Raw genomic sequence first — 57,671 nt, 5'->3', positions numbered from 1 at the left:
CGCGCCGACATCGAAAACAGCGTCACCGCCCTGGGCACCCTGCAACCGCGACGTTACGTAGACGTCGGCGCCCAAGCCTCCGGGCAGATCCGCAAGATCCACGTCGAGGCCGGTGACCAGGTCCAAGAGGGCCAATTGCTGGTGGAGATCGACCCCGCCACGCAAAAAGCCAAGCTCGACGCCAGCCGCTATGCCATCGAAAACCTGCAGGCCCAGTTGCAGGAGCAGAAAGCCCAGCACCAACTGGCCCATCAGAAGTACCAGCGTCAGCAGCGCCTGAGTGCCGGCAACGCCACCCGCGAGGAAGACGTGCAGACCGCCAAGGCGGAACTCAGCGCGACCCAGGCGCGGGTGCAGATGTTCCAGGCACAGATCCGCCAGGCCCAGGCCAGCCTGCGCAGCGATGAAGCCGAGTTGGGCTACACGCGCATCTACGCGCCAATGACCGGTACCGTGGTGGCCGTGGATGCACGCGTCGGCCAGACCCTCAACGCGCAACAGCAAACGCCGCTGATCCTGCGCATCGCCAAGCTGTCGCCCATGACGGTGTGGGCGGAAGTCTCCGAAGCCGACATCGGCCATGTCAAACCCGGCATGAGCGCGTATTTCACCACTCTGAGCGGTGGCAGCCGGCGCTGGACCAGCACCGTGCGCCAGATCCTGCCGATCCCGCCCAAACCCTTGAACGAAACCCAGGGCAGCGGCAGCCCGAGCAGCACCAGCAAGAGCGGCACTGGCCGAGTGGTGCTGTACACGGTGCTGCTGGACGTGGACAACGCCGACAACGCGCTGATGGCCGAGATGACCACCCAGGTCTTTTTCGTCGCCAGCCAAGTCAAGGACGCCCTCTCCGTACCCGTCGCCGCCTTGCAAAGCGTGCCCGGCTCCGCAGCGCAAATCGCCCGGGTGGTTGCCAAAAACGGAGCCATCGAAGACCGTGAAGTGCGCCTGGGCATCAGCGACCGCCTGCGGGTGGAAGTGCTCGAGGGGTTGAACGAGGGCGACCACCTGTTGATCGGCCCGGTTGATAACCATGGGGGCTGAAATGACCACGCCCCTGATTGAACTCAAAGGCATCCGCAAATCCTACGGCGGCGGCGACAGCCCGCAGGTCGATGTGTTGCGCGGCATCGACCTGTCGATCCATGCCGGCGAGTTCGTCGCCATTGTCGGCGCGTCGGGCTCGGGTAAATCGACGCTGATGAACATCCTCGGCTGCCTCGACCGCCCCACCGAGGGCGACTACCTGTTCGCCGGGGAAAACGTCGCCCACCTGGGCAGCGACGAACTGGCCTGGCTACGCCGCGAAGCCTTCGGTTTTGTGTTTCAGGGCTACCACTTGATTCCCTCAGGCTCCGCCCAGGAAAACGTCGAGATGCCGGCGATCTATGCCGGCATCAGCGCCGCCGAACGCCATGCCCGCGCCAGCGCCCTGCTCACCCGCCTGGGCCTGGCCGAGCGCACCGGCAATCGGCCGCACCAGCTGTCGGGTGGGCAACAGCAACGGGTGTCCATCGCCCGCGCCCTGATGAACGGCGGCCATATCATCCTCGCCGACGAACCCACCGGCGCCCTCGACAGCCATAGCGGCGCCGAGGTCATGGCCTTGCTCGACGAACTGGCGAGCCAGGGCCATGTGGTCATTCTGATTACCCACGACCGTGAAGTGGCGGCGCGAGCCAACCGCATCATCGAGATTCGCGACGGCCAGATCATCAGCGATTCGGCTGACACCCGCGCGGCCACACCCAGCGTGGCGGCCGGCGCCTTGCACGCCGTGGACCTGCGCCAACGCCTGGTCGACGGCGCCGAGCACAATGGTGCCTGGAAAGCCGAATTGCTGGATGCCGTGCAGGCCGCCTGGCGGGTGATGTGGATCAACCGTTTTCGCACGGCGCTGACGCTGTTGGGCATCATCATCGGCGTCGCGTCGGTGGTGGTGATGCTGGCAGTGGGCGAAGGCAGCAAGCGCCAGGTCATGGCGCAGATGGGCGCATTCGGCTCCAATATCATCTACCTCAGCGGATCTTCGCCCAACCCGCGTACGCCGCTGGGTATCGTGTCCCTCAACGATGTCGCGGCCCTGGCGACGCTGCCTCAGGTCAAGCGCATCATGCCGGTCAACGGCACCGACGCGGGAGTGCGCTTCGGCAACGTCGACTACATGGCTTACGTGGGGGGCAACGACACCAACTTCCCGGAGATCTTCAACTGGCCGGTGGTCGAGGGCAGCTACTTCACCGAGGCCGACGAACGCGCCGCCGCCACGGTCGCCGTGATCGGCGCGCGCATCCGCCAAAAATTGTTCAAGGACGTGGCCAGCCCTATCGGCCAGTACATCCTGATCGAGAACGTCCCCTTCCAGGTGGTCGGCGTGCTCGCGGAAAAAGGCTCCAGCTCCGGCAACAAGGACAGTGACGACCGTGTCGCCATTCCCTACAGCGCCGCCAGTGTCCGCCTGTTCGGCAGCTACAACCCCGAATACGTGGCGATTGCCACCACCGATGCACGCAAGGTGCATGAAGCCGAACGCGCCATCGACCAGTTGATGCTGAAGCTGCACAACGGCAAGCGCGACTACGAGCTGACCAACAATGCCGCGATGATTCAGGCCGAAGCCCGCACCCAGAACACCCTGTCGCTGATGCTCGGCTCGATTGCGGCGATCTCCCTGCTGGTGGGCGGCATCGGCGTGATGAATATCATGTTGATGACCGTGCGCGAACGCACCCGTGAAATCGGCATCCGTATGGCCACCGGGGCGCGCCAGCGCGACATCCTGCGCCAGTTCCTCACCGAGGCGGTGATGCTCTCGGTGGTCGGCGGCCTGTTCGGTATTGCCCTGGCATTGCTGGTAGGCGGCGTGCTGGTGCTGGCTGAAGTGGCGGTGCAGTTTTCCCTGGTGGCGGTGCTCGGCGCGTTTGGCTGTGCGCTGGTGACCGGCGTCGTATTCGGCTTTATGCCGGCCCGTAAAGCTGCCCGGCTCGATCCGGTTAAGGCGTTGACCAGTGAATAAACGATCTCTCACTCCACGACTGTCAGCGTTCAGTGTGTGCCTGTTGCTCACGGCCTGTGGCGCTAACCCGCCGGCCATCGACAGCGGCCTCGCCACGCCCGCCGCCTGGCACTATGCAGAACGCGAAGCGACCCAAGCCATCAACCAGCGCTGGTGGACGCAGTTTGGCAGCCCGGCGTTGAACCGCCTGATCGACCAGGCCCGTCGTGACAGTTTCGACGTAGCGGCCGCCATGGCGCGGGTCCGTCAGGCCCAGGCCACGGCGGTGATTGCTGGCGCGCCGCTGCTGCCGGAGCTGAAGTTCAACCTCACCGCCAGCCGGCAAAGACTGTTGCGCGGCAGCGGCAACTCGGACCTGGACGCCACCGAAAGCAATCGGACCGTCAACAGCTATGACGCCAGCCTCACCGCCAGCTATGAAATCGACTTCTGGGGGGGCCGCGCCGCTGCGCGCGACAGCGCCGTGCAGAGCCTGCACGCCAGTGAGTTCGCTCAGGCCAACGTGGAGCTGACCCTGCTCAGCAATGTCGCCGACCGCTACGCGCAAACCCTGGCCGCACGCCAGCGCCTGCAGATTGCCGAGCTCAACCTGGCGAATGCGCGCAATGTGCTGAACCTGGTACAGACCCGCCACGACGCCGGTTCCGCCACGGCCCTGGAACTGGCTCAACAGAAGAGCCTGGTGGCCACCCAGCAACGGCAATTGCCGCTGATCCAGCAATCGGTCGAAGAGTCGCAAATCACTTTGGCCGCCTTGCTTGGTCAACCCGTACAGGCCCTGGACCTGGGCGCTGAACCCTTCCAGGCATTGACCTGGCCGAGTATCGGGCCCGGTGTACCGAGCCAGTTATTGAGCCGGCGCCCCGACCTCGCCCAGGCCGAGGCCCAGTTGGCAGCGGCCCGTGCCGACGTCACGGTGGCCCGTGCAGCGATGCTGCCTTCAGTGACATTGGGCGCGACCCTCGGCTCTGGCGCATACAAGGCCCAAGAGGTCTTGCGCAGCCCCTTCTACACCCTGACCTCGGGCCTGATGGCGCCAATCTTCAACAATGGCCGGCTGAGCGCCGAGCGCGACAAGGCTCGGGCACGCCAGGATGAACTGCTGCAAAGCTACCGCGGGGCAATCATCAATGGCTTTGCCGATGTGGAAAAAGCCCTCAGCAGCATCACCCGCCTTGACCAGCAACGCCAGTGGCAAAGCGAGGAGCTGCAACAGGCGCAGGCCGCGTTTCAGATTGCCCAGAGCCGCTACGAAGCCGGTGCCGAAGACCTGCTCACGGTGCTGGAAACCCAGCGCACTTTGTACAGCGCCCAGGACCAGAGCGTGCTACTACGCCTGTCGCGCCTACAAGCCAGCATCGCCCTGTACAAGGCATTAGGCGGTGGCTGGAAAACCAACATCTGATAAACGAAACTCATATTTCATACACGAGTTGTTTCTTCACCCTACATTCTCCACCTCAAGGTCCTTGGTAAAAAAGCCGTTATCACACGGAAGCCCGGGACCTCATGATGAAACCCAGCGTTGTTGTAAAAGGCCTGGCCTGCATTGGCTGCTGGTTGATACCGAACCTGGCGCTGGCCAAGCCCTTGATCGCCCCCACCGCAATCGACTGGCTGCTGGACTGCCCCCTCACCACGACGGCGCACTTGAACCCGCAAGTGGTTGGCCGCACCCAATGCGGCCTGGTCAACGTCCCCCGCGACCATGCCGCACCCCAGCGCGGCCGCCTAAGCTTGAGCGTGACACGGGTAGGCGCACGGCAACCGCTCAACCGTGAAGGTGTCGTGTTCATCCAGGCCGGCGAACCCCTCCAGGCCCAGGACGCGCCTTTCGTTCTTCACCTCGCCAGCCGCTGGGAGTCGCTTGCCACCCAGGCCTATCGCACCCTGGTCGACCGGTATGACGTCATCGAGCTGAGCGCCCGCGACCTGCGCGAGGGCAATGCCGTGGAACAGGCCGCGCGGGACATGGAGTTCGTGCGCGGGCAACTTGACGAGGCGCGCCTCAACTACCTGGGCAACGCCGCTGCCACCCGCCTCGGCAGCCGCTACGGCACGCTGTTTCCCGAGCGTGTCGGGCGCATGGTGCTGATCAATGCCGAGCCTGGCGAAGCAGTCGCCACCGGTGTCGAGCAACTCTTGCTCAAGGAGTCGGCGCGCGCAGGCGCCGACGGCTGCGTCAACCGCTGGCTGGGGGATTTTCTCGCCTATGGTAGACAACCGCCGGCGTCCACGCGCTGTCTCGACCTCAGCGCCTGGGAGTAAGTAGCCCACGCATTTACGACCTCTTGCCACCAAAAACGACAGCCTGCGTTGACGCACTTCCCCAATCGTTATTAAGTGCTATTTATCCGCATTAATACGATAAATCACCGCCATGCTGACTCGCCCGCTACGCCGCAAACGCCAGAAGCTGTCCGATGTGATTGTCGAGTCGGTCAAGCGCTCGATCGTCACCGACGCCTTGAAGCCCGGCGACCGCCTGCCCACCGAACGCGAGCTGATGGAAAGCTTCCAGTGTTCCAAGGGTTCGGCACGCGAAGCGCTCAAGGCGTTGGAAGTGGAGGGCCTGGTGAGCACGCGCACCGGCCCCAGCGGCGGGGCTTACTTGAATCAGGCCGGCACCGAGCCGGCCAGCCGCGCCTTGCGCAATTACCTGCACTTCCAGCACTTGGACGGCGAGCAGGTCTACCAACTGCGCAAGGTCATCGAAGTGGAATTGGCGGTGTCGGTGCTCGGGCGTTTGAGCGAAAACGATTACACCGCCCTGCAAGCCAATGTGGATTTTTGCAGCGCCCCTGAAGACAGCGAAGCCGGCCAGCGCGAACAGCGCCTGGCGGAACTGGAGTTCCACAACCTGCTGGCCCGGGCCTGCCCCAACCCGCTGCTGAGCTTCATGGCGCAGTTTCTCAATGACTTGCTGCGCGACCTGGTGGTGCTGAAAAAAGCCTACAAGCCCAAACGCAAGCAGTTCGACGCGGCCAACCTCGACTATCACAAGCAACTGCTGATCGCCTTTCGCGCCGGGGACGAAAGCGCGGTGCGCAGCTTGATGCATGAACACATGTGCGATGCCGAACACCATATGACCGCGCTGGAAGGCCAAGTGAGCCCGCATTTCCTCTTGGAGTTCGACCACCCTTAAACACGCCAACAATCCAATGTGGGAACCCGATCAATGTGGGAGCTGGCTTGCCTGCGATGCGGGCGCCTCGGTGTTACAGGGGACCGAGTCGATGCCATCGCAGGCAAGCCAGCTCCCACAGTTGACCCCGTTCACCCGCGAAATCGAGTTATCCAATAACAAGCCTGCCCACAGGCCCTTGCTCCACCGTATCGCCCTTGCCGCTCCTGCCAATAACTAAACCAGGGAGTCACCCCATGCAGCGTCGTACGTTATTGAAAGCCAGCCTCACCGCGGCCGCCGCCCTCAGCCTTCCGCTGAGCGTGCGTTCGGCATTCGCCGCCGAGCCCTTTACCTTTTACGGCCTCAAGTCCATGTCTGGCGCCTTTGCCAGCTATGGCAAATTTGCCGACATGGGTTCGCGCCTGGCGGTGCAGCAACACGCCCAATTGCTCGGCCGCCCACTGAACTACAAGGTCATCGACACCGAAGGCAACGCCGGCAAGGCAGTGCGCAAGGTGCAGGAGGCCATCGCGCAGGACGGCGCACGGTTCTTCCAGGGATGCACGCTGTCATCTTCCGCGCTGGCAGTGGCCAAGGAAGTGGACAAGGTCGGCGGCGTGTTCATGACCCCGGTGGGCGCCGATGAAGTGACAGGCAAGGACTGCAACAAGGCGACCTTCCGCTGGTCGGTGCCCACCTACGGCGCGATACGCGAAACCATGGTGCCGCTGATCAAGCTGCTGCCGGACGCCAAGCGCTGGTACACCATCACCCCGCAATACGTATTCGGCGAAGCCTTGCTCGAAGGCGCCAGAAACGTGCTCAAGGAGCATGGCCTGGAACACGTGGGCAACAGCTACCACTCGCTGCAGGAACAGGAATTCTCCGGCTACCTGACCAACGCCATTTCCACCAAGCCCGATGTGCTGGTGCTGCTCAACTTTGGCAGCCAATCGTCCAACACCCTGCGCCAGGCCGTGAACTTCGGCATCAAGGAGCGCATGAAGGTGCTGCTGGTGTGGTCTGCCGGCCTGGATCAGTTCCAGGAACTGGGCAGCGATGTGCTCGAGGGCGTGTACCTCGGCGCACAGTACTGGCACCAGGTCGACACCCCGCTCAACCGTGAACTGGTCAAGCTGACCCAGGCCCAGTACGGCATCAACCCCACCTACCCGCTGGCCGCCGACTACATCAGCACCAAAGTCATGCTCGACACCATCATTGCCACCGGCAGCTTCGATGGCCCGACCGTGGCCAAGGCTCTGCAAGGCTTGAGCTACGAAGGCCCGACCGGCAAGGAGTCGATCCGCGCCGGCGACCACCAGGTGATCAAGGACTACTACCTGCTGATCGGCAAGGCCAGCGGCGACATGGCCGACAAGGACGACCTGGCCAAAGTGCTCAGCGCTGGCCAATCGTTCCCCGCAGTCGAGGCGACGGGCTGCACGCTCGGCTGACCGCTTAACTTTTGTCGCGCAGGGCCGTGCAAGCGGCCGTCTGCGGAGGGTGCCTGCATGCTTAATTTGTACCTGTTCCAGATTCTCAACGGCCTTGGGCTGGGGATGATCTACTTCCTGATCGCAGTGGGGCTGACGATCATTTTCGGCCTGCTCAACTTCGTCAACTTCGCCCACGGCGCGTTTTTCCTGCTCGGCGCCTACATCTGCTACACCGCGGTGAGCCTCACCGGCAACTTCTGGCTGGCGCTGCTGATCGCGCCGCTGGTGGTGGCCGCACTGGCCTGGGTGATCGAGCGCTTGCTGATCCAGCGCATCTACCACTTGCCACACATGTTCCAGATTCTGGTGACCCTGGGGATCGCCCTGATCATCCAGGAAGCCAGCGTGATGATCTGGGGCCCGGTGGGCAAAAGCGTCGCCGTGCCGGAACTGTTGCGCGGCGTGCTGGTGGTGGGTGATTTCGTCTACCCCTACTACCGCCTGTTCCTTATCGTATTTTCCGGGCTGGTGGGCCTGGGCCTGTGGCTGCTGCTGGAACGTACGCGCTTCGGTGCTCTGGTGCGCGCTGGCAGTGAAAGCACCGAAACCGTGTCGCTACTGGGCACCAATATTTTCCGCCTGTTCTCCATGACCTTCGCCCTTGGTGTCGCCCTGGCCGGTGTCGCTGGGGTGTTGTTTGCGCCCTTGCGCGGCGCCCAGCCCTTTGTCGGCCCGGAGATTCTGGGCATCGCCTTCGTGGTGGTGGTGATCGGCGGCATGGGCTCGTTCAGCGGTGCGCTGGTCGGCGGTTTGCTGGTGGGCGTGGTGCAAAGCCTGATGACCACACTCTGGCCCCAGGGTGCGAGCCTGATGATCTACGGCGCCATGGCCGTGGTGATTCTGGTACGCCCTTATGGCCTGTTCGGGAGAGCCTGACATGAGCGATAAAAATCCCCTGCCGTTTGCCAAGACCCAATCCAGAGCCATGTTGCTGTGGGTGTTGGCCGTGCTGATCGGCCTGCCGTTGGTGTTGCCCTCGGCGACCCTGGCCACCGAGATCCTGATCTTTGCCATGGCCGCCCTGGCTTGCAACCTGCTGCTGGGCTACACCGGGCTGCTGTCCTTCGGCCAAGGCATCTTCTTTGGTGCCGGTGCTTATTGTGCGGCGCTGTTGATGATCCACCTGCAACTGGGCCTGTTCACCGCGTTGCTGGGCGCGGCGATTGCCGGTGGTTTCCTGGCGCTGCTGGTGGGCGCCCTGGCGATTCGGCGCACGGGCATTTACTTCGTGATGCTCACGTTGGCGTTCAGCCAGATGGCGTACTTCGTCGCCTACACCCTGAGCGACTGGACCGGCGGCGACAACGGCCTGCTCAGCGTACCGCGCCCGGAAATTCGTGTGGGCGACACCGTGCTGCTGTCCCTGGCCGATGCCCGTGCCTTCTATGGTTTTGTCGCGGTGCTGTTCCTGCTGATCTTCATCGGCGCACGCCGGGTCATCGCTTCGCCGTTTGGCAGCACGCTGATGGCGATCCGCGAGAACGAAACCCGCGCCTCGGCCATCGGCTACGACACGCGCCACTTCAAGATCCTGGTGTTCGTGCTGTCCGGTGCGGTCACCGGGATTGCCGGGGCGTTGTACGCCATGCTGCTGCACTTTGTGCCGCTGTCGAATATCGACCTGGCAATGTCCGAGAACATCCTGATCATGACCATCGTCGGCGGCACCGGCTCGCTGTTCGGCTCGCTGCTGGGCGCCGGCTCCATCGTGCTGCTGGGCGACTTCCTTTCCGACCTGTGGCAGGGGGTGATCCTGATCCTGGTGGTGATCTTCATGCGCGGCGGTTTGTGGGGCGGCCTCGCGTCGCTGTTCGAGAAGGTGCGCGGCACGCGCAAACCCGCGGTCGTCGCCAAGGAGGACGGGCTATGAGTATCTTGCTGGAAACCCAGAACCTGGAGCTGGCCTACGGCGCGTTCCATGCGGTCAATGGCGTCAACCTCAAGGTCGAAGCCGGCACCATCCACACCATCATCGGCCCCAACGGCGCGGGCAAGACCAGCCTGTTCCACTGCCTGACGGGTGAACGCCAGGCCACCGCCGGGGCGATCCATTTCGACGGCAAGAACCTGATGCGCAAGCCCGCCCACGGCCGCGTCGGCCTGGGCATGGCGCGCTCGTTCCAACTCACCAGCCTGTTCCAGAACCTCAGCGTGCGCGAAAACCTGCGCCTGGCCGCCCAGGGCCGCGATGGCTCGCGTGCCTTGAACTTCTGGCGTCGGGTGGACAGCCAGCGCGAACACCTGGAGATGGCCGACCAGGTGCTGGAACGCCTGCAACTCACGGCACGCGCCGACACCCTGGCCGGTGAGTTGTCCCACGGCCAGCAACGGGTGCTGGAGGTGGGCATGTCGATCTGCTCCAAACCCAAACTGTTGATGCTCGACGAGCCCACCTCGGGCATGGGCATCGACGATATTCCGATCATGACCCAACTGATCAGCGACCTTGGGCGCGACCATACGGTGCTGTTGATCGAACACAACATGAGCATCGTCATGTCCATCAGCCAGCGCATCACGGTGATGAGCCATGGGCAGATCCTGGTGGAAGGCACGCCGGAGTTCGTGCGCGCCGATGAACGTGTGCGTACTGCCTATCTTGGGGAGGCTGCCTGATGCTGATCGTCGAGAATATCCATTCCTACTACGACAAAAGCCATGTGCTTGAGGGCGTGTCGCTGAGCGTCAACCCTGGCGAACTGGTGACCCTGCTCGGCCGTAACGGTGCCGGCAAGACCACCACCCTGCGCAGCATCCTCGGCATCATCTGCCCGCGCCAGGGTCAGATCCACTTCAACGGCCAGGCGTTGGTAGGGCAAAAGATCTTTGAAATTGCGCGCCAGGGCTTGGCGCTGGTGCCGGAAAACCGCGGGATTTTCCGCCTGCTGACGGTGGAGGAAAACTTGCGCATCGCTGCCCGCAAGCACAGCCGCTGGCAACTGGAAGACGTATACGCCATGTTCCCGCGCCTCAAGGAGCGGCGCAAAAACGCCGGCCATGCGTTGTCCGGCGGCGAACAGCAGATGCTGGCCATCGCCCGCGCCCTGCTTAACGACCCCAAGCTGCTGATCCTCGACGAACCCACTGAAGGCCTGGCCCCGGTGATCGTCGACGAGCTGGTGAAGATCCTGCGCAAGGTCAAGGATGAGGGCCTGCCGGTGTTGCTGGTGGAACAGAACCTGATGGTCTGCGACAAGCTCGCCGACCGCCATTACGTGCTCGAACAGGGCCGCGTGGTGTACGAGGGCAGCGCCGCTGACTTCCGCGCCGCCCCGACGATCAAAAACCGTTACCTGGCCTTGAGTGCCTGAGTGGAGATTCCTGATGAACAGTCTTGCGCAACCGCTCCAGAGCAATGCCCCGCTGATCAACCGCGACCGCTTGTGGCAGTCACTGATGGACCTGGCCCGGCTCGGCGCCACGGCCAAGGGCGGCGTGTGTCGCCTGGCCCTCACCGACCTGGACCGCCAGGCCCGCGACCTGTTTGTGCAGTGGTGCGAGGCCGCCGGGTGCAGCATCAGTGTGGATGCCATCGGCAATATTTTCGCGCGGCGCCCTGGACGCAACCCCGCCCTGCCCCCAGTCATGACCGGCAGCCATATCGACACCCAGCCCACCGGCGGCAAGTTCGACGGTTGCTACGGGGTAATGGCCGGGCTGGAAGTGATCCGCACGCTCAATGACTTGCAGATTGAAACCCAGGCACCCATCGAAGTGGTGGTGTGGACCAACGAAGAAGGCTCGCGCTTCCCGCCGTGCATGATGGGCTCCGGGGTATTTGCCGGGAAGTTCGACTTGCAGGAGACTCTCGACAAGCGCGACGACCAGGGCCTGTCGGTAGGCAGCGAATTGCAGCGCATCGGCTATGCCGGTTCGCGTGCGGTGCTGGGCCATCCGGTAGGCGCTTATTTCGAGGCGCATATCGAGCAAGGCCCGGTGTTGGAGGACCAGGCGATTACCCTGGGGGTTGTGATGGGCTGCCTGGGCCAGAAGTGGTTCGACCTGACCCTCACCGGCGTCGAGGCGCATGCGGGCCCTACGCCCATGCACCTGCGCAAGGATGCCCTGGTGGGCGCTGCCGAGGTGGTCAGCGCGGTCAACCGTATCGCCCATCAGCATCAGCCTCACGCCTGCGGCACCGTCGGCTGCCTTAACCTGCACCCTGGCTCGCGCAACGTGATCCCCGGCCAGGTGCACATGACCATCGACCTGCGTCACCTGCACGCCGACAAGCTGAAAGCCATGGTCGATGAAGTGCGCGCAGTGATCGAAGACGCGGCCGCCCGCCACGGCTTGACGTTTGAACTGACGCCGACTGCCGACTTCCCGCCGCTGGACTTCCACCCGGCCTGCGTCAATGCCGTGCGCGAGGCTGCCCAGGCATTGGGCTTGAGCCATATGGACATTGTCAGCGGCGCCGGGCATGACGCGATCTTCGTTGCTGAACTGGGCCCGGCCGGGATGATCTTTGTGCCGTGCGAAGGCGGCATCAGCCACAACGAAATCGAAAACGCCGCGCCGGATGATCTGGCCGCAGGCTGCGCGGTGTTGCTGCGCGCCATGGTCAACGCGGCGCAGGGAGTTCAAGCATGAGTGAGATCGGCCAATTGACGGCGGTGCAACTGCTGCAACACTTTCGTGACAAGACCTTGTCGCCCGTGGAGGTCACCGAAGACGCGTTGCTGCGCATCGAGCGCTACAACCCGGTGGTGAATGCTTACTGCCATGTCGACCCGCAAGCCGCCCTGGACGCTGCGCGGGCGTCGGAACAACGCTGGTTCAAGGGCGAACCTTGCGGCGCCCTGGATGGCGTGCCGGCGTCGATCAAGGACCTCACGCTGACAGTCGGTATGCCCACGCGCAAAGGCTCACGCACCTCCAGTGCCGAGGGTCCGTGGGACGTGGACGCGCCCTTCTCGGCCTTCATGCGCAAGGCCGGCGCGGTGCTGCTGGGCAAGACAACCACCCCGGAATTCGGCTGGAAAGGCGTCACCGACAACCCGCTGTACGGCATCACCCGCAACCCGTGGGACACGCGCACCACCGCCGGTGGCTCGTCCGGGGGCGCCGGTGCGGCAGCGGCGTTGAACCTGGGCGTGCTGCACCAGGGCAGCGACGCCGGCGGCTCGATCCGTATTCCCTGTGCGTTTACCGGCACCTTCGGGATCAAGCCGACCTTCGGCTATGTGCCGCAATGGCCGGCCAGCTCCATGACGATCCTGTCGCACCTGGGGCCGATGACGCGCACCGTGGAAGACAGTGTGCTGATGCTGCAAGCCGTGGCGCGACCGGATGCACGGGACGGCTTGATCGGCGCGCCGCGAACCACGCCCTGGCTCGTTCCAGGGACGGACTTGAAAGGGTTGCGTATCGCCTATAGCCCCACGTTCGGCTATGTGAAAGTCGACCCGCAAGTCGCCCAGGTGGTGGATCAGGCTGTGCAGGGCCTGGTGCAACTGGGCGCCCATGTCGAACAGATCGACCCCGGTTTCAGCGACCCATTGGACGTCTTCAGCACCTTGTGGGCCGCCGGTGCCGCTCGCCTGACCGGCACGATGAGCGAGGCGCAAAAGCAACTGCTGGACCCTGGGCTGCTACGCATTGCGCAACGGGGCGAGCGCTTGAGCCTGGGCGATTTCAACGCAGCCCTGGAAGCCCGGGCGGCGCTGGTTGCACGGATGGCAGCCTTCCATGAGCATTACGATGTGTTGGTGTCACCGATGATGCCGATCACCGCGTTCGAAGCCGGGCACAACGTACCGCCGGATTCGGGAATGACTGAGTGGATGGAATGGACGCCGTTCACCTACCCGTTCAACCTCACCCAGCAACCGGCGGCGTCAGTGCCCTGTGGGTTGGCGGCAAATGGCTTGCCGGTGGGCTTGCATGTGGTGGGCGCGCGGTTTGCCGATGAGCAGGTGTTGAGGGTGTGTCACGCGTATGCACAAGCATTCCCCATAGCGCACTTGCACACACCGAGAAGCCCGACCTGAAATACCCGCAACTGTGGGAGCTGGCTTGCCTGCGATAGCGCTGGTTCAGTCAGCACATTGGCCTCTGACACACCGCCGTCGCAGCTTCTACGCAATTTTGTAGGTTGTAGCAGCCAACGGTAACCACGATGCGAAGCGAGCCGCTCTTGATCTTGCTCTTGATCTGCTTTTGATCTTGATCTCAGGCGCCCCGTTAAACCACGCTGGCCGGAATTCGACAGGGATTTGGGGGCTAAACCGGCAGGGATGCCGGTTTAGCCGCCCCGCGCCATGGATGGCGCGTGGCGGCGGCCCCCCAAATCACTGGCGAATTACGGGCACACCGAGCCTAAGCGAGGTGCCGAGTGGTGGGGCAAGAGCGCTTTGCTTACTTTTGTCTGGGCCGGCATTCCGGCTTTTCGAAAGTGAGCCGCCGTCAGGGCGGAACCCTAAGTGGCCGTTACCGCAGCAATGGATATGTACACCATCCAACTGTGTTGACTGCCAGGCCGCCTTCGCGAGCAAGCCAGCTCCCACAGGTTTGACCGCATTCCTTTACACTGCCCCCCATTCATCCCCGGGGGCTTCATGGACATCGAACTGGCACGCACCTTCCTCGAAATCACCCGCTGCGGCAGCCTGGCCGCGGCGGCCGAGAAACTGCACGTCACCCAGACCGCTATCACCGCTCGTGTCAAAAACCTCGAGAACCAGCTCGGTTGCACGCTGTTCGTGCGCAACCGTGCCGGTGCGCGGCTGACCGCCGACGGCGAGGCCTTCGTGGTGTACGCCAACCAGTTGCTGCAAACCTGGGAAGCCGCCCGCCGTGACCTGCCATTGCCGGACGGCTATCGCAATGTGCTGCATATCGGCGGGGAGGTCAGCCTGTGCAACCCGTTGATGCTCGGCTGGGCCAAGGCGCTGCGCGAGCAGATACCGGGGCACGCCTTGCGCACCGAAGTGCGTGAAGGCGAATACCTGCTGCGCCAACTGGAGCTGGGTGTGCTAGATGCCGCCTTGGTGTTCCAGCCGCAATACTGGCCGGGCTTGCAGGTGGAGCAGGTGCTGGAAGAAAAACTGATTCTGGTGCAACTGGCGAGCAAACCCTCGCCCTACGTGTATATCGACTGGGGCCAGGGTTTTCGCCAGCAACACGACGCCGCCCTGCCCGACCGTGCGCGTGCCGCGCTGAGTTTCAACCTGGGGCCGCTGGCGTTGCAGTACATCCTGGAGAATGGTGGGGCTGGTTACTTCCGCACGCGGGTGGTGCAGAGCTACCTGGACAGCGGCGTCATGCAGCGCGTGGCCAAGGCGCCGGAATTCAGCTTTCCGACCTACCTGGTGTATTCACGGGCGCGAGATTCAGCGGTGTTGCAGCAGGCCTTGGAACTGCTACGCGAAGTGGTGAAGGCCGAAGGCGACTGGTCGCAACGCTGGGATCCGCTGATTTGAATCACTCTACGCTTGCGCACATGCTAGCCTGCTGGTGTTTACTCTCGCAGTCTTACCGATGAACAAGAAAAAGTCCGTCACCATCAGCGACATTGCCAAACGGGTCGGCATGACCACCATTACGGTGTCCCGCGCTTTGAGCAAACCCGACCTGGTCAAACCCGCCACCCTGGCGCGCATCCTGGAAGTGGCACGCGAGCTGGACTACGTGCCCAACGCCTTCGCCCGCGGGCTCAAGCGCAGTGAAAGCCTGATCATCGGGGTCATCACCGCATCGGTAGACAACCCGTTCTACAGCGAGATGATCAAGGCGATTTCCCGCGAGGCGAAAAAGCACGGCTACACCATCATGCTGGTGGACACCGATGAGCTGGAAGAACTCGAAAGCAAGGCGGTCGATACCCTGCTGGGCTATCGCGTGGCGGGGATCATCCTGTCGCCGGTCTCCGACGAGCCAAGCTACCAGCCCGACTACCTGGAGCGCCTGGGCAACGGCAAGACCCCGGTGGTGCTGCTCGATCGCACGATCCACGACAGCCCGTTCAGCCGCGTGGTGCTCGACAACTACCACAGCGGCCTGCAAGCCGCGCACTACCTGTTACGCCAAACCCCGAACCTCAAGCGCCTGCTGGTGCTGACCGGCCCCGAGCACTCGCGTATCAGCGTGGAACGCCTCAAAGGCCTGCGGGAAGTGCTGGCCGAACACCCCGACATTCAGGTCGAGGTGCAAGCGGGCGACTACACGCTGATGCCGGCTTACCTGCATACCCTCGATTACCTGGCCGCGCACTCGGCACCGGACGCGATCATGGGTTTCAACCAGTTGATCACCCTGGGCGCCCTGCGTGCGTTGCGTATGCATAACATCGCCCATGACAGCCTGACCATCTGCGGCATCGACCGCCTGCCCTTCGCCGATATTTTTGGCGTGCCGATTGCCTGCGTGGCCCACGACGCGTCCCTGGCCGGCAGCAGTGCGGTGCGCCTGCTGCTTGATCGCCTGCAAGACCCGCACAAGCCACGGGACAAAGTGGTTATCGCCGGGCAGTTGGAAAACGGTTAGCGGCTGGTGTAGCCGCCGTCCACAGGCAGGCTCACGCCACTGATCATGCTGGCCGCGTCGCTTAGCAAAAACAGCACCGGCAGCGCCACTTCCGCCGGTTGCGCAAAACGCCCCAACGGAATCGCTGCCAGCGCCGGGTCGCGCTTGGCCGGGTCGGACCAGGCCATGGTCGCCATGGGCGTCAAGGTCACGGTGGGGTTGACGCTGTTGACGCGTATGCCAAAACGGCCCCACTCGGCGCATTGCACGCGGGTGATCGCATCCAGTGCAGCCTTGGAGGCGCAGTAGCTCAGGTGATCGTCCAGCGCCACCAACGACGCCTGGCTGGAGACGTTGACGATGCTGCCGGCCATGTTCGCCTCGATCATCTTTGCCGCGACCCGGCTGGCCACTTGCGCAGCGGCGCGGGCGTTGACTTGCATTACCTGGTCGAAGGCGTTGGCGCTGATGGCAGCGGCGGGCTCCAGGCGTGAGATACCGGCGCAGTTGACCAGGCCGTGCAGAGGCGGCAAATCTTGCAGGGTTTTATCGAGGGCGATGCTGTCAGCGATATCCACGCACAAGGTGCGGCACCCCAATGCCGCCAACGCCTGGGCATCGCGACCGAGAGCGAAGACTTCGGCGCCGCTGGCGATCAGTTGCTGGGCAATTTCGCGACCGATGCCGCTGCTGGCACCGGTGACGAGGATGCGCTGGTACGAAAAGTCGAAGGTGGTAGACATAAATAAAGATCTCAAAACCAATGAAGACCCACTGTGGGAGCTGGCTTGCCTGCGATAGCGGAGTGTCAGTCTCCTTATCGGGTGCTGATACACCGCTATCGCAGGCAAGCCAGCTCCCACAGTTTTGGACGGTGTTGAATCAGGTGGCTTGCAGGTTGTGCATGACCGGTTTCAGGGCCGGATACAGCTTCAGGTACTCGGCAAACGCCCGGTCATAGGTCATGACATTCTCCCGCTTGGGCTGCGCCCGCAATTGCAACTGCACCCAACCCGTGTCCATCTGCCCATCACTCACCAACCCCATCGTATGCGCCGCCAACAACGCCGCGCCCAGGGCTGCTTCTACCTCCTGCACGATCGTGTACACCGGGTAGCGTGTGACGTCGGCGATGATCTGCATCCACAGGTCCGAATGGCTCGCCCCGCCCACCACAATCAAGCGCGGGTCCAGGGAATGCGCGCCCTGGCTGCCCGCTTCGATATTGTGGCGCAGGGCAAAACTCACGCCCTCCAGCACCGCGCGGTACAGGTGAAAGCGGCTGTGGTAGAGGTTGAGCCCAACAAAACTGCCGCTGGCGCGGTCATCCCACACCGGGCTGCGCTCGCCCATCAAGTAAGGCAAAAACACCACGCCTTCGCTGCCTGCCGGAATCTTCATCGCGCTCTGCTCCAGCAGCGCCAGGCTGTCTTGCCCCGTGGCCTGGGCCTGCTGTTCTTCGGCCTGGCAGAACTGCTCGCGAAACCAGCTGACCGAGGCCCCGGCGGTGATCGCACCGCCGAAGATGTACAGGTCGCGGTGGCCGTTGTAGACATGGGGCATGCTCACCAAACCGTGGCGCGCATCCACCTGCTGGTTCAGGTAGCCCCAGCACATGCTGGTGCCGATCATCGCCACATGATTGCCTGGCTGAGTGACACCCGCCGCCAGGGTCGCCATGGCCGCGTCCACGCCCCCAGCGAGGATCGGCGTGCCCGCCTGCAAGCCCAGGCGTGCGGCCCAGTCTGCAAGCAAACCACCCACCACCTCGCCGGAATACAGCAACCGCTCGGGCATCATCGACTGCGCGATACCCAACGCCTCCAGCATCTCGCCTGACCAGTTGCGCGCCGCCACGTCGTAGACACCGCCGATATTCCCGGCGCTGCTGTGGTCCACCGCCAACTCGCCGGTCAGGCACCAATTGATGTAGCTGTTGGGCGGCAACAGGTAACGGGTATTCGCCCACACCTGAGGCTGGTGCTGCTTGAGCCAGAGCATCTTGGTGAAGCCGTAGTAGCTGTCCACCGAATTGCCGGTGATGGCGAACAAGCGCTCCAGGTCCACATGCTCACGCACCCAGGACACCTGCTCGCCGGCGCGGCGGTCCATCCAGATCAGGCACGGGTGCAGCGGCGTCATCTGCGCATCCACGGCAATGCCCGAACCACCGTACAAACTGCTGATGCACAGCGCCTTGACCTGCGGCGCCGGTACCCCGGCCTTGGCCATGCACTGGGCCACGCACGTTTCGACAGCATCCAGCCACACCTGCGGCCACTGCTCGGCCCAGCGCACTTTCGGGGTGTCCACCCGGTAGCCTTGGCTATGCTGGGCGATGATCGTGCCTTGGGCATCCACCAGCAGCGCCTTGGTGCTCTGGGTGCCAATGTCTACACCGATGACGTAGTCCATCTCAGAGCACCGGCTTCAACAGCACCTTGATCGACTTGGTCGAATTGGCCAGTTCAAACGCCTCGGCCCAGTCGTCCAGCGGGAAATCATGGGTGACAATGCCTTGGGAGGTGACCAGGCCACGCTCGAACAGGTCGATGGCGATCGGGTAGCAATACGGGCCCAGGTGCGCGCCGCGCACGTCGAGCTCCTTGCGGTCGCCGATGATCGACCAGTCCACGCTGGTCTCGGCGCCAAACACGCTGAACTCGACAAAGCGCCCGAGCTTGCGGATCAGGTCCAGGCCCTGGGTGACGCCGGCCGGTACGCCGGTGGTTTCGATATAGACGTCGCAGCCGTAGTTGTCCGTCAGCCCGTTGATGATCTCGCGAGCGTTGTCACGGGCGGGGTTGATCACCACATCGGCGCCGAATTTTTTCGCCAGCTCCAGGCGTTCATCGACCATGTCGATCACCACCAGTTTTTTCGGGGTCTTCAGCGCGGCGACCTGGACCATGCACAGGCCCAGGGTGCCCGCGCCGGCAATCACCACCACGTCGTCGAGCTGGATATCGCCACGGTTGACGGTATGGATCGAGCAGGCCATCGGCTCCACCAGCGCCGAGTCTTCCAGGGACACCGACTCAGGGATCTTGTGCACGATGGCGGTCTTGGGAATGCGCATGTATTGGGCCATGCCGCCTTCGGCCACTTCGCGCTGGAAGCCGAAGATGTTGTGCACTTCGCACATCCAGTATTTGCCTGATTTGCAGAAGCGGCACTTGCCACACGGCACGATTTGTTCGGCGATGACCTTGTCACCGACCTTGACCTCAAAGTGCTCCTCGGCGCCCTCGCCGGCTTCGACCACATAGCCGAAAAATTCGTGGCCCGGTACTACCGGCGCCTTGACCCAGGGGTTGTCGCCGCCCCAGAACATCGCAGCGCCCGAGTGGCACTTGCAGTCACTGGCGCAGATGCCGCAGGCGGCGATACGGATCACCAGCTCATTGGCACGCGCCTGGGGTTTGCCGATGCGCTCCAGGCGGTAGTCTTTCGGGCCGTGGCAGACGACGGCTTGCATGTGAGTGTGCTTGTCCATGTGTTCGGTCCTGTGTAGTGAGGTATTAACGATGGCGCTGACGGCTGATGAAAATCGCCAGCAAGATGATCCCGCCCTTGATCACGCTCTGGACGTAGGGCGACACGCCAAGCATGTTCAAACCGTTGTTCAACACGCCCAGCAGCATGGCGCCGAGCAAGGTGCCGATGATCACTCCGCGGCCGCCGGCAATCGACGCACCACCCAGTACCACGGCGGCAATCGCATCCAGCTCGAACGACACGCCGGCATTCGGCTGGCCGCTCATCAAGCGCGAGGTGAGCACCAGCCCGGCAATCGCGGCGGTGAAGCCGCTGATGCCGTACACCAGCAGCTTGAAACGCGCCGCTCGCACCCCGGACAAGCGCACCGCTTCTTCATTGCCGCCGATGGCGTAGATGTAGCGGCCGATGCGAGTGTGTTGCAGCAGCACATAGGCCGCCAGGTAGGTGATCAGCATGATCAGGATCGGCACCTGCAGGCCAAACACACTGGCGCGACCGAAGAACGCGAACCACTCTGGCAAGCCGGAAATCGGGTAGCCGTCGGTGTACATCAGCCCGAACCCGCGGGCGATACCCATGGTCGCCAGGGTGACGATGATCGGCGGCATATGCAGGTACGCCACGAACAGCCCGTTGCCGATGCCGAAGGCCACGCCCACCAGCAGCCCGGCGCCAATCGCCAGGCCCGGCGGCAACCCGGCGACCATCAGCCCGGCGGTCAAGGTGCCGGACAACGCCATCACCGGCCCCACCGACAAGTCGATGCCACCGGTGAGAATCACGCAGGTCATGCCCACCGCGATGATTGCGTTGATCGACACCTGGCGGGCGATGTTGGAGAGATTGCTGGCAGTGAGGAAGGTGTCACTGGCGAGGATCATCACCAGGGTCACCACCACCAGCCCGACAAAGGGATAAAACGCCGGCGAACGCAGCAGCCGCGCCAGGTTCAGGCGCAAGCGGCCGGTGCCGGCGGTGTTAATGGACGTATTCACTTGAGCCCCCTGTTGCATGGCGCATGACCTCTTGAGGATTGACGGCGGACGCTTCCAGTACCTTGACGATGGCGCCCTTGTGGAACACGGCGACGCGGTCGCACATGCCGATGACTTCGGGCAGCTCGGAGGAAATCATGATGATCGCGTAGCCCTGTTCGGTGAGGCTGCGCATCAGCGCGTAGATCTGCGCCTTGGCACCCACGTCGATGCCGCGTGTGGGTTCGTCGAACACCAGCACGTCGCAGTGGTGGTTGATCCAGCGGGCGATCACGACTTTTTGCTGGTTGCCGCCGCTGAGGTTCACCACAAGGCTTTCGCCACTGGGTGCCTTGATCGACAGCTGGCGCATCAGCGCTTCGACGCTGGCGCACTCGCGGACCTTGTCGATCAGGCCCGAGGCGTGCTGATACTTGGGCAAATTGTTCAGCGAGATATTTTCGCGAATGCTGAAGGCGGTGATCAGCCCTTCGCTCTTGCGGCTTTCGGGAAGAAGGCCGATGCCGTGGGCCAGGGCTTGGGCCGGGTCATCGAGGCTGACTTTTTCTCCGCGCAGCCACACGTCTTTGCTCACCGTGGGCAGCGCGCCCATCATGCCCAGGGCCAGCTCGGTGCGGCCCGAGCCCACCAGGCCGGCGAAGCCCAGGATCTCGCCCTTGTGCACATTGAAACGGTTGTGGGGGCCGTTGCGCACCAGTTGGATATCCTTGACCTCCAGCAGCAACGGGCCGCGTGCGGTAGTGGGTTTAGGCGGAAAACTGCACTCCAGGCGACGGCCGACCATCATCTCGACCAAGCGGTCGATGTCGCTGTCGGCTACTTCGGTAAAGCCTGCATTGCTGCCGTCGCGCAGGACGCTGATGCGGTCGCAGACCTGGAAAATCTCTTCCAGGTGGTGCGAGATAAAAATCACCGCCACGCCCTGGCGCTTGAGTTCGCGCATGATCTCGAACAACAACTCGGCTTCACTGGGGGTCAGCGTCGCGGTTGGCTCATCGAGCACCAGCAGGCGTGCGTCCAAAGCCAGGGCCTTGGCGATTTCGACAAACTGCTGCTCGGCCACGCTCAGGTGCTTGACCGCGCAGTGCAGATCGATGCTGACCCCGAGGCGCTCGAACAACGCCTGCGCCGCCTCGGCCATTTCGCGCTTGCGCAACAGGCCGAAGCGGTTGCTCAGCTCATGGCCGAGGAAGATATTTTCTACCGCTGTGAGGTAGGGAATCAGGCTGAATTCCTGGAACACAATGCCAATCCCGGCGGCAATCGCATCCCGATAGGTCGCAAATTGTCGGGCCTGCCCGTCGATAAAAATTTGCCCTTCGTCCTGATGTTCGACACCGCCCAGAATCTTCATCAGGGTGGATTTGCCCGCGCCATTTTCCCCGAGCAAGGCGTGGATTTCGCCGCGCTCCACTTGCAGGTTGATGGCCTTGAGGGCCTGCACCCCCGGGTAACGCTTACAGATGTTTTCCAGCTTCAGAAGACTGCTCATACCGCCGACCTCGCACTCAGAAGGAAGACCTGGGCCCCACGAACTACGCGGGGCCTGGGGGGGTTACCAGCTGAAGTCCTTGGCCTTGGCCTGGTCGATCAGGGTGATGTCCACCGGCACGCTGGCCGGTACTTGGGCGCCCCACTTCTTGGCCAGGGCGATGCCCAGGGCTAGGCGGATCTGGTCGCGGGGGTATTGGGCCGAGGTGGCGATGAAATGGCTGCCGGGTTTCTGGATCGCCTTGATCGCTTCCGGCGCACCGTCGACGCTGACCAGCTTCACGTCCATGCCGCTGGCTTCGATGGCCGACAGCGCGCCGAGAGAGCCATTGTCATTCACGCTGAAAATGCCCTTGAGGGTAGGCTGGGCCTGCAACATGTTTTCGGTGACGGTGAGGGCCTGATCGCGTTCCTGTTTGCCGTTCTGGATGCTGACAATCTTGATGTCCGGGTGCTTGGCCACCGCCTCCTTGCAGCCGCGCACACGTTCGAGGATCGGCACCACGGCGATGCCGTCAAGGATAGCGATATTGCCTTTGTCACCGATGGTTTTAGCCAGGTACTCACAGGCCTGGAAACCAGCGTCGAAGTTCTTCGACCCCACGAATGAATCCAACGGGCCATCTGCCTGGGCATCCACCGCCACCACTACGACACCGGCAGCATGGGCCGACTTGACAGCCGATTGCACACCGACGGAATCAGTGGGGTTGATCAGCAGGATGTCGATGCCCTTTTGCAGCATGTCTTCGACATCACTGACCTGCTTGGACACGTCGTGGCGGGCGTCGGTGATGATCAACTTGGCACCGATGGTGGCGCCGGCTTCTTCCAGGGCGTTTTTCATGGTGACGAAATAGGGGTTGTTGATTTCCTGGAACGAGGCGCCGATGCGGATGGGCTTGGCAGCGTCGGCAAACGCGGGGGTCGCGCTGCCCAGGGTGATGCTGGCAGCCAGTAAACACAGGGTTTTCGGGAGCATTTTCATGGCGTGGGTCTCTGTTTTGTTTTTATTTTTAGAGCAAATGTTATCGTTAACATTTTGCCAGAAACTAACAAGTAATTCAGACCTGTGCAAGCCTCCACTGGTCGGTCTCGGGCAAAAATATGGGAGCTGGCTTGCCCTCCGGTTGTAGGAGCGAGCTTGCTCGCGAAAAACTCACAGGCGCCGCGTTTATTCAGAAGCCCGCGTTATCGTTGACATTTTTCGCGAGCAAGCTCGCTCCTACAGGGGGGATGAGGTGGTCAGTAAAAACTCGCACATCCGCTTACGCCAACTAAGCTCAGCCTCAAATAAAAACACAGCGAGCAGCCGGCCATGCCCCACCCGACCGAGACTTTCCGCGACCGTTACCGCGCAAGCGTCAACCCGCGTTACAACCCCTGGCTGCACGCCGCATTCGTGCTTGGCTACGGCATCGCCTGCATCACGCTGGCCTGGTCCTCCACCGCCGATATCACCGCCCTGCAGTGGCTGACCGTGCCCCTGACCCTGCTGTTCTTCAACCTGTGCATCTACCTCGTGCACCGCCACCTGGGCCATCACAAACATGCATTCGCCCGGCTGTTCTACGCACGCCACACCGGCGATCATCACAGCTTCTTCACCCCCGGCCACATGACCTACGACAGCCCTCGGGACTGGCGCGTCATCCTGTTTCCAGCCTGGCTGATCATGCTGCACAGCCTGGCCATCACCCTTCCCGCCTGGTGGCTGCTCAGCCAACTGAGCCCCAACGTTGCCGGGTTGTTTGCAGGCTGCATGATCCTTGGCTACCTGCTCTACGAAGTGTTCCATGCCTGCGAACACCTGCCTGCCGAACACCCGGTGGCACGCCTGCCATGGATTCGCCAGATGCACCGCCTGCATGCCCTGCATCACCGTCGTGAGCTGATGCAGGGGCGTAACTTCAATATCGTGCTGCCGTTGATGGACTATTTGTTTGGCACTTTGTATTGGGAGCCGCGTTCTCACGATAGCCAGAAATGATCAGGAAAAAGCCACAAAAAAGGGGCAGCCTCTAGAGGCCGCCCCTTCTACTTCACATCACGCTGTCAGTGGATGATGTCCTGAGTGCAGATATGCCCCAGGCTGACGTATTGCACATTCTCACCGCCAACGCCCACACCAGGGAACTCAGCCAGCTCAATGCGCCAGCCACCCTCGTTGTAGGTGGTACGCCACTTGTACGGCACACCAGTGCTGCTGTCGTTGATCACCGTTGTGTAGTCACCGAAGCACGTACCGATATTAGCCGTGGCCTCTGATACACCCGCGCTGTTGGTAGTCGCTTTGTAGTCAACCCAACGGTAGTTCAAGTCGACGAAGTGGTTATCGACGCGCAATACCGGCGTGACCCCCAGCAGCGGCGCGCCGGTGGAGTCCGACCATTGGGTCGACCAGTTCAACAGCCGAGCGGTTTGCGTGGCCAGCCACACTTCCGTCACCCGCACGATGTTGTCACCTTTGACACTGCTGGTGTTCAAGCGCGGTGTGGAACCCAGGCTCAGTTGGTAATACTTGCTCGGGTCCTGCGCCACCGCCGGGTTGGCCCGTACACGCACCTTCACCGTGGTGCCCGGCGCGACGCTCGGGTAGGTCGAGGTAGAACCGGCCGGCACGGTGACCCAGTTGGCGCCATCAAAGCGGTCGAAGATCCACTGGTTTCGGCTGCCGTTCTCGTCGCCCGCCAGGTACATACTCACGCTTTGGCCACGGACCGCCGTGAAGTCGAAGTAATCGACATCGTTGGCGCTGTCGAGATTGCCGCTGACCTTGTTCATCGAATCGGGCAATACGAACGCCGTTTGCGCGCTGTCGTTGGGCTCGAACGCGTCGATGTTGCTGTCCACCGCCACGCCGAAACTGAACTGCGCGTTATCGGCGACCTTGGCCACCATGTACCAGTAGTAGTCGCCTGCCGGCAGCACACCGTTGAGGTATTCATCGGCATTGCCTGCGGCATCCGACGAACCGACCACACTCAGGTTGCCCTGGCCGTCATCCTGAAACAGGGTCAGCGACATATCCGCGCCTGCACTCTGGTTGACCAGTTGCACCTGCACTCGTGCGTTCTGCGGCAGGTTGAAGTGGTAGGCAAACTCGTTACCGGCCTGCACCGCATCGACGGTGTAAAGCGTGTTGATATCCAGGGTTGGAAACAGCGGTTCAAACGCCGCGATAGCCGCACCTTTCAACGCGCCTTGCGCCGGCTTTTTCAACTCACTCACCACGCTGTCGAACGGCTCGGACTTGAGGGATCGGGTCACGGCCTTGGACTGACCAGACTTGGCCACCAGCAGTTTTTTCTTGAGTTCGGTCGAAACCTTCGAGGCGTCCAGCTTGCCGCCGGACTTGAGCGCTTTGTTCACGGCCTGCTTGACCGCTTCGGCACTGAGTTTCGCAGGCGCTTGATCAGCCAGGGCAAAGGCCGAAACGAAGCAGGAGGCCATCATGGCCGCGCCTAGCATAAAGGCTTTTTTCGATTTCATTTTTTATCCATCCATAGTTAAAAAATTGAAGCTCAGGTAACCGGTGACATCCGGTCACCTGGGATGGACTGTAGGATAAGACTGTATGCATGTACAGTATTTTTTTTGAAAAGCCTGTACGAGTATTACCCGTCGAGTCGTAGGGCAAAACTACCCTGCTATACCCCCTAATACCCCGTCATCTCCAAATACCCCACCCCACCCTCAAACCGCACCGGCCCTTCCCAGTACGGTATACCCAGGTCCATCCACGCCTTCGGGTTGACGGCCTCGGTGGTGATGTCCAGCTGTTTGCCGGGAATTTTCAGCGACCAGCGTGTGGGAATGTTGCGCCCGTCGATGGCCGTGGTGGTCAGCGGTGTGAGTTGGATATCGCTGTTGTGCAAGGTCTCGGTGTGGCCCTGGGCGTCGATCCAGGTGCCGGTGAGGTAACCGTCGCTGTCTTTCTGCCGCACGCGAAACAGCATCAGCTGCGCGCCGCGGTCCAGATGCAGGGAGAACCAGTCCCAGCCGGTCTGGCTGGCGGCAAGGGGTTGGCTGCTCCATTCGCGGTCGAGCCAGGCTGGGCCGCTGACCTGGTAGGTGTGGCCGTCGAGGTTGACGCTGCCGCTGGCGGTGAAAAACGGCTGGCTGTAGTAGTACGACGCCTGGCCCTGGTCGGATTTGCGGCTGTAGCCATGGTCGCCTTGCAGCACCAGCGGGCGGCTGGAAGTCAGGTGCAGGTCGTAGGCAAATTGCGCGCCACTGGCCTTGAGTTGCATGTCAGCCAGGGGGCTGGCGGCGCCGGGGCGGGTGGCGAAGTTCCAGTCGTCGATCCAGGCGTTGAACGGCTCTGCCTGAGCCCCCGCCTGGCCGACGCCACCCCGGGCCAGGCGTTCGGCGGCGTAGTGGCGGGTGGCGGAGGTGACGGCGGCGTGGCCGAGCCACACGGTTGAATCGCGCCAGCCCGGTTGGACGGGGCCGGCCTTCAATGCGTTGCGAAACAGCGTCCATTGCACGCCGAAGACATTGCCCTGGGCATCCTTGAGGTTGGCCGTGACGTACCACCATTCGATACGAAAGCCGTCGTGGGGCCCGTGGTCCTCGGGAAAACTGAAGACTTTGCCGGGCACCACCTGGGCAAAGTCCGCCGCATCGCTGCCCAGCCCGGCGAAACTGTCCTCGGGTGCGGGCGCCTGGTCGCAGCCGCTCAGCAGTAACCAGGCGATGCACGCCAATGCCTTAATCTTCATGGGCGAACGTCCTCAACAAATCCGCCGGACGGCTGCGGTACAACTGCCATAAGGGCCAGGCCGACGCGAGCAAGGTGGCAAGCATCGCCAGCCCCAGCAATTGCGCAAGCTGCCCGGGGAATACCTGCAGCGGCAGGCGCCAGCCGAAGGCCTGCACGTTGATCACCGCATCCAGGCACCACGCCAGCAACAGCCCCAGCGGCAACGCCAGGATCAACGTGAGTACCGCCAGCAGCCAGGTCTGGCCGAGGTTGAGCAGCATCAATTGTCGGCGAGTCACGCCCAGCGCCCACAACGGCGCGAGTTGGCCGAGTCGGCTTTGGCTCTGGGTCAGCAGGCTGATGAACAGCGCCACGCCAGCGACGCCAAGGGTCAGGCTGTTCAACGCGGCGGTGGCAGCGAAGGTGCGTTCGAAGACCTGGCTGGACCACCCCTTGAGTTGCTGTTGGTCGACGATGCGGCTGTCTTCCAGGGCGAACTCACGCTGCACTTCACGGATCAGCGACGGCACGTCGGCAGGCGCTACCCGCAGGTTGAAGCGTGCCGGTGAGAGCGTCGGCCAATGCGCCAACAGGTGCCGGGCATTGACCAGCAGATGGCCCTTGGGGTTGCCGTAGTCGGCGTAGATGCCGACGATCTTCGGCGCCCAGGTGCCCTGCGGGGTGGGGATGGAAACCGTGTCGCCCAGTTGCACCTTCAGGCGTCGCGCCAGTTGTTCGCTGAGCATCAGGCTGTCGTCTTGCAGCAAGCGGTCCCAGGGCGCGTCCACTGCCTCCAGCAACGGCCAGTGTTGACGATAAGTGGGGTTGTCGACCACGCCGAACACCTCGGCGGGCCAGCCTTGCAGTTGCACCGCCACCTGCCAGGCGGGCAATACGGCCTGCACCAGGGGCTGACGGGTCAACCACGTCTTCAGTTGCTCGGCCTGCTGCGGATTTTGCGGGTTGAGGTACAGCTCGGCGGTGAGGCGTTGCTCCAGCCAATGGGTGAAGATCTGGCGAAAGCCCGAGGTCATGGAGCCGGCGCCGATATTCGCCGCCAGGGCCAACAGCAACGCCATCAGCGCCAGGCTCAAGGCCGGCAGTTGCTGGCGGCAATCGGCCAGGAACCACTGGCCCAGTACCGAGCGACTACGCCCCAGCACGGCTTTCAATAACCCGTTGAGCAGCACCGGTAATGCCAACGCCGCGCCCAACAGCAAGGCCGCCATCAGCACAAACCCGGCGGCCAGGCTATCGCCCAGCCACAGCGCCAATAACGCGATCGCCAGGGCCGCGGACGCCACCCACCCCTGGCGCCGCAGCCAGCGCCCATGGGCTTGATGCCAGGCTTGGGCGTTGGCCAGCGCCAGTAACGGCAAACGCGCTGCGCGCCACAGGCTGCTGGCTCCGGCGAGCAACGCGCCGAGCAGGCTCACGCCCAGGCCGGCCAGCCACCACCAGGGGCTCAAGTTCAATTGGCCGGCGACTTCGGCGCCGTACAGGCCGCGCAAACTGGCGGCGACATCCGGCAGCAACAGGCTGGCCAGCAGGTAGCCGCTGGCGATACCGAGCACACCGCTCAACACCGCCAAAGCGCCCAATTCGACGCCCAGGCTCAGGATCAGCATGCGTGCGCTGACTCCACAAGCGCGCAAGGTTCGCAGCAGGCCACGGCGCTGTTCCAGGGCCAGGCCGATGGCCGCATGCACGATAAACAGCCCCACCACAAAGGATAAAAAACCCACCGCATCCAGGTTCAGGTGAAAGCTTTCGGTGAGGCGTGACAGGTTGCTGTCCTCGCCCTGCTTGAGTTGCAACGCGGCGGGTGGCGTGGGGTGGTGGGCGGCGAAGGTGTTGTCCAACAGTAGGCGCGACAGGCGCCCAGGCATGTTAAGCAGGGGTTGGGCAAAGCCGATATCGGTCAGCAGCAGGCCGGGCGCCATATCGGCCTGTACCTGCAACGGTGGCAGGCGTTGCCCGGTGGACGTCAGCGGCTGCTCGCCCGCCTGCAACCCCAGCGCCTCTAACGTTTGCGCAGCGACCCAGGTACGCCCCGGCGGCTCGAAAAACGCCAGCATCTGCGCCTGGCTCAAGCGTTGCCCCGCCACGCTGCCGCTGCCGGGTAACGACACCGGGTCGATGCCCATCAGTTGCAGACGCTGCTGCTCACGCCCCTGGAGCACCACCCGCCCCTGCACCACCGGGGATACCGGCCAGCCGGCGCGGCGCAGCTCGGCAAACAGTGCCTGGGGGAAACTGGCGGCGTCCGGCGCAACCAGGCTGGCTTGGGGTTCGCCACCGATCAATTGGCTGGCACGTGCGTAGCTGTCCCGCGCCTGGCTGTTGAGGGCCTGCACGCCGGTCAGTAGCGCGGTGGCCAGCCACAGGCCGGTGAGCACGCTGAAAAATTGCACCGGATGACGCCGCCAGTGGCTCAGCAACGCGCGCAGCGTCCAGTAAAACAGCGCCATCTCAGCGAGCGTCCATCGGCACGACACGCCCACGGTGCAGCACCACTTGCCGGTCAAGCCGTGCGGCCAGGCGCGGGCTGTGGGTGACCATCAGCAGGCTGGTGGGGCTGTCCCGCAGCAGGTCCAACAGCAGTTGCAGCACTTCATCGCTGGTGGCTTCGTCGAGGTTGCCGGTGGGTTCGTCAGCCAGCAAAAAACCCGGCCGCGAGGCCAGCGCCCGCCCGACGGCAACCCGTTGCTGCTGGCCACCGGAGAGTTGCTCGGGGTAACGCCGGAGCAAGTCGCCCAGCCCCAGGCGCTCCACCAATTGCGCTTGCCAGTGCGGATCGAAACGCCCCGCCAGCCGCGCCTGGAACGCCAGGTTGTCTTCCACGCGCAAGCTGCCGATCAGGTTGAACTGCTGGAAGACCAGGCCGATTTGCGTGCGGCGCCAATGGGCCAGTTGCCCTTCGTTGAGTTGGTCAAGGCGCTGCTCGCCGATGCGGATGCTGCCGGCGTCCACTCGGTCCAACCCAGCCACCAGGTGCAGCAAGGTGCTTTTGCCACTGCCCGATTCGCCCATCAGCGCCAGGCTGCTGCGTTCACCCAGGTGCAGGTCGACGCCAGCCAGAACAGTCAGCGGGCCTTGCGGGGTCGCGTAGTTTTTAACAACACCTTGCACCTGCAACATAAGAACGCTCATCTGAAGGACCAGCAATGAGAATAACGGCTGACGCTCGTGCCTACGCAAATTTTTCACATGGATTTCACCGTCTGCCCATCCACCGAACTTTAAAGTGCCCGCCAACTCGTGGTGACTCACAACTTATTAGTTAATCCAAGTGACACTCCTAAGATGCAAGTGTTCAGCAAAAAGACAGCGGTGCTGTGACAGTCTCCTGCCTCACCAAGGGCAACTGCCCAGTCGTGCAGCCTTTTTATAAACACAATAAACAGTGCCGAGGATGAACCGCATGGCAGACATGATCCTGGCCAATCCCCAACCCAAAAGGTCAAGGTTAAAACGCCTGAGAAAATACCGCCTGCACCTGTTTGGCATCAGCGTTACCGCCTTGTTGTTGACGGGCTTTTTATTCTGGCCCAGCTCGCCCCTGGACCTGGGCGTGGGCAATCGCCTGGTGACCTCCGGGGTGCTCGCCAGTTGGCGTGAGGGTGAGCTGGTGGTGCTGGTGCGCCATGAGGAGCGCTGCGACCGCTCGGCCAACCCCTGCTTCGGCCCTGCCGATGGCCTGACCATCAACGGCACTGAACGCGCTGTTGAACTGGGCAAAGCCTTTGATTCATTGGGCATGGCTCTGACCGACGTGCTCAGCAGCCCCACCACGCGAACCGCCCAGACGTCACTGTTCATGTTCGGCAAGACCGAGCTGTCCCCCGGCCCGCTGGCCATCTGCGGCGACGCCATGGGCGGTGAAATCCTCGGCCACAAACAGCCGGGACGCAACCTGATGCTGATCACCCACAGCGCCTGCATGAGCGACTTCCAGACCAGCCTCGGCTTCCCTCACGCAGCCGCTGCAGAGTACGGCAGCGCACTGTTCGTCAAGGTGCTGCCCAACGGCACCTTCAAGGCCATGGGCACCATGAACAGCGAAGAGTGGACCGCCGCACTTAAACAACTTTAATTACACTTGTTTACATATTAAGCCTTGAGACGTTCAGCAAAATGACAGCCCCACTCTGGCATGTTTAGCCGCGCCTGTTAGTTATGCTCTCCAACAACAACTTAGTGATCCTTACGATGCTTCGCCCTATTAAGTTAATACCGCCATTGCCCGTACTTGAACGTTATGGAGCGATGTGCGCATGCCCCGCATAAACCCTGTGTCCTGGCTATTGCTGGGCGTTGCCGTGTTCTTCCTGTTGCCCCTGGGCTTTCACGGTTTATGGACGCCGGACGAAACCCGCTACGCCCAGGTCAGCCAGGAAATGCTGATGAGCGGTAACTGGGTGGCGCCGCACTTCATGGGCGTGCGTTATTTCGAGAAGCCCGCCGCCGGCTATTGGCTGATCGCCCTTGGCCAGGCGGTGTTCGGTGAAAACCTGTTCGGCGTGCGTATCGCCTCAGTGCTGAGCACGGGCTTGAGTGTGGTGCTGGCCTACCTGCTCGCCCGTCGCGTGTGGAACGAGCCGCGCAAGAGCTTTGCCTGCGCCCTGCTCTACCTGAGTTTTGGCCTGGTGGCCGGGCAAGCCGGGTATGCCAATCTCGACCCGCAATTCACCCTGTGGGTGAACCTGAGCCTGGTGGCGTTGTGGTTTGCCCTGGACTGCCGCACGCCACGGGAACGCCTGGGTGCCTGGGCGGTGTTGGGCGTGGCCTGCGCCATGGGATTCATGACCAAGGGGTTCCTGGCCTGGCTGTTGCCGGTGTTGATCGCCGTGCCCTACCTGGTCTGGCAGCGTCGCGTCGGTGAGTTGATGCGCTACGGGCCGCTGGCGGTGCTGGTTGCCGTGCTGGTATGCCTGCCATGGGCCCTGGCGATCCACCTGCGCGAACCAGATTACTGGCATTTCTTTTTCTGGCATGAGCATATCCGCCGCTTTGCCGCCGACAACGCACAGCATGCGCGGCCGCTGTGGTTCTTCCTGCCGATCATGGTGGTGGCGTGCCTGCCGTGGGCCGCCTTGCTACCCGGCACCCTGCTAAAAACCTGGCAGGAAAAGCGCCAGCCGGCGATTGCCTTTCTCGCCCTGTGGCTGCTGCTTCCCCTGGGCTTTTTCAGCCTGAGCAAAGGCAAATTGCCGACCTACATCATGCCGTGCCTGTTGCCCCTGGCCTTGTTAATGGGCCACGGTCTGATCGACCTGATCAAGCAAGGCAAGGCGCGCACGCTAGTCATCAACGGCGCGCTCAATTTCGTGCTTGGCATGACGGCCATGGTGGTGCTGATCTACCTGCAAATCACCCGCCCGCTGTACAGCAATAGCCATGCGGAGATGTTCAACCTGTCCCTGACGTTTATCGTGCTGCTGGGCTGGATCCTCGCCAACCTGTTGCAAGCGGTGCGCCCGCTGACGTTGTGGGCGATGCCTGCCCTGGGCATTGGTTTGCTGGTGGCATTGCTACCGGCGGGCATGCCGGCTCTGATCCAAGATAACGAGATGCCCGACCAGTTCGTGCTGGAACATCTGGACGAACTGCAACCTACCCGTGCTTTGCTGAGCAATGACCTGGGCCTGGCATCGGCCTTGACCTGGCGCCTGCGCCGGCCCGATGTGGCGTTTTATAACACCCAGGGAGAGCTGCGCTATGGCTTGAACTACGAAGACGCGGCACAGCGCAAGGTCACGCCGGACAGTGTCCAGGCCTGGTTGGCCGAGGCCCGCCAACACGGGTCGGTCGGCGTGCTGATGCAGGTCAAGAGCACCAGCGAACACCGTGAAGAAGGGCAGTTGCCGCCCGGCGGCAAACGCTATCGCAAGGGCAACCTGGTACTGACGATTTACTCCCAACAACCTTGAATGCAGCGCCTGCCACGGGGAACATCCCATGAGTTTCTGGAAAACCGAACGCGGCGCCCTGGTGTTACTGCTGGGCACCTCGGCCTTGCTGCTCTTGCTGGGCCTGGGCAGCCGCGAACTGTGGGGGCCGGAAACGCGCTGGGCGAATATCGCCTTGCAGATGCTGCAAAGCGGTGACTATTTCGACCCATACCTCAAAGGCACGCCGTATTACGACAAACCCCTGCCCTCCTACTGGCTGATCACCGGGTTTGCCCATCTGCTCGGCGGCCTCGGCCCGTGGTCGCTGCGCCTGTCATCGGTGATTGCCGCGTGGTTGAGCATCTGGCTGGTGTACCTGATCGGTGAACGCCTGTTTCGTAAAGGCACCGGGCTGATTGCCGGGTGGATGCTCGCCACCACCTTCTACTTCCTGTTCTGGGCCCGCGTGGCCACCGCCGATGTCCTCACCGTGTGCGGCGTGCTGGCAGCGGTGTGGTGGTATTGGCTTGGGCCGGATGACACGCGGTTGGGGCGCTACACGGTGTTTTTCCTGTTGCTGGCCGCCACCTCACTGTTCAAGGGCTTGATCGGTGTGGTGCTGCCGGGCCTGGTGCTGTTGCCACACTTGCTCAGCGAACACCGCTACAAACGCCACCTCAACCTGCGCTTGGTGCTGGCCCTGCTCATCGCAGGCATCGTGTACGCGATTCCCTTTGTACTGTCCCACCGCTACGGCGCCCCCACTTACGGCGAGAGCGGCCTGGAGCTGGTGTTCCGCGAAAACGTGGTGCGCTTCTTCGACCCCTTCGACCATATGGGGCCGATCTACACCTACCTGATCTACTTGCCGGTCTACACCCTACCCTGGGCACCCTGCTGGTTACTTGGCCTGTGGCTGGCCGTGCGCAACTGGCGCAGGGCGCCGCCCAACGTACGCTGGCTAGTGTGGGGCCTGGGCCTGTTGTTTGTATTCTTCACCGCCAGCGGCAGCCGCCGCAGCTACTACGTGTTGCCGCTGGTGCCCTTCGCCCAACTGCTCGCCGCCTGGTGGCTGAGTGAACGCCTGCACAAAAAACCTTCGAGCTGGCCGCGCTGGCAAACAGGCATTGGCCTCAGCGCAGGCCTGCTCTTGCTGGTGCTGGGCGTGATCTACCCCTGGACCAACGGCAACGGCGGCGTCACCCGCTTCGCCGCCGACCTGCAAGCCCAGGCAGAAAAAAGCGCACCCTGGAACCAATGGCAACTGGTGCTGGTAGAGGTCGACAACAAACTGCCCATGTACCTGCAAAACCACGGCAAACCTTTCTACTACGTCAGCGAAAGCCAGGACTTCCTGCGCCAGGGCGACAGCGCTGCATTCATGGCCTGGCTGGAGAAAACCAGCGGCCAGGGGTTTGATCCGCAACGCACGATAATCGTCGCGCAGTATTCCAAGGACGAGCCCGCGCCGTTGGCGTTCCTGGGGGTGGATCATCAAGTGGTGACGACGCAACCGGATAATGGGGAGCGGTTGTTCAAGGCGCGTGAGGGAGGCAGTGTGGCGTTTGTTCCGGGGATACGCTGAGGTACTGTTGCTTGCTGACCTTTTTTCATGGCGAAGATTCTGGCGGTGTGGCATTTGTTGGCGATTGCCAAGACTACGGTGGATCGCTCCTACCTTGGTATTGATGCAAATACCTTGGTAGTTCAGGCGAACCGGGTCGATGCCATCGCAGCATAGATATCTACACAACTTTAATGCGACGCAGGACCTGTGGCGAGAGAGCTTGCTCCCGCGACGGCCTGACAGCCGACGCTGATATAACTGATGCCCCGCGATCCAATGTGGGAGCTGGCTTGCCTGCGAAGGCGGCCTTAAAGCCGACCAGTATCTCGGGTCAGACCGCGTACATATCCGTTCCTGCGGCAATGGCTGCTATTGGTTCCGCTTTTACAGCGGGTCACTGTTGAAAAGAGCCGGAATGCCGGCCCAGCCAAAAGTAACCAAAAGGCTCTTGCCCCACCACTCGGCACCTCGCGTAGTCTCGGTGTGCCCGTAATCCGACAGCGTGGTTTAACGGGGCGCCTAAGATCAAAAGCAGATCAAGATCAAGAGCGGCTCGCTTCGCATCGTGGTTACCGTCGGCGGCTACAGGCTACAAAGTTGTGTAGATACCTATGGCCATCGCAGGCAAGCCAGCTCCCACATGGGTTCGCAGGGCATCAGTTGGATCAATGCCGGCTGTCAGGCCGCTTACGCGAGCAAGCCGCTTCCACCGCAAGCTCCCCTCACCACAAGTCAGCTAAATCCGTCGACGGCGGTTGAGTTGGGGGATGGCGGCTTGGGGAGCTTCCACGCGCGGGGCCTGCGCCGCCGTTTTCGCGGCCAGTTGTGCCAGCGTGGGCTGGCTGAACAAGGTGCGTGCGTCCACGTCCAGCCCGGCCTTGCGCAGGCGGGCTACCAGGTTCACTGCCAACAGGGAGTGCCCGCCCAGTTCAAAGAAGTGGTCATGGCGCCCTACCCGTTCGAGCTTCAACACGTCAGCCCAGATCCCGGCCATCAGGGTTTCCACCTCGCCCACTGGCGCTTCGTAGGCTCGGCTAAGCACGGCCTCCAGCCCTGGCGCCGGCAGGGCCTTGCGGTCGAGTTTGCCGGCGGGGTTGAGGGGCAGTGCGTCGAGTTGCACGAAGGCGGCCGGCACCATGTATTCCGGCAGGTGCTCCAGCACATGGTCACGCAAGGCTTGCAGGCTCGGCGCCTGGCCGCGCAGGGTGAAGTAGGCCACCAGGCGCTCATCGCGAATCAATACCGCCACCTCGTGCAGCGCCGGGTGGGCGGCCAGGCGTGCTTCGATCTCTCCCAGCTCCAGGCGCACACCGCGAAGTTTCACTTGGAAGTCGTTACGCCCAAGGAATTCAAGAGTGCCGTCTGGCAGGTAGCGCACCAGGTCGCCGGTGCGATACAGGCGGTCGCCGGGCACGAAGGGGCTTTCGATGAAACGTTCGGCGGTCAGCTGTTCCAAGCCCAGGTAACCACGGGCAACGCCGACGCCGCCGATGTGCAGTTGGCCGCTGATACCCATGGGCACCGGCGCATCATGAGCGTCCAGGACATACAGGCGGGTGTTGTTGATGGCGCGGCCAATCGGCAGTTGCAAGGCGGGCACCGGCGCGCCGGGTTCGAGGGTCCAGGCGCAGCTGTCCACCGTGGCTTCGGTGGGGCCGTACACGTTATGCAAGCGCACCGTGGGCAAGCGCGCCTGCACGCCACGGGCCAAGGCGGCGGTGAGTTCGCCGCCGCCGCACACTATATCGGTGAGGCTGGTGCACAGGGCCGATTCGTCCAGGTCCAGAAACTGCTGCAACATGGCGGGCACGAACTGGATCACCCTGATCTGCTGCTCACGAATCACCTGGGCCAGGTACGCCGGTTCACGGTGCCCATCGGGCCGCGCCAACACCAGGCGCATGCCGTTGCTCAACGGCCAGAACAGCTCCCACACAGAACCATCGAAGCTGAACGGCGCGCGCTGCAACAAGGCGCCGCCTTCGGCGTTCGGGCACAGTTGCGAGCCCCAATGCAACAGGTTGCCCAGGCCACGGTGCTCGATCATCACACCCTTGGGCGTGCCGGTGGAGCCCGAGGTGTACATCACGTAGGCGAGATTGGCGACGCTCAAGCCTGGCACGCTTGGATTGTCGATTGGCGCCTGATTCCAGGTGCAGTGGTCGAAGTCGATCAGCGGGATCGAGACATCGCCCACCCCTTCGCGAGTGGCAGCTTGTACCAACAGTGCCACTGGCTGGCTGTCTGTGAGCATGTAGGCCAGGCGCTCGCGTGGGTAACCTGGGTCGAGCGGCACATAGGCGCCGCCCGCCTTGAGAATTCCCAATAAGCCCACCACCAAGTCCAACCCACGCTCCACGCACAACGCCACCCGCGAGTCCGGTTGTACGCCGTGCTCACGCAAGTGAAAAGCCAGTTGGTTGGCACGTTCGTTGAGTTGGCGGTAGGTCAATGCGTGCTGACCCGCCTGCACCGCAATGGCATCGGGGGTTCGCCGCGCATGGGCTTCAAACAGCGCTTGCACGGTCAGCGTTTGTGGGTAGTCGGTGGAGGTTGCGTTGAAGTCCACCAATAGAGTTTGCAACTGGCTCGCGGGCAGCACCTGCACACCGCGCAGCGGCATATCCGGCGTGCTTTCCAATGCGTCCAGCAGGCCGTTCAGCGCGGTGTCGAAGTAGCTCAAGACAGGTTCAGCGCCCACTGTGTCCGGGGCCATGACCTTGAGCCGGAAGCCGCTGGCCGTGTCGTCCACCGTAAGCATCAACGGGTAACTGAGGATGTCTTCACTGCTAAGCAAGGCAATGCCCGGCACAAGGTTCAGTCCAGGGTCCGCGGAGGTGTGACGATAGTTGAGCAAACTGTTGAACAGTTCCGGCACGCCGCTGCGACGCTGGGCCAACGCCAGGGACGCCTGTTCATGGGCGAGCAAAGCGCTCAGTTGCGCGTGAGTATCGTGCAGCGCATCCGCCACGTTTTTCCCGGCCAGGCGCAGGCGCAGCGGCAAGGTGTTGATAAACATGCCCAAGGCCCGCTCGGCCCCCTCGCCGGCTTGCAAGCGGCCGAGCAGCACGGTACCGAACACCACATCTTCGCGGCCGGCGACACGGCTGAGCACCTGAGCCCAGGCCAGGTGGAAAAGGCTCGCGGCACTGACCCCCAGGGCTCGTGCCTGGCTGCGCAGGCGCAGATTGAGCGCGTCGCTGAGCGAGCGCTGCGCCTCTTCGGTCTCGGCACGCAGGGCCTGACGCTTCTGTAGGCCGAACGCCAAGGTCGGCTCATCGACATCCGCCAGACGCTCTCGAAAGAACGCCTCGTGCGCCGCCTGGCGAGCCGTTGAGCGGGCCTGCGCGACCATGTTGCGATAAGGCACGGGCACAGGCAGCTGCGCCTGTTGACCCAGCAGATGGGCACGAATCTCGTCCACCAGCAGCGTGGTCGACGTGGCATCGTTGAGCAGATGATGAAAGCGCAGCCTGGCGACCCAGCGCTGGTGCTGGGGCTCCTCGGCGTAATCCAGGGCCATCAGCGGCGCCTGGCGCAAGTCCAGGGGTTGCGCCGGTTCGCGCAGCACTTCAACTCGCAGCTGCGCCTGGCGCCACACCACCTGCATCGGTTGTTCCAGGGCATCCCACACCAGGCTGGTGCGCAAAATATCGTGGCGATCGATCACCTGTTGCAGGGCACTGGCGAAGGCATCCAGCTGCTCGCGGCGCGCGAAGCTGAACAGCGCTTGTTGCTGGTACGGGTCGTGCGCATCGGTGAGGTGGTGGTAGAGCAACCCTTCCTGCAACGGCGCCAGCGGATAGATATCCTGCACGTTGGCGGCGCCGCCAGGGATGCCGGCGACGATGCGGTCAAGGCTGGTTTGGTCAAGTTCGGCAAGAACGAGCAAATCCTTGGTGATATGGGTGCAACCGGCCGGGATTCGATTGGCCGGCACCGCCTGTTCGTGACCGACACACGCCGCCGCCAGCGCCGCCAGGGTGGGCTGGCCGAACAGCACTTGCACATCGGCGCGCAGGCCGGCCTCGCGCATGCGCTGCACCAGTTGCACCGCCAACAGCGAATGCCCGCCCAGCTCGAAGAAATGGTCATGGCGGCCCACTGGCTGCACATTCAGCAACTCGGCCCAGATCTGCGCCAGTGTGGTCTCCACGCCCTCTTGTGGCGCTTCGAAGCGGCGGGTGATAAAGGCTTCCTGGGTCGGTGACGGCAAGGCTCGGCGGTCGAGCTTGCCGTTGGCGGTGAGGGGCAACGCGTCGAGGCACACGTAAGCCGCCGGCAGCATGTAGTCCGGCAGCGAGGCTTGCAGGTGAGTGCGCAGCACTTCGATTTCCACAGGCTGACGGGGCACGAACCACGCCCATAATTGCCCGTCGCGAAACTGCACCACCGCGTCCTGAAGCGCCGGATGGCTGGCCAGGGCCGACTCGATTTCCCCCAGTTCGATGCGCACGCCACGGATTTTTACCTGGTCGTCATTGCGCCCCAGGTAGTCGAGATTGCCGTCTGGCAGCCAGCGCGCCAGGTCGCCGGTGCGGTACATGCGACCGCCGCTGAAAGGGTCGTCGATAAACCGTTCGGCACTCAACTCGGCACGGTTCAGGTACCCCCGCGCCACGCCCTTGCCGCCGACATACAACTCCCCCGCCACGCCAATCGGCACCGGGCGTTGCTGCGCGTCCAGCAGGTAGACGCGGGCATTGGCGACCGGCGCGCCGATATGCAACGGCTGGCCCACCTCAACGCGCCCCGAGGTCGCCACAACGGTGGCTTCGGTGGGGCCATAGTTGTTCACCACCGCAAACGTCTGCGCCTGGGTGAAGGTGCGCAGGCGGTCGCCGCCGATCAGCAAGGTGCGCAAGGTGGGATGCCCCAGCCCCTGGCTGAACGCATATTCGGCCACAGGCGTGGGCAGGAAACACACATCCAATGGTTGCGAGCGCCACCAGCCGAGCAACGCGTCGATATCTTCCGCGCCTTCATGGGCCGGTGGCAGGTGCAAGGTCGCCCCCACGCACAACGCCGGCCAGACTTCCCAGGCCATGGCATCAAAACCGAAGCCGGCGACGCTGGCAGTGTGGCTGCCCGCATGCAGGTCGAACGCTTGGCAATGCCAGTCCACCAGGTTCGACACGCTGTGATGTTCGACCATCACACCCTTGGGCAACCCGGTGGAACCCGAGGTGTAAATCACGTAAGCCAGGTTCGACGGCGTGACGGCAACCTGAGGGTTACTGTCGATGGATGCGCTACCAGGCTCCAGCGCGATCACCGGTACCGTCGAGACGGGCAGACGCTGGCGTAAATCGCGCTGAGTCAGGATGGCCGCGGGCGCGCTGTCGTGCAGCAGGTACTCCAGGCGTTCGCCGGGATGGGCCGGGTCAAGCGGCACGTAGCAGGCGCCGGCCTTGAGGATCGCCAACAGCCCCGCCAGGGTGTCAAGGCCACGCCGGGCCAGGATTGCGACACGGTCATCGGGCTGTACGCCGAGCGCCACTAGTTGATGGGCGAGTGCATTGGCCTGGCGGTTGAGTTGGGTGTAGCTCAGTGAACGGTCCTGAAACACCGCCGCAATCGCGTGGGGCGTGCGTGCGGCCTGGGCCTCGATACGCTGGTGCAGGGTTTGCGGCGTGGCGTTGGGCTGCGCGGTGGCGTTCCAGTGCAGCAGTCGGGCCTGCTCCTCGGGCAGCAGCATGCAAAACTCGCCGATGGGCAGCGCAGTGTCCTCCAACCCCTGCTCCAGCAGCCCGATGAAACGCTGGGCCAACGCCTGCACATCGTGCGCCTGGAAATACGCCTCGTTGTAGACGCAATGCAGCCACGCATTGTCCTGGTAACGGTTGCTGCGCAGATGAAGGGCGAGCGGTAGCGCTTCATGGTGATTGGAGACCTTGATCGCGCGGGCCTGGACCTGACCGAAGCGCAGGTCGTGGTCGTCCTGCTCGAACGATACCGACACGTCGAAGAGTTGCCCGCGATCTGTTCGGCGCAAGCCCAGCTCGCGGTTCATCTCACTCAACGGGAAGCGCTGATGACGAAAATCCTGCTTGAGCTGATCACGGATGCCCCGTACCAGAGCACCGAAAGACACGCCCTCGTTGAACGCAAAACGTACCGCGCTGACCTGGGTGAAGAGGCCCACAGTGGCGCGAAAACGCGCGTTGGAGCGGTTGAGAATCGGCAGGCCTACTCCCCATTCCTGCCGTTGGCTGGTGCGGGTGAAATACACATACATCGCCGCCAGCAACACATGAAAGGCCGACGCCTGGTAGTGGTTGGCAACCTGCTCCATGCGGTTGAGCAACTGCACCGGAAAGCCCTGCACCCAGGTGTTGCTCGACGTCTTGGTGTTGTGCCTGGGGGTGAGCAGCGGCTCGGGCAGCACCTGGTATTTGCCCAGCCAATAATCACGGTCGCGGGCGTAGCGGGCCGATTGCAGGTAGCGTTGGTCGGTGTCGATAAAGTCGATGTAGGAAGGCGCCAGTGGCTCGGTGGCGTGCCCCTGCTCCAGGGCGCTGTAGAGCTGCGCGAGGGATTGCAGCATCTGGCCGAAGCCCCAGCCGTCGAGGATCAGGTGATGAGCCTGGGTACCGAGGCGGTAGTGATCATCATCAAGTTTGACCAGGAAAAAACGGCACAGTGGCTCGCCGCTCAGGGCGTAGGGCCGAGCCATTTGCGCCTGCATCAAGGTTTGGCTTGCCGCGGATGGGTCGGGCAGCGCGGAGAAATCATGCAGCGCCATTTCCACCTTCAGCTCCGGGGCGAATGTTTGCCCAGGCAGGCCATTGGCGTCGGTGTGCAGTTGGGTGCGTAGTGCATCGTGACGGGCCACCAGCAGTGCGACAGCATGCTGCATGCGTTCGGGCTCGACGGTGCCGGCAAAATCCAGATAGCCGCCAATGTTGTACAGCGGCGAATCGCCCACGCGCAGTTGGTCGAGCCAAATGTCTTGTTGGGCGCCAGTGAGGGGGAAGCGGGCCGGCTGGCTGGAGGAATACTGCATAAGATCCTTCTCATGGGGGTCAGGCACTGGCCGCGCAGAGGTGGCCCATTACGCCGAAGTTGCCGGATTGGAGCATGGCCGCCGAGGGGTGTCTGACACCCGAAACCCGGACATTCAAATGGATGGATAGGCCTTGATCGAAGGTTCATGGCTGAAACGATTAAAGCGTTGTAGGAGATTGGCTACAGCTCATCCATGCCGAGCCTCTGGATAACCCCTTTATTTTAATAATTCATCATTTACATCAATAACTTAACTAAAACTAAAAATAACTTACACCTGTACGTAGCCGGCTTAATTCACGAGAAACGTCGGATTAATGGCGCAGCTTTTATGGCAGCTTGTGTCCCTCGTTTCCGCTACATACGTAGGACAAATCCCTATGGCTAAATAAAATTTCGAACGCCGAGTTACGTTCAAGCAGTACGGAGCGCCCTGCACAGGCCCTGGGCAACCGTTGACGGTTTTCGACATCAAGGATGAGATGGCTATGAGTCTGACCCCGAGTATTGGCGACACCTGCGGCCCGCATTTTTATGCCGAAATGGGCGAGTTGATTTCAAACAGCGGCGACGAACATTTCGCCGCCACGATGTTGCAGCTGGTGGGCAAGTGGGTACCGATTCACCTGGTAGACCTCAGCGAATGGACCCTGGATGAACTGCGCGACCGCGTGCTGGACATCAAGTTACTGGGCAGCGCCGGGGTGAAAAAGGATTTGTCGGTGCCCCAGACCTTGCATGCGCTGAACGACCACCCGCTGTTGCGGCAGATGCTGCACATGCAAGACCCGCTGCTGATCCAGATGAACGCCAAGGCCAACAGCGCGCATCCGCGCGGTACTTCGCACCAGTGCAATCTGGTATCGCGCCAGGGCAATCGACGCTGTGTGATTTCGTTCTACCGCCCGCCGACGCAGCAGGGGTTCTCCCTGGCTGAGTTGTCGTTTCTCAAGTGCTTGTCGGACACGCTGTTGCCGTTGATGGAACGGCACGCCCAGAGCCTGCGCCAGGCGCCGCACGCCGAGACTGAGCCGGCCCATACCCTGTTGGAACAATCGCAGTTGCAGCGTGAGTTCTACAAACGCTTGTCTTTGAGCGACATCACCCTTTCGGCGCGGGAACAGGAGGTGTGCCTGGGCCTGCTGACCGGCGGTACCGTGCCGCAAATCGCGGAGAAACTCAGTGTCAAAAACAGCTCGATCGAGACCTACCTCAAGCGCGCCGCCGCCAAGCTGGGCGTGAGCGGCCGGCATGGCCTGGCCAAATGGATGGTGGGCGCCTGATGAACACACGAGCACTGTGCACCGTCGGCATGGCCTGGATGCTCGGCGGTTGCTCGCTGATTCCCGAGTACCAGCGACCAGCCGCGCCGACGCCTGCGCAGTACCCCCAAGACGGCGTATACCGCCTGGCGCAGGCCGGCACCCAGGCGCAAAACCCGGACTGGCAGCAGCTGTTCCGCGACCCGGCGCTGCAACAGCTGATTAATGATGCACTGCTCAACAACCGCGACCTGCGAGTGGCGGCCCTGAATGTGCAAGCGTTCCAGGCCCAGTACCGAATCCAGCGCGCGGATCTGTTCCCGGCGATCTCTGCCACAGGCGCCGGCAAGCGCCAGAAGCTGCCGGGGAGCGTGACCGGCACCGGCAAGTCAGCGATAACCTCCAATTACTCCGCCACCTTGGGCCTGAGCGCTTACGAACTGGATCTGTTCGGCCGCGTGCGCAGCCTCAGCGAACAGGCGCTGCTCACTTACCTGGGCACCGAACAAGCGCGGCGCAGTACGCAATTGAGCCTGGTGGCCAACGTCGCCAATGCTTACCTGACCTGGCGCGCCGATCAGGAACTGCTGGCCCTGGCCGAGCAAACCCTGGTCGCCAACGACCACAGCTGGCAATTGACCAGCCGCAGTAAAAGCGCAGGCAAAGCCTCGGCGCTGGACGTAGTGCAAGCGCGCACGGCAGTGGAAAGTACCCGCGCCAGCGTAGCCCGCTATGAACGCCAGGTGGCCCAGGACCTCAACAACCTCACGCTGCTGGTGGGTGGCCCGGTGGATGAACACCTGCCTGCGCGCCCATTGGCCGACGATCTGGTCGCCCGCGTGCCCGCCGGCTTGCCCTCGGACCTGCTGCAACGCCGCCCGGATATCCTCCAGGCCGAATACCAACTGCAGGCGGCCAACGCCAATATCGGTGCGGCCCGTGCCGCGTTCTTTCCTTCCGTGACCCTGACGGCAAACGCCGGCAGCACCAGCAAGGAGCTGTCGGGGCTGTTCAAGGGCGGCTCGGGTAGCTGGACCTTTCAGCCGCAGATCAACCTGCCGATCTTCAACGCCGGCAGCCTGCGCGCCAGCCTCGATTACGCCAGGCTGCAGAAGGACATCACGGTGGCCCAGTACGAAAAATCCATCCAGGGCGCCTTCCAGGAGGTTGCCGACGGCCTCGCCGCACGCCAGACCTTCAACGACCAACTGGCGGCGCAACGGGATTTCGTCGCCGCCAACCAGAACTACTATGACCTGGCCGAGCACCGTTACCGCAGCGGCGTGGACAGCAACCTGACGTTCCTCGATGCGCAGCGTTCGCTGTTCAGCGCGCAACAGGCGCTGATTGTGGACCGGCTGGCGCAGTTGGTCGCCGAGGTGAATTTGTATACCGCACTGGGGGGCGCCTGGGATATCAGCGCAACCCCGACTGCCGCAGCCGGTACTCCCCCGGTGTCATCTGTGCATAGCGCAAAAAAAACCGGCTGAAATACGCAGGGTCCTTGAACCCCAGCTGGTAGCAGATTTCATTCGCGGAACTGCCGGTAAACAACAGCAGGCGCTTGGCCTCTTGCATCAGCCGTTCAAGGATCAGGCGCTTGGACGGCAGGTCAGCAATGCGTCGGCACACTTCATTGAGCCGCGCCTGGGTCACGCCAATGCCCTCGGCATAACGCGCCAACGGCCAATGTTCCAGGTAGTGGGCTTCGATCAGCTCGTTGAAACGATGGAAGATGCGCAGGTCTTCATGGGCTGTCGGGCGTGCCGGCTGGGCGTGGGCGCACAGGCGCAGCAACCGGATCATGATCAACCGCGTCAGGCTGTCGAGGGCGGCGGCGCGCCCTGCCCGTTCGGCGTTGATCTCACTGCACAGCGCCTCGAAGAGTTGTTCCACCCCCTCAGCGTCGCCAGTCAAGGCCACACATGCGGCGCCGGAGGCGAGGCTGGGGTCGGCGTCGATCAATCCCCATACAAGCTGCTGGCGCACCGTCAACACATGCCCGTCGGCATCGGCTTCGGTGACAAACGCGTGGGCCACCGTGGGCGGCGTGAGAAAAAACATCGGTCCCGATTCAACGTACTGGCGGTCATCCAGATACACCCGCACTGCACCACTCTTGACGTAATGCACCTGGAAAAACCGGTCATGGCGATGCACCGCCATATTGCGCCCGAAAAACCCCGCCAGGTTGCCGAGCTTGTCGTAATGCACCTCGGCGTCGCTGTAGCGCTGGTCGTAGACCTGCCCGATGTTGATGTTGGGAATCGGCTTCACGGGGCTCTCTTCTTGTTGTTGTGAGGCCAGCGCAGTGTGCCACGCTTGACGGTAGTTAACATATTAATTATAACGTTAACAACTTAACGAACGGCCGTGCAGCCGTCGTCACCGCCAGGAGAAACGCATGAGCCGAACCCTGCATGATGTTGCCAGCGGCACCCTGTTCGGCGTTGCGCTGAACTACCAGGGCCTGCTGGACCAGCATCTCGCCGCCTTCCAACAGGCGCCCTACCAGCAGCCGCCGACCAAGCCGGTGCTGTTTATCAAAACCCCCAACACGCGCAATGGGCACGACGGCGTGGTGCTACACCCGCACGGCGAGCGCCTGCAACCGGGCCCGGCGCTGGGCGTGGTGATCGGTCAGCGCGCCAGCCGTGTCAGCCTGGAGAACGCCATGGCGCATGTGGCCGGGTATGTGGTGGTGAATGAATTCAGCCTGCCGGAAGACAGCTACTACCGCCCCGCCGTCAAAGCCAAATGCCGCGATGGGTTTTGCGCCCTGGGCCCGCAGTTAGTGGCGCGGGATCAAGTGGCCAACCCCAATCAATTGAGCCTCAAGCTGTTCGTCAATGGCGAGCTGCGCCAGGAAAGCTCTACCGCCGATTGGATACGCGACATCCCGCAATTGATCGCCGAGATCAGCGAGTTCATGACCCTGTACCCCGGCGATGTACTGATCACCGGCACCCCGCAAGGCCGCGTGGATGTGCAGCCAGGCGACCAGGTTGAGGTCGATATCACCGGCATTGGCCGCCTGAGCAACACCATTGCAGCGGAGGCATCGGCATGAAACGCGCACGTATCCACTTTGAAGGTGCACCCCACAACGTATTGGTGCAAGCCGACTGCAGCGTGCGCCTGGAGGATGGGCGGTTGCTGGCCGAAGACCAGGTGCAATGGCTGCCACCCGCCACCGGCAACATGTTCGCCCTGGGTTTGAACTACGCCGACCACGCCGCCGAACTGGCCTTTACGCCGCCGACCGAACCGCTGGCATTCATCAAATCGGTGGGCACCTACACCGGTCACCGCCAAGTCAGTTGGCGCCCCGACAACGTCGCCTATATGCACTACGAGTGCGAGCTGGTGGCGGTGATCGGCAAGACCGCGCGCAACGTCAAGCGCGCCGACGCCCTGGACTACCTGGCCGGTTACACGGTGTGCAACGACTACGCGATCCGCGACTACCTGGAAAACTACTACCGCCCCAACCTGCGCGTGAAAAACCGCGACGCCACCACCCCGGTCGGCCCGTGGATTGTCGACGTGGCCGATGTGCCCGACCCAGGCAACCTGAAATTGCGTACCTGGATCAACGGCGAACTGCGCCAGGAAGGCAGCACGAAAGACATGATTTTCGATATCCCCTACCTCATCGAATACCTGTCCAGCTTCATGACCCTGCAACCGGGCGACATGATCGCCACCGGCACGCCCGAGGGCCTGGCCGATGTGGTGCCGGGGGATGAGGTAGTGGTGGAAGTCGAAGGCGTGGGCCGCCTGGTCAACCGTATCGTCAGTGAAACGGAGTTTTTCTCCGCGCGCAAAGAGGCTTGAACAACATGATCAAACACTGGATCAACGGCCGTGAGGTCGAGAGCAAAGACGTCTTCATCAACTACAACCCGGCCACCGGCGAGGCCATCGGCGAAGTCGCCAGCGGCGGCGCCGAAGAAGTCGCGCAAGCCGTAGCGGCGGCGAAGGCCGCGTTCCCCAAGTGGGCCAATACGCCGGCCAAAGAGCGCGCGCGCTTGATGCGCAAGCTGGGCGAGCTGATCGAACAGAACGTGCCACACCTGGCCGAGCTGGAAACCCTGGACACCGGCCTGCCAATCCACCAGACCAAGAACGTGTTGATCCCGCGTGCCTCGCACAACTTCGATTTCTTCGCTGAAGTCTGCACCCGCATGGACGGCCACACCTACCCGGTGGACGATCAGATGCTCAATTACACCCTGTACCAGCCAGTGGGCGTGTGCGGGCTGGTATCGCCGTGGAACGTGCCGTTCATGACCGCCACCTGGAAGACCGCGCCGTGCCTGGCGCTGGGCAATACGGCGGTGTTGAAGATGTCGGAACTGTCGCCGATGACTGCCAATGAACTGGGGCGCCTGGCGGTGGAGGCCGGGATTCCCAATGGCGTGCTCAATGTGATCCAGGGCTACGGCGCCACCGCCGGTGATGCACTGGTGCGCCACCCGGATGTACGGGCGATTTCCTTTACCGGCGGCACCGCCACCGGTAAGAAAATCATGCAGACCGCCGGCCTGAAAAAGTACTCCATGGAACTGGGCGGCAAGTCGCCGGTGCTGATTTTTGAAGACGCCGACCTGGAACGCGCCCTCGACGCCGCGTTGTTCACGATCTTCTCCCTCAACGGCGAGCGCTGCACCGCTGGCAGCCGGATCTTCATCCAGGAAAGTGTCTACCCGCAATTTGTCGCCGAGTTCGCGGCGCGAGCCAAGCGCTTGATCGTCGGCGACCCCCAGGACCCGAAGACTCAGGTCGGCTCGATGATCACCCAGGCCCATTACGACAAGGTCACCGGCTACATCAAGATCGGCCTGGAGGAAGGCGCCACGCTGCTGGCTGGCGGCCTGGAACGCCCGGCCAACCTGCCGGCGCACCTGAGCCGCGGCCAGTTTATCCAGCCGACGGTGTTTGCCGACGTGAACAACCGGATGCGCATCGCCCAGGAAGAAATCTTCGGCCCGGTGGTGTGCCTGATTCCGTTCAAGGATGAAGCCGAGGCACTGCAACTGGCCAACGACACCGAATACGGGCTGGCCTCCTACATCTGGACCCAGGACATCGGCAAGGCCCACCGCCTGGCGCGCGGTATCGAAGCGGGCATGGTATTTATCAACAGCCAGAACGTACGGGATCTGCGCCAGCCGTTTGGCGGAGTCAAAGGCTCGGGCACCGGGCGTGAAGGCGGCCAGTACAGCTTCGAAGTGTTTGCCGAGATCAAGAACGTGTGTATTTCCATGGGCAGTCATCACATTCCGCGCTGGGGCGTGTAGCCCAGGCTCAAACAAGCCTCCTGTGGGAGCCGGGCTTGCCCGCGATGCAGACACCGCGGTCCTTCAGCCGTACCGAGTCGATGCCATCGCAGGCAAGTCAGCTCCCGCAGGGACCTCAACGGCCTTACAAGAATAATTATTCAGGAGAGTCATCATGGGCGAAGTGGTTCTGGCAGCGAAGATCTGCCACGTACCGTCGATGTACCTGTCGGAACTGCCCGGCAAGCATCACGGCTGTCGCGAAGCGGCGATTGCCGGGCACAAGGAGATCGGCCGGCGTGCCCGCGAACTCGGGGCAGACACTGCGGTGGTGTTCGACGTGCACTGGCTGGTCAACAGCGGCTACCACGTCAATTGCGGCGAGCAGTTCCAGGGCACCTACACCAGCAACGAACTGCCGCACTTCATCAAGAACATGGACTACGCCTACCCCGGCTGCCCTGAACTGGGTGAGCTGATCGCCGCCGAAGCCAACCTGGCTGGCGTGCGTAGCATGGCCCACAACATCCCGAGCCTGGAACTTGAATACGGCACCCTGGTGCCCATGCGCTACATGCATATGGGCGTGCCCGACGCAGAGAAATTCAAGGTCATTTCCATCGCTGCCTGGTGCGCCTGGCATCGCCTGGAAGACAGCTTTGCCTTCGGCGCCGCCGTGCGCCGGGCGATCGAAAAGAGCGACCGCAAGGTGCTGGTGCTGGCGTCCGGCTCGCTGTCCCATCGGTTCTCGGACGACCGCCAGGCTGAGGCGAATATCCACAACTGGACCCGCGAATTCGACAAGCAGGTGGACCTGCATGTCGTGCAAATGTGGAAGCAAGGCCGCTTCAGGGAGTTCTGCGCCATGTTGCCCGACTACGCCGATCACTGCTTTGGCGAAGGCAAGATGCACGACACCGCCATGCTCCTGGGCCTGCTGGGTGGGCCCGACTATGCCAAGCCGGCCGAGATCATCACGCCGCCGTTCGGCAGTTCGGGCACCGGCCAGATCAACGCGATTTTCCCGCTTTAACCCTGGGAGAACATCATGCCGCACTTTATCGCTGAGTACACCGACAACCTCGAACAACAGGCCGATTTGCCCGGCCTGTTTGAAAAAGTCCACCGCGTGCTGGGCGACAGCGGTGTGTTTCCGCTGGGCGGCATTCGCAGTCGCGGCGTGCGCCTGGACACCTGGCGCATGGCCGATGGCAAGCACGACTATGCCTTTGTACACATGACCCTCAAGGTCGGCCATGGCCGCGACCTGGCGACGCGCGAAGCAGTCGCCCAAGCGGTGTTCGCGGTGATCACCGCACACTTCGCCGAGCTGCAGGCGCAACGGTTGTTGGCGCTGTCGTTCGAGATGATCGAGCTGCACCCACAGCTCAACTTCAAGCAGAACAATGTGCATGCGTTCCTGAACAACCCGGCAAGCTGAAACGGCCCCGCCCCCCCTGTAGGAGCGAGCTCGCTCGCGAAGAACCCACAGGCACCGCGGATCACCGGCAGCGCTGCGTTTTCGTTAACGTTTTTCGCGAGCAAGCTCGCTCCTACAACAAAAAGAACAACGCCATGAGCACAGCCCATTCCACTGCAAGCCTGCGGCTTGCCGAGCACGACCGCACCCATCGTTTGGTGACCTGGCGCCTGATGCCCTTGTTGCTGGTGTGTTACCTGTTCGCCCATCTGGACCGCATCAACATCGGCTTTGCCAAGATGCAGATGAGCAGCGACCTGCACTTCAGCGACACCGTGTATGGCTTCGGCGCCGGCCTGTTCTTCATCGCCTACGCACTGTTCGGCGTGCCCAGCAACATTGCCCTGGACCGTGTCGGACCACGGCGCTGGATCGCCTGCCTGATGGTGGTGTGGGGTCTGCTCTCCACCGGCATGTTGTGGGTGGAGAGCGCACGCGGGTTCTACGTGCTGCGCTTTCTGCTGGGTGTGGCCGAGGCCGGTTTTTTCCCGGGGATCCTGGTATTCCTCAACCGTTGGTACCCGGCACGCCGTCGCGCCCAGGTCACTGCCTTGTTTGCCATTGCGGTGCCCATGGCCGGAGTGCTGGGCGGGCCGATTTCCGGGGCGATCCTGGAGAACTTCCACGACGTCGGCAGCCTGCGCGGCTGGCAGTGGATGTTCCTGATCGAAGGCGCGCCCGTGGTGCTACTGGGACTGGTGGTACTCAAGTGGCTGCCGGACAGTTTCGAGTCGGTGCACTGGCTGACTGCCGAGCAAAAACAGCAATTGCACACCCAACTGAGCAACGAGGAACAGCGCAAGACCATCACCTCGTTCGGCGGCATCCTGCGTGACCCGCAGGTGTGGCTGCTGGTGGCCGTGTACTTTGCGGTGATGCTGGCGGTCAACACCCTGGCGTTCTGGATGCCCACCCTGATCCACGGCGCCGGCATCGGCCGTGACAGCCAGGTCGGCTTGCTCAGCGCCGTGCCGTACCTGGCCGGCTGCTTCTTCATGCTCGGCTGCGGGCGCTCGTCCGACCGCCACCGCGAACGCCGCTGGCACCTGTGCGTGCCATTGCTGATGGCGGCGCTCGGCATCGCCGTCGCGGGCCTGGCGCCCGCCAATGCGCTGCTGGTGATGGGCGGGCTGGTGGTCGCCGGCATGGGCGCCAGTGCCGCGCTACCGATGTTCTGGCAACTGCCACCGGCGTTTCTCTCCCACACCACCCAGGCGGCGGGCATCGCCATGATCAGCTCGTTCGGCAGCATCGCGGCGTTCCTCGCGCCCTACCTGATCGGCTGGATGCGCGACGCCACCCAGAGCGCCAGCCTGGCCCTGTACGTACTCGCCCTGTTTATCGCCCTCGGTGGTTTGCTGGTGCTGCGCACCCAGGCCGCCATCGTCAACCCACACTAGAGACCGTTGCCATGCTCGACTCCCAGCAAATCCTCGCAGCCGCCGCCCACCTGGACCATGCCGAACGCAGCCGCGAACAGGTGCGCCAGTTTTCCCTCGACTACCCCGATATGACGATCGAGGACGCCTACGCCATCCAGCGTGAATGGGTCGCCCAGAAGATCAAGCACGGGCGCACGCTCAAGGGTCACAAGATCGGCCTGACGTCACGGGCCATGCAGGTGTCGTCGAATATCACCGAACCCGATTACGGCGCTCTGCTCGACGACATGTTTTTCGACGAAGGCAGCGACATTCCCTTCGAGCGTTTCATCGTGCCACGGGTGGAGGTGGAACTGGCTTTCATCCTCGGCAAGCCGCTTGAAGGGCCCAACTGCACGGTGTTCGATGTGCTCGACGCCACCGAGTGGGTGATCCCGGCGCTGGAAATCATCGACGCCCGCATCCAGCAGGTCGACCCGCATACCAACGCCACCCGCAAGGTGTTCGACACCATCTCCGACAACGCCGCCAACGCCGGTGTGGTCCTCGGCGGCCGCGCCGTGCGCCCCACCGAGATCGACCTACGCAAGGTGCCGGCGGTGTTGTATCGCAATGGCGTGATCGAAGAGTCCGGGGTGTCGGCGGCGGTGCTCAACCACCCGGCCAAAGGCGTGGCGTGGCTGGCCAACAAGCTGGCGCCCTATGACGTCACCCTGCTGCCCGGCCAGGTGATTCTCGGCGGCTCGTTTACCCGCCCCGTGGCAGCCCGCCCTGGCGATACCTTCCACGTCGACTACGACCTGCTCGGCTCGATTGCCTGCCGCTTCGTCTGAACCCAGGAGTGCTTTCATGGACATGCCTGTCAACCGCTTCAAGCAACGCCTGCACAACCGCGAGGTACAGATCGGCCTGTGGCTCGGCCTTGCCAATGCCTATAGCGCCGAGTTGGCCGCCAATGCCGGTTTCGACTGGCTGCTGATCGACGGCGAACACGCGCCCAATCAGCTGCCGGGGATGCTGGCGCAATTGCAGGCCATCGCGCCCTACCCCAGCCAGGCATTGATTCGCCCGGTGATCGGCGACACGGCGCTGATCAAGCAACTGCTGGATATCGGCGCGCAGACGCTGCTGGTGCCCATGGTCGAAAGCGCTGCCCAGGCCCGGGAACTGGTGCGCGCCCTGCACTACCCGCCCCAGGGTATTCGCGGCGTCGGCAGCGCCCTGGCCCGTGCTTCGCGCTGGAACAGCATCACCGACTACCTCGACCAGGCCGACGCGCAGATGTGCCTGCTGGTGCAGATTGAGAATGCCGAGGGCCTGGCCAATCTGGACGCCATCGCCGCCGTCGAAGGCGTGGACGGGGTGTTTATCGGCCCGGCAGATTTGAGCGCGTCAATGGGCCATCGGGGTAACCCGGGGCATCCGCAGGTACAGGCGTCGATTGAGGACGCCATCGTGCGTATCGTCAAGGCGGGTAAGGCGGCAGGGATTCTCAGTGCGGATGAAAATCTCGCACGACGCTATATCGAGTTGGGGGCGACGTTCGTGGCGGTGGGGGTGGATACCACGGTGTTGATGCGGGGGCTGCAAAGCCTGGCCGGGAAGTTCAAAGACGTACCGGTGGCTGCCAATACCGGTGGTGTCTACTGAAATCCATGTGGGAGCTGGCTTGCCTGCGATGGCGGTGCATCAGCGACAGATAAGCCAGCTGACCCGGCGCTATCGCAGGCAAGCCAGCTCCCACAGTTGACCGGTGGTGGTTCAGTCATTAGTTCAGCGTTTGATGTTCTTCAAGTCATCCAGCAACCCCAACAGCATCTGGAATTTCTCTTCGCCAAACTGATCCTGCAAACGCTGGTAGTTGGCCTCCATGCACTGGCTCATGGACTCGAAACTCGCCTTGCCCTTGTCCGCCAGGGTAATCAGCACCCGGCGCTGGTCCTGTTCGGCCTTGCGCCGGTGCACCATGCCGGCCGCTTCCATGCGCACCAGTACGCCGGTCATGCTCGGCTTGAGGATGCAGGCCAGTTCCGCCAGTTGGTAGATCTCCAACTCACCATGCTGTTCAAGGATGCGGATGATGCGCCATTGCTGTTCGGTCAGGCCGTGTTCATTCAGGGAAGGACGGAAAAAACTCATCGCGGCCTCGCGCGCTTGCAGCAAGGCCAGGGTCAGGGATTGTCGAGGTGTGGACATAGGGCTCAGGGTCACGAAGTATTTAGTTAATAGTTTAACGAAACTCTAACATTCCCGGCCGGCGACCGCGCTATAACTTGTAGGTGCCCTCGCCCGTGGCGCGCTGAATCAAAAACCCGGGCACGCAGGATCAAGACTTCCCGCCCGCCAGGGGCCCTAATGGAGGCATCCGCTTTAGCGCCTTCCTTCACTTTTTCAGGCTGCGCCATGATCAACATCGAAACCCCCACGTACTACACCGCCACCAAGAAATACAACCTCAGCTTCCCCACCCTGGAACAGGATATCGACGCAGACGTCGTGGTCATCGGCGGCGGCTTTTCCGGGATCAACACGGCCCTTGAGCTGGCGGAAAAAGGCATCACCAACATTGTGGTGCTTGAAGCGCGCTACCTGGGCTTTGGCGGCACGGGCCGCAACGGTGGGCAGATCATGGCAGGCATCGGCCATGACCTGGAGAAGATCAAGAAGGACGTGGGCGAAGACGGCCTGCGCCAAGTGTTCGAGATCAGCGACCTGGGCGCCGACATCATCAAGAACCGCATCGCCAAGTACAACATCGACGCGGACTTTTGCCACGGCTACGGCTATATGGGCTTCAACGCCCGCCAGGAAAAAACCCTGCGCGCCTGGGAGAAGGACTTCAAGTCGATCAACAGCCAGCACGAAATCCGCTTTCTCGGCGGCTCCGATGTGCAGCAGATCATCGGCTCCACCGCCTACACCAGCGCCCTGTTGCACATGGGTGGCGGGCATGTGCATTCGCTGAACCTGCTGCTGGGCGAAGCCACCGCACTGGCCAGCCATGGCGTGAAGATCTTCGAGAACAGCCCGGCCCTGGACGTCAGCTACGGCGAGCGCATCACCGTGCGCACCGGTCGCGGTTCGGTACGCGCCAGCAAGTTGCTGTGGGCCTGTGACAGCTTCCTCAACAAGCTGGAGCCAGAACTGCACCGCTCGACCATCAACACCTACGCGTTCCAGATGATGACCGAGCCGTTGTCCGAGGAGTTGATCCAGCGCATCAGCCCGATCCGTGGAGCCTATAGCGACATCCGCCCAGTGATCGACTACTACCGCGTCACCAACGAGAACCGCCTGCTGTTCGGTGCCGCCACGCCTTTGGTGGAGCACATTCCCGGCGACCTCAAAGCCTGGAACCGCAACCTCATGCTGAAGATTTTCCCCTACCTCAAGGACGTGAAAATCGACCTGGCCTGGGGCGGCCCAATGGCGTGCAGCCCGAACCTGTTCCCGCAGGTGGGCACCTTGCCGGGGCGCAGCAACGCGTTTTTCGTGCAGGGCTATTCCGGCTTTGGCGTCACCCCCAGCCACATCATCTGCAAGGTGCTGGCCGAAGGCATGAGCGAAGGCTCGGCGCGCTATGACCTGGTCAGCTCGATTCACCGCCCCACCATCATCGGCAAGGACGCGATTCGCCCGCTGCTGCTGACGGCGGGCAAATCCTGGCACCAACTTTCCGGCTACTGGAACGGTCGCCGCTAACCCCCTGTAGGAGCGGGCTTGCCCGCGAAAAACTTCAACGATAACGCGTGCTTCCTGAATGAACGCGGCGCCTGTGAGTTTTTCGCGAGCAAGCTCGTTCCTACAAAAATCTCGTACTTATCGGAGCATCTGCCATGACACTTACCACCCTCAAACACAACGTCCAGCTGTCGGAACTCGACGCCTGGGGCACCGTGGCCGACCTCGGCTCGCAAATCCTCGAAGGCGAAGTACGCGCCTTCGGCAAGATGACCTTTGGCGCGCCCACCGATGCGGTCAGCAGTGCGTACTTCGGCACGACCCAGGGCAAGTTCCGCATGGTCTACCCCTTCGCCGAGCAAGCCACGGTAGTGACCGGCGAAGTGGTGCTGACCGACGAGTCCACCGGCCAAACCACCCGCTACAAGGCCGGTGACAGCTGGTTCGTGACCAAGGGCACGCCGGTGCTGTGGGAAGTGGTCAGCGAGAGTTTCGTCAAACACTACTTCGCCGTCGTGTAAGGGAGGCGTTGCCATGTCGAATTCATCTGACTGGATCACCGTGGGCGCCCTGGCCGACGGTTTTGCACCCGAGGCGTTCATCCTGCCGAACCTGGCCGACCTGGCCGGCCAGACCTTCACCCTGCACTTTGCCAATGGCTGGCGGATCGAACACCGCTTCGAGCAGGAGCGCCTGGCCTGGCACGCCGCCGATGGCCACTCCAGCGGCAGCGCCGCCTACCGCGCCAGCTCCATTCGCCCGGGCCTGTACCTGGTGGACTTTATCAAGCACGAGGCGGGGCAAAGCTGGTCGATCAGCCTGGTGCTGGACACGCCAACGGCCTCCTTTACCGCGGTGATTGGCCGTATGCCAGAACCGGCGGAGACCCACGAGGGCCTTTACCACCGCGCCCTGGCCGGCAAACCGCTGACCTCGGTACAGGTTGACTTCCTCCACGGCAGCCTCGACCGGCCGTGGCAGGACGGTCACTGCCTGCACGCCCCCACCAATGAGTTGGTCGGCCTGCGCAACCACTACCGCTACAGCCCCAGCGAGGTCTACGAGCACATCTACCTCAACCCGCAATTCTACGCCTGGCAATGCCTTGAGGGCGTGGAGAAAGGCCTGTGCGACACCGACCGCTGCCATTACTACAAGATCGCCGAACAGCTGTACCTGTTCGTCTGGCAGGAGAAGATCGTACCGACCCTCGGCCTGGTGCTGATCGACCTGCAACAGCATCGCAGCGACGGCAAGATCTTCGGCTATGCCGGGGCGTCCTTCGACGCGCTGTCGAACTTCCCGATCAGTTCCTATTGCCAGGTGCTCAACCGCACGGAGTACCCCCGTGACTGAGCCGCGCACGGTGGTGATCACCGGGGCCGGCACCGGCATCGGCGCTGCCTGCGCACGCTTGTACGCACAGGAAGGCGCGCATCTGGTGCTGATCGGTCGGCGTCGTGAGCCACTGGAACAGGTGGCGCTGGACACCGGCGGGCTGATCCTGGTGGGCGATGCCGCCTGCCCGGACACCTGGGACGGCTTCATCCAACAAATCCGCAGCCACTTCGGGCGCCTCGATGTGCTGCTGGCCTGTGCCGGTGGTCACGGGCTGGGCAGCGCGACCCAGACCAGCCCGGCCACCTGGGAAGGCGCGCTGCGCAGCAACCTCGACAGTGCGTTTTACAGCGCTCGCGCCTGCCTGCCGCTGTTGCAGGAAAGCGCCGGGAACATGGTGCTGATTGGCTCCATCGCCTCATTGGCGGCAGGCCCCGAGGTGTGTGGCTACACCACTGCCAAGCATGCGCTGCTCGGGCTCAACCGCTCGCTGGCCCGTGATTATGGGCCCCATGGCGTGCGGGTGAACGCGGTGTGCCCAGGCTGGGTGCACACGCCGATGGCCGACGCGGAGATGCAGCCGTTGATGGAGGCGTACGGCGAAACCTTGCAGCAGGCCTATACACGGGTGTGTGCCGATGTCCCGCTGCGGCGCGCCGCCCGTGCCGACGAGATCGCCAAGGTGTGCCGCTTCCTGGCCAGCGATGACGCCTCGATCATTACCGGCGCCACGTTGGTGGCGGACGGTGGCTCCAGCATCGTCGACGTGCCGACGCTGGCGTTTACGCACCTGGAGCCTGCCCATGACGAATGACCTGGATTTCAGCGGCCAGGTCGTGCTGGTCACCGGCGGCGCCCAGGGCATTGGCCTGGGCATCGTCCAAGCCTTTGCCCAACGCGGTGCGCGGGTGGTGATTGCCGACCGTAGGGTTGAACAGGCTGAAGCCCTGGCTGCCGGGTTATGCGCGCAGGGGTATCACGTTGACGCCGTTGGCGTTGACCTGGCGGATGCCGAAGCGGTGTTCGCCTGCGTCCAAGGCTTGGCGCAACTGGATGTGCTGGTGCACAACGCCGGGTATTTTCCGCTGACCGCCTTTGCCGACATTACCCCAACGATCCTGGAGCGCACCCTGGCGGTGAACCTGTCGGCGCTGTTCTGGCTGACCCAGGCGGCGTTGCCGATGTTTCGCGAACAAGGCCGGGGCTGCGTGCTGGTGACGTCTTCGGTCACCGGCAACCGGGTCGGTTATCCGGGGCTGAGCCACTATGCGGCGTCCAAAGCTGGGGTGAATGGGTTTATCCGCAATGCAGCGCTGGAGCTGGCGCCGTTGAATGTGCGGGTCAACGGCGTGGAGCCCGGCATGATCGCCACCCCGGCGATGGATAACCTGGGCGATGCGGCCGTGAATGACAGCATCGCCCGCCGTGTGCCGCTGGGGCGCCTGGGCGCGGCGGCGGATATTGCCGGGGCGATGGTGTTTCTGGCCTCTGACCTGGCGGGCTATATCACCGGGCAGACGCTGGTGGTGGATGGTGGCGCGACTCTGCCCGAAATCTGAAACCCGATCGTTCCCACGCTCTGCGTGGGAATGCATCCTGTGACGCTCCGCGTCACGACTTCTGCGCGGGACGCGGAGCGTCCGGGGCGGCGTTCCCACGCGGAGCGTAGGAACGATCACGCTTGCACCGCCTGCAACCGGCTGGAACGAAAATCCTTGGGCGATACTTCGAACTGCTTCTTGAACGAGCGGCTGAAATGCGCCGAGTCGGTAAAACCCCACTTGCCGATCGTTCCCACGCTCTGCGTGGGAATGCATCCCGTGACGCTCCGCGTCACGACTTCTGGAGCGGGACGCGGAGCGTCCGGGGCGGCGTTCCCACGCGGAGCGTAGGAACGATCACGCTTGCACCGCCTGCAACCGGCTGGAACGAAAATCCTTGGGCGATACTTCGAACTGCTTCTTGAACGAGCGG

At 62.9% G+C, this 57,671-nt stretch carries 48 protein-coding genes (1 of these 48 running past the window's edge); 34 read left to right on the top strand and 14 right to left on the bottom strand.

Features of this window, described 5'->3' with window-relative positions; genetic code table 11:
• From JFT58_RS12040 to JFT58_RS11975, 14 genes are all read left to right on the top strand, one after another.
• Positions 1-1,044, top strand: partial view of an efflux RND transporter periplasmic adaptor subunit gene (locus JFT58_RS12040; protein ID WP_054897437.1) — the 3' portion only. 126 nt of this gene lie to the left of the window's left edge; the window shows 1,044 of its 1,170 coding nt (coding positions 127-1,170); its start codon lies beyond the left edge, outside the window; it ends in the stop codon at positions 1,042-1,044.
• Position 1,045: 1 nt separating this feature from the next.
• A complete protein-coding gene (locus JFT58_RS12035) occupies positions 1,046-3,016 on the top strand; it encodes a MacB family efflux pump subunit (RefSeq protein ID WP_034127982.1) in 1,971 nt (656 codons plus the stop codon).
• On the top strand, positions 3,009-4,421 hold the full coding sequence (locus JFT58_RS12030) for an efflux transporter outer membrane subunit (RefSeq protein WP_054897436.1): 1,413 nt from the start codon (positions 3,009-3,011) through the stop codon (positions 4,419-4,421). The genes JFT58_RS12035 and JFT58_RS12030 overlap by 8 nt, the downstream gene beginning before the upstream one ends.
• Positions 4,422-4,528: 107 nt before the next feature.
• A complete protein-coding gene (locus JFT58_RS12025; RefSeq protein WP_054897445.1) occupies positions 4,529-5,284 on the top strand; it encodes a hypothetical protein in 756 nt (251 codons plus the stop codon).
• A gap of 112 nt (positions 5,285-5,396) precedes the next feature.
• Positions 5,397-6,164, top strand: coding sequence for a FadR/GntR family transcriptional regulator (locus tag JFT58_RS12020; protein ID WP_034127984.1), 768 nt, complete (start codon positions 5,397-5,399; stop codon positions 6,162-6,164).
• Positions 6,165-6,400: 236 nt separating this feature from the next.
• The gene (locus JFT58_RS12015; RefSeq protein WP_034127986.1) at positions 6,401-7,603 is read left to right on the top strand and encodes an ABC transporter substrate-binding protein; all 1,203 of its coding nucleotides are present in this window, start codon (positions 6,401-6,403) and stop codon (positions 7,601-7,603) included.
• 57 nt (positions 7,604-7,660) lie between these two features.
• Positions 7,661-8,521: a branched-chain amino acid ABC transporter permease gene (locus JFT58_RS12010; protein WP_003192337.1), complete on the top strand. Its 861-nt coding sequence runs from the start codon at positions 7,661-7,663 to the stop codon at positions 8,519-8,521.
• A gap of 1 nt (position 8,522) precedes the next feature.
• Positions 8,523-9,515, top strand: coding sequence for a branched-chain amino acid ABC transporter permease (locus JFT58_RS12005; RefSeq protein ID WP_198834388.1), 993 nt, complete (start codon positions 8,523-8,525; stop codon positions 9,513-9,515).
• The gene (locus JFT58_RS12000; RefSeq protein WP_014719039.1) at positions 9,512-10,261 is read left to right on the top strand and encodes an ABC transporter ATP-binding protein; all 750 of its coding nucleotides are present in this window, start codon (positions 9,512-9,514) and stop codon (positions 10,259-10,261) included. Before JFT58_RS12005 ends, JFT58_RS12000 begins: the two co-directional genes overlap by 4 nt.
• Positions 10,261-10,956 (top strand): ABC transporter ATP-binding protein, encoded by a 696-nt coding sequence (locus JFT58_RS11995; RefSeq protein ID WP_054897433.1) that lies wholly within the window; start codon positions 10,261-10,263, stop codon positions 10,954-10,956. The genes JFT58_RS12000 and JFT58_RS11995 overlap by 1 nt, the downstream gene beginning before the upstream one ends.
• Before the next feature lie 13 nt (positions 10,957-10,969).
• Positions 10,970-12,238 carry a Zn-dependent hydrolase gene (locus JFT58_RS11990; protein WP_054897432.1) on the top strand — a complete coding sequence of 423 codons (1,269 nt, stop codon included), beginning with the start codon at positions 10,970-10,972 and terminating at the stop codon, positions 12,236-12,238.
• Complete coding sequence (locus JFT58_RS11985; RefSeq protein WP_054897431.1) at positions 12,235-13,638, top strand: amidase; 1,404 nt, start codon at positions 12,235-12,237, stop codon at positions 13,636-13,638. The genes JFT58_RS11990 and JFT58_RS11985 overlap by 4 nt, the downstream gene beginning before the upstream one ends.
• 567 nt (positions 13,639-14,205) lie before the next feature.
• A complete protein-coding gene (locus JFT58_RS11980; RefSeq protein ID WP_034128166.1) occupies positions 14,206-15,069 on the top strand; it encodes a LysR family transcriptional regulator in 864 nt (287 codons plus the stop codon).
• A gap of 58 nt (positions 15,070-15,127) precedes the next feature.
• Positions 15,128-16,132 carry a LacI family DNA-binding transcriptional regulator gene (locus JFT58_RS11975; RefSeq protein ID WP_054897430.1) on the top strand — a complete coding sequence of 335 codons (1,005 nt, stop codon included), beginning with the start codon at positions 15,128-15,130 and terminating at the stop codon, positions 16,130-16,132.
• Here the strand turns inward: JFT58_RS11975 and JFT58_RS11970 are convergent.
• The 6 genes from JFT58_RS11970 to JFT58_RS11945 form a co-directional block, all read right to left on the bottom strand.
• On the bottom strand, positions 16,129-16,854 hold the full coding sequence (locus tag JFT58_RS11970) for an SDR family oxidoreductase (RefSeq protein ID WP_054897429.1): 726 nt from the start codon (positions 16,852-16,854) through the stop codon (positions 16,129-16,131). The genes JFT58_RS11975 and JFT58_RS11970 overlap by 4 nt on opposite strands.
• A 139-nt stretch (positions 16,855-16,993) precedes the next feature.
• The gene (locus JFT58_RS11965; RefSeq protein WP_054897428.1) at positions 16,994-18,526 is read right to left on the bottom strand and encodes an FGGY-family carbohydrate kinase; all 1,533 of its coding nucleotides are present in this window, start codon (positions 18,524-18,526) and stop codon (positions 16,994-16,996) included.
• Position 18,527: 1 nt separating this feature from the next.
• Entirely contained in the window at positions 18,528-19,607 is a 1,080-nt protein-coding gene (locus JFT58_RS11960) for an alcohol dehydrogenase catalytic domain-containing protein (RefSeq protein WP_034128169.1), read from the bottom strand.
• Positions 19,608-19,632: 25 nt separating this feature from the next.
• Complete coding sequence (locus JFT58_RS11955) at positions 19,633-20,625, bottom strand: ABC transporter permease (protein WP_054897444.1); 993 nt, start codon at positions 20,623-20,625, stop codon at positions 19,633-19,635.
• The gene (locus JFT58_RS11950) at positions 20,591-22,099 is read right to left on the bottom strand and encodes a sugar ABC transporter ATP-binding protein (protein ID WP_054897427.1); all 1,509 of its coding nucleotides are present in this window, start codon (positions 22,097-22,099) and stop codon (positions 20,591-20,593) included. Before JFT58_RS11950 ends, JFT58_RS11955 begins: the two co-directional genes overlap by 35 nt.
• Before the next feature lie 63 nt (positions 22,100-22,162).
• On the bottom strand, positions 22,163-23,086 hold the full coding sequence (locus tag JFT58_RS11945; protein ID WP_014719049.1) for a substrate-binding domain-containing protein: 924 nt from the start codon (positions 23,084-23,086) through the stop codon (positions 22,163-22,165).
• 330 nt (positions 23,087-23,416) lie between these two features.
• On the opposite strand from JFT58_RS11945, the gene JFT58_RS11940 reads away from it, so the two are divergent.
• On the top strand, positions 23,417-24,088 hold the full coding sequence (locus tag JFT58_RS11940) for a sterol desaturase family protein (RefSeq protein ID WP_054897426.1): 672 nt from the start codon (positions 23,417-23,419) through the stop codon (positions 24,086-24,088).
• 65 nt (positions 24,089-24,153) lie between these two features.
• On the opposite strand, the gene JFT58_RS11935 is transcribed toward JFT58_RS11940, so the two are convergent.
• The 4 genes from JFT58_RS11935 to JFT58_RS11920 form a co-directional block, all read right to left on the bottom strand.
• On the bottom strand, positions 24,154-25,590 hold the full coding sequence (locus JFT58_RS11935) for a hypothetical protein (protein ID WP_054897425.1): 1,437 nt from the start codon (positions 25,588-25,590) through the stop codon (positions 24,154-24,156).
• Between the two features lie 167 nt (positions 25,591-25,757).
• Positions 25,758-26,822, bottom strand: a complete 1,065-nt coding sequence (locus JFT58_RS11930) for a lipocalin-like domain-containing protein (protein ID WP_054897424.1) — start codon at positions 26,820-26,822, stop codon at positions 25,758-25,760.
• Positions 26,812-29,274, bottom strand: coding sequence for an ABC transporter permease (locus JFT58_RS11925; protein WP_198834387.1), 2,463 nt, complete (start codon positions 29,272-29,274; stop codon positions 26,812-26,814). The genes JFT58_RS11930 and JFT58_RS11925 overlap by 11 nt, the downstream gene beginning before the upstream one ends.
• 1 nt (position 29,275) lies before the next feature.
• On the bottom strand, positions 29,276-29,944 hold the full coding sequence (locus tag JFT58_RS11920; protein ID WP_054897422.1) for an ABC transporter ATP-binding protein: 669 nt from the start codon (positions 29,942-29,944) through the stop codon (positions 29,276-29,278).
• A 274-nt stretch (positions 29,945-30,218) separates the two neighbouring features.
• On the opposite strand from JFT58_RS11920, the gene JFT58_RS11915 reads away from it, so the two are divergent.
• From JFT58_RS11915 to JFT58_RS30585, 4 genes are all read left to right on the top strand, one after another.
• Positions 30,219-30,899, top strand: coding sequence for an Ais protein (locus JFT58_RS11915; protein ID WP_054897421.1), 681 nt, complete (start codon positions 30,219-30,221; stop codon positions 30,897-30,899).
• Positions 30,900-31,080: 181 nt separating this feature from the next.
• Positions 31,081-32,736 (top strand): lipid IV(A) 4-amino-4-deoxy-L-arabinosyltransferase, encoded by a 1,656-nt coding sequence (arnT, locus tag JFT58_RS11910; RefSeq protein WP_054897420.1) that lies wholly within the window; start codon positions 31,081-31,083, stop codon positions 32,734-32,736.
• Between the two features lie 28 nt (positions 32,737-32,764).
• Positions 32,765-34,282 (top strand): ArnT family glycosyltransferase, encoded by a 1,518-nt coding sequence (locus JFT58_RS11905; RefSeq protein WP_054897419.1) that lies wholly within the window; start codon positions 32,765-32,767, stop codon positions 34,280-34,282.
• 27 nt (positions 34,283-34,309) lie between these two features.
• Entirely contained in the window at positions 34,310-34,438 is a 129-nt protein-coding gene (locus tag JFT58_RS30585; RefSeq protein WP_254989796.1) for a hypothetical protein, read from the top strand.
• 562 nt (positions 34,439-35,000) lie between these two features.
• Here the strand turns inward: JFT58_RS30585 and JFT58_RS11900 are convergent.
• A complete protein-coding gene (locus tag JFT58_RS11900; protein ID WP_198834386.1) occupies positions 35,001-41,270 on the bottom strand; it encodes a non-ribosomal peptide synthetase in 6,270 nt (2,089 codons plus the stop codon).
• Between the two features lie 490 nt (positions 41,271-41,760).
• On the opposite strand from JFT58_RS11900, the gene JFT58_RS11895 reads away from it, so the two are divergent.
• Positions 41,761-42,555, top strand: a complete 795-nt coding sequence (locus JFT58_RS11895; protein ID WP_054897417.1) for a helix-turn-helix transcriptional regulator — start codon at positions 41,761-41,763, stop codon at positions 42,553-42,555.
• Positions 42,555-44,024: an efflux transporter outer membrane subunit gene (locus JFT58_RS11890; RefSeq protein WP_139271478.1), complete on the top strand. Its 1,470-nt coding sequence runs from the start codon at positions 42,555-42,557 to the stop codon at positions 44,022-44,024. Before JFT58_RS11895 ends, JFT58_RS11890 begins: the two co-directional genes overlap by 1 nt.
• Here the strand turns inward: JFT58_RS11890 and hpaA are convergent.
• Complete coding sequence (gene hpaA / locus JFT58_RS11885) at positions 43,951-44,811, bottom strand: 4-hydroxyphenylacetate catabolism regulatory protein HpaA (protein WP_034128182.1); 861 nt, start codon at positions 44,809-44,811, stop codon at positions 43,951-43,953. The genes JFT58_RS11890 and hpaA overlap by 74 nt on opposite strands.
• Before the next feature lie 127 nt (positions 44,812-44,938).
• Here hpaA and JFT58_RS11880 point away from each other — a divergent pair, with 127 nt between their 5' ends.
• The 8 genes from JFT58_RS11880 (at position 44,939) to hpaI (ending at position 52,328) form a co-directional block, all read left to right on the top strand.
• Positions 44,939-45,604, top strand: coding sequence for a fumarylacetoacetate hydrolase family protein (locus JFT58_RS11880; protein WP_054897416.1), 666 nt, complete (start codon positions 44,939-44,941; stop codon positions 45,602-45,604).
• On the top strand, positions 45,601-46,371 hold the full coding sequence (locus JFT58_RS11875) for a fumarylacetoacetate hydrolase family protein (protein ID WP_054897415.1): 771 nt from the start codon (positions 45,601-45,603) through the stop codon (positions 46,369-46,371). Before JFT58_RS11880 ends, JFT58_RS11875 begins: the two co-directional genes overlap by 4 nt.
• Positions 46,372-46,376: 5 nt before the next feature.
• The gene (gene hpaE, locus JFT58_RS11870; protein ID WP_054897414.1) at positions 46,377-47,837 is read left to right on the top strand and encodes a 5-carboxymethyl-2-hydroxymuconate semialdehyde dehydrogenase; all 1,461 of its coding nucleotides are present in this window, start codon (positions 46,377-46,379) and stop codon (positions 47,835-47,837) included.
• 154 nt (positions 47,838-47,991) lie between these two features.
• Positions 47,992-48,849, top strand: coding sequence for a 3,4-dihydroxyphenylacetate 2,3-dioxygenase (gene hpaD, locus JFT58_RS11865; protein ID WP_054897413.1), 858 nt, complete (start codon positions 47,992-47,994; stop codon positions 48,847-48,849).
• A 15-nt stretch (positions 48,850-48,864) separates the two neighbouring features.
• Positions 48,865-49,257, top strand: coding sequence for a 5-carboxymethyl-2-hydroxymuconate Delta-isomerase (locus JFT58_RS11860; RefSeq protein ID WP_034128187.1), 393 nt, complete (start codon positions 48,865-48,867; stop codon positions 49,255-49,257).
• Positions 49,258-49,391: 134 nt separating this feature from the next.
• Positions 49,392-50,696: an MFS transporter gene (locus JFT58_RS11855; protein ID WP_103299796.1), complete on the top strand. Its 1,305-nt coding sequence runs from the start codon at positions 49,392-49,394 to the stop codon at positions 50,694-50,696.
• Between the two features lie 11 nt (positions 50,697-50,707).
• Complete coding sequence (hpaH, locus tag JFT58_RS11850; protein WP_054897411.1) at positions 50,708-51,511, top strand: 2-oxo-hept-4-ene-1,7-dioate hydratase; 804 nt, start codon at positions 50,708-50,710, stop codon at positions 51,509-51,511.
• Between the two features lie 16 nt (positions 51,512-51,527).
• Positions 51,528-52,328, top strand: coding sequence for a 4-hydroxy-2-oxoheptanedioate aldolase (hpaI, locus tag JFT58_RS11845; protein WP_054897410.1), 801 nt, complete (start codon positions 51,528-51,530; stop codon positions 52,326-52,328).
• 123 nt (positions 52,329-52,451) lie between these two features.
• Here hpaI and hpaR read toward each other — a convergent pair whose 3' ends face one another.
• The gene (hpaR, locus tag JFT58_RS11840; RefSeq protein WP_032896376.1) at positions 52,452-52,874 is read right to left on the bottom strand and encodes a homoprotocatechuate degradation operon regulator HpaR; all 423 of its coding nucleotides are present in this window, start codon (positions 52,872-52,874) and stop codon (positions 52,452-52,454) included.
• Positions 52,875-53,081: 207 nt separating this feature from the next.
• Between hpaR and JFT58_RS11835 the strand changes: the two genes are divergently transcribed.
• The 5 genes from JFT58_RS11835 to JFT58_RS11815 all read left to right on the top strand — a co-directional run bounded on the left by JFT58_RS11835 (position 53,082) and on the right by JFT58_RS11815 (position 57,256).
• Positions 53,082-54,380 (top strand): NAD(P)/FAD-dependent oxidoreductase, encoded by a 1,299-nt coding sequence (locus JFT58_RS11835; RefSeq protein ID WP_054897409.1) that lies wholly within the window; start codon positions 53,082-53,084, stop codon positions 54,378-54,380.
• A 134-nt stretch (positions 54,381-54,514) separates the two neighbouring features.
• A complete protein-coding gene (locus JFT58_RS11830) occupies positions 54,515-54,880 on the top strand; it encodes a cupin domain-containing protein (RefSeq protein ID WP_034128191.1) in 366 nt (121 codons plus the stop codon).
• A 13-nt stretch (positions 54,881-54,893) separates the two neighbouring features.
• A complete protein-coding gene (locus JFT58_RS11825) occupies positions 54,894-55,715 on the top strand; it encodes a molybdenum cofactor biosynthesis F family protein (protein ID WP_054897408.1) in 822 nt (273 codons plus the stop codon).
• Entirely contained in the window at positions 55,708-56,511 is an 804-nt protein-coding gene (locus JFT58_RS11820; RefSeq protein ID WP_034128193.1) for an SDR family NAD(P)-dependent oxidoreductase, read from the top strand. Before JFT58_RS11825 ends, JFT58_RS11820 begins: the two co-directional genes overlap by 8 nt.
• The gene (locus JFT58_RS11815) at positions 56,501-57,256 is read left to right on the top strand and encodes an SDR family oxidoreductase (RefSeq protein WP_054897407.1); all 756 of its coding nucleotides are present in this window, start codon (positions 56,501-56,503) and stop codon (positions 57,254-57,256) included. The genes JFT58_RS11820 and JFT58_RS11815 overlap by 11 nt, the downstream gene beginning before the upstream one ends.
• A 116-nt stretch (positions 57,257-57,372) precedes the next feature.
• Here JFT58_RS11815 and JFT58_RS30240 read toward each other — a convergent pair.
• A partial coding sequence (locus tag JFT58_RS30240; protein ID WP_233095400.1) for an AraC family transcriptional regulator occupies positions 57,373-57,671 on the bottom strand: 299 nt, incomplete at its 5' end.

This window comes from Pseudomonas sp. MF6767 (assembly GCF_016405475.1).
Taxonomy (GTDB): Bacteria; Pseudomonadota; Gammaproteobacteria; order Pseudomonadales; family Pseudomonadaceae; genus Aquipseudomonas; species Aquipseudomonas paracarnis.
The sequence above is the reverse complement of the archived record's forward strand: the minus strand, read 5'-3'. Positions and strand labels throughout refer to the sequence as shown.

Coding starts and splice junctions, on each gene's coding strand:
- JFT58_RS12035 (WP_034127982.1), top strand. CDS start 1,046: ATGACCACGCCCCTGATTGAACTCAAAGGCATCCGCAAATCCTACGGC.
- JFT58_RS12025 (WP_054897445.1), top strand. CDS start 4,529: ATGAAACCCAGCGTTGTTGTAAAAGGCCTGGCCTGCATTGGCTGCTGG.
- JFT58_RS12020 (WP_034127984.1), top strand. CDS start 5,397: ATGCTGACTCGCCCGCTACGCCGCAAACGCCAGAAGCTGTCCGATGTG.
- JFT58_RS12015 (WP_034127986.1), top strand. CDS start 6,401: ATGCAGCGTCGTACGTTATTGAAAGCCAGCCTCACCGCGGCCGCCGCC.
- JFT58_RS12010 (WP_003192337.1), top strand. CDS start 7,661: ATGCTTAATTTGTACCTGTTCCAGATTCTCAACGGCCTTGGGCTGGGG.
- JFT58_RS12005 (WP_198834388.1), top strand. CDS start 8,523: ATGAGCGATAAAAATCCCCTGCCGTTTGCCAAGACCCAATCCAGAGCC.
- JFT58_RS12000 (WP_014719039.1), top strand. CDS start 9,512: ATGAGTATCTTGCTGGAAACCCAGAACCTGGAGCTGGCCTACGGCGCG.
- JFT58_RS11995 (WP_054897433.1), top strand. CDS start 10,261: ATGCTGATCGTCGAGAATATCCATTCCTACTACGACAAAAGCCATGTG.
- JFT58_RS11990 (WP_054897432.1), top strand. CDS start 10,970: ATGAACAGTCTTGCGCAACCGCTCCAGAGCAATGCCCCGCTGATCAAC.
- JFT58_RS11985 (WP_054897431.1), top strand. CDS start 12,235: ATGAGTGAGATCGGCCAATTGACGGCGGTGCAACTGCTGCAACACTTT.
- JFT58_RS11980 (WP_034128166.1), top strand. CDS start 14,206: ATGGACATCGAACTGGCACGCACCTTCCTCGAAATCACCCGCTGCGGC.
- JFT58_RS11975 (WP_054897430.1), top strand. CDS start 15,128: ATGAACAAGAAAAAGTCCGTCACCATCAGCGACATTGCCAAACGGGTC.
- JFT58_RS11970 (WP_054897429.1), bottom strand. CDS start 16,854: ATGTCTACCACCTTCGACTTTTCGTACCAGCGCATCCTCGTCACCGGT.
- JFT58_RS11965 (WP_054897428.1), bottom strand. CDS start 18,526: ATGGACTACGTCATCGGTGTAGACATTGGCACCCAGAGCACCAAGGCG.
- JFT58_RS11960 (WP_034128169.1), bottom strand. CDS start 19,607: ATGGACAAGCACACTCACATGCAAGCCGTCGTCTGCCACGGCCCGAAA.
- JFT58_RS11955 (WP_054897444.1), bottom strand. CDS start 20,625: ATGCAACAGGGGGCTCAAGTGAATACGTCCATTAACACCGCCGGCACC.
- JFT58_RS11950 (WP_054897427.1), bottom strand. CDS start 22,099: ATGAGCAGTCTTCTGAAGCTGGAAAACATCTGTAAGCGTTACCCGGGG.
- JFT58_RS11945 (WP_014719049.1), bottom strand. CDS start 23,086: ATGAAAATGCTCCCGAAAACCCTGTGTTTACTGGCTGCCAGCATCACC.
- JFT58_RS11940 (WP_054897426.1), top strand. CDS start 23,417: ATGCCCCACCCGACCGAGACTTTCCGCGACCGTTACCGCGCAAGCGTC.
- JFT58_RS11935 (WP_054897425.1), bottom strand. CDS start 25,590: ATGAAATCGAAAAAAGCCTTTATGCTAGGCGCGGCCATGATGGCCTCC.
- JFT58_RS11930 (WP_054897424.1), bottom strand. CDS start 26,822: ATGAAGATTAAGGCATTGGCGTGCATCGCCTGGTTACTGCTGAGCGGC.
- JFT58_RS11925 (WP_198834387.1), bottom strand. CDS start 29,274: ATGGCGCTGTTTTACTGGACGCTGCGCGCGTTGCTGAGCCACTGGCGG.
- JFT58_RS11920 (WP_054897422.1), bottom strand. CDS start 29,944: ATGTTGCAGGTGCAAGGTGTTGTTAAAAACTACGCGACCCCGCAAGGC.
- JFT58_RS11915 (WP_054897421.1), top strand. CDS start 30,219: ATGAACCGCATGGCAGACATGATCCTGGCCAATCCCCAACCCAAAAGG.
- arnT (WP_054897420.1), top strand. CDS start 31,081: ATGCCCCGCATAAACCCTGTGTCCTGGCTATTGCTGGGCGTTGCCGTG.
- JFT58_RS11905 (WP_054897419.1), top strand. CDS start 32,765: ATGAGTTTCTGGAAAACCGAACGCGGCGCCCTGGTGTTACTGCTGGGC.
- JFT58_RS30585 (WP_254989796.1), top strand. CDS start 34,310: ATGGCGAAGATTCTGGCGGTGTGGCATTTGTTGGCGATTGCCAAGACT.
- JFT58_RS11900 (WP_198834386.1), bottom strand. CDS start 41,270: ATGCAGTATTCCTCCAGCCAGCCGGCCCGCTTCCCCCTCACTGGCGCC.
- JFT58_RS11895 (WP_054897417.1), top strand. CDS start 41,761: ATGAGTCTGACCCCGAGTATTGGCGACACCTGCGGCCCGCATTTTTAT.
- JFT58_RS11890 (WP_139271478.1), top strand. CDS start 42,555: ATGAACACACGAGCACTGTGCACCGTCGGCATGGCCTGGATGCTCGGC.
- JFT58_RS11880 (WP_054897416.1), top strand. CDS start 44,939: ATGAGCCGAACCCTGCATGATGTTGCCAGCGGCACCCTGTTCGGCGTT.
- JFT58_RS11875 (WP_054897415.1), top strand. CDS start 45,601: ATGAAACGCGCACGTATCCACTTTGAAGGTGCACCCCACAACGTATTG.
- hpaE (WP_054897414.1), top strand. CDS start 46,377: ATGATCAAACACTGGATCAACGGCCGTGAGGTCGAGAGCAAAGACGTC.
- hpaD (WP_054897413.1), top strand. CDS start 47,992: ATGGGCGAAGTGGTTCTGGCAGCGAAGATCTGCCACGTACCGTCGATG.
- JFT58_RS11860 (WP_034128187.1), top strand. CDS start 48,865: ATGCCGCACTTTATCGCTGAGTACACCGACAACCTCGAACAACAGGCC.
- JFT58_RS11855 (WP_103299796.1), top strand. CDS start 49,392: ATGAGCACAGCCCATTCCACTGCAAGCCTGCGGCTTGCCGAGCACGAC.
- hpaH (WP_054897411.1), top strand. CDS start 50,708: ATGCTCGACTCCCAGCAAATCCTCGCAGCCGCCGCCCACCTGGACCAT.
- hpaI (WP_054897410.1), top strand. CDS start 51,528: ATGGACATGCCTGTCAACCGCTTCAAGCAACGCCTGCACAACCGCGAG.
- hpaR (WP_032896376.1), bottom strand. CDS start 52,874: ATGTCCACACCTCGACAATCCCTGACCCTGGCCTTGCTGCAAGCGCGC.
- JFT58_RS11835 (WP_054897409.1), top strand. CDS start 53,082: ATGATCAACATCGAAACCCCCACGTACTACACCGCCACCAAGAAATAC.
- JFT58_RS11830 (WP_034128191.1), top strand. CDS start 54,515: ATGACACTTACCACCCTCAAACACAACGTCCAGCTGTCGGAACTCGAC.
- JFT58_RS11825 (WP_054897408.1), top strand. CDS start 54,894: ATGTCGAATTCATCTGACTGGATCACCGTGGGCGCCCTGGCCGACGGT.
- JFT58_RS11815 (WP_054897407.1), top strand. CDS start 56,501: ATGACGAATGACCTGGATTTCAGCGGCCAGGTCGTGCTGGTCACCGGC.